Annotated in this window: 56 protein-coding genes and 3 tRNA genes (1 of these 59 cut by a window edge); 37 read left to right on the top strand and 22 right to left on the bottom strand. The window is 54.0% G+C overall.

Annotation, left to right across the window (positions count from 1 at the left end; genetic code table 11):
• The 5 genes from TH19_RS19380 to TH19_RS19360 all read left to right on the top strand — a co-directional run.
• Window positions 1-137 carry the end of a pyridoxal phosphate-dependent aminotransferase gene (locus tag TH19_RS19380; protein WP_114104002.1) on the top strand. Its footprint begins 1,111 nt before the window's first position, so the window shows 137 of its 1,248 coding nt (coding positions 1,112-1,248); the start codon falls outside the window, past its left edge; it ends in the stop codon at window positions 135-137.
• A 1-nt stretch (window position 138) separates the two neighbouring features.
• Window positions 139-807 (top strand): RraA family protein, encoded by a 669-nt coding sequence (locus tag TH19_RS19375; RefSeq protein WP_114104001.1) that lies wholly within the window; start codon window positions 139-141, stop codon window positions 805-807.
• A gap of 62 nt (window positions 808-869) precedes the next feature.
• Window positions 870-1,817 carry a tripartite tricarboxylate transporter substrate binding protein gene (locus tag TH19_RS19370; RefSeq protein ID WP_181846488.1) on the top strand — a complete coding sequence of 316 codons (948 nt, stop codon included), beginning with the start codon at window positions 870-872 and terminating at the stop codon, window positions 1,815-1,817.
• Between the two features lie 24 nt (window positions 1,818-1,841).
• Window positions 1,842-2,291, top strand: a complete 450-nt coding sequence (locus tag TH19_RS19365; RefSeq protein WP_147250797.1) for a tripartite tricarboxylate transporter TctB family protein — start codon at window positions 1,842-1,844, stop codon at window positions 2,289-2,291.
• A gap of 1 nt (window position 2,292) precedes the next feature.
• Window positions 2,293-3,807, top strand: coding sequence for a tripartite tricarboxylate transporter permease (locus TH19_RS19360; protein WP_114103998.1), 1,515 nt, complete (start codon window positions 2,293-2,295; stop codon window positions 3,805-3,807).
• A gap of 166 nt (window positions 3,808-3,973) precedes the next feature.
• On the opposite strand, the gene TH19_RS19355 is transcribed toward TH19_RS19360, so the two are convergent.
• Window positions 3,974-4,438, bottom strand: a complete 465-nt coding sequence (locus tag TH19_RS19355; RefSeq protein ID WP_114103997.1) for a c-type cytochrome — start codon at window positions 4,436-4,438, stop codon at window positions 3,974-3,976.
• Window positions 4,439-4,632: 194 nt separating this feature from the next.
• Between TH19_RS19355 and TH19_RS19350 the strand changes: the two genes are divergently transcribed.
• From TH19_RS19350 to TH19_RS19340, 4 genes are all read left to right on the top strand, one after another.
• Window positions 4,633-6,150, top strand: coding sequence for an NAD-dependent succinate-semialdehyde dehydrogenase (locus TH19_RS19350; protein WP_114103996.1), 1,518 nt, complete (start codon window positions 4,633-4,635; stop codon window positions 6,148-6,150).
• Between the two features lie 522 nt (window positions 6,151-6,672).
• Window positions 6,673-6,834 carry an RSP_7527 family protein gene (locus TH19_RS22820; protein WP_181846487.1) on the top strand — a complete coding sequence of 54 codons (162 nt, stop codon included), beginning with the start codon at window positions 6,673-6,675 and terminating at the stop codon, window positions 6,832-6,834.
• A gap of 163 nt (window positions 6,835-6,997) precedes the next feature.
• Window positions 6,998-7,786 (top strand): alpha/beta fold hydrolase, encoded by a 789-nt coding sequence (locus tag TH19_RS19345; RefSeq protein ID WP_114103995.1) that lies wholly within the window; start codon window positions 6,998-7,000, stop codon window positions 7,784-7,786.
• 22 nt (window positions 7,787-7,808) lie between these two features.
• The gene (locus TH19_RS19340; protein WP_114103994.1) at window positions 7,809-8,429 is read left to right on the top strand and encodes an NUDIX domain-containing protein; all 621 of its coding nucleotides are present in this window, start codon (window positions 7,809-7,811) and stop codon (window positions 8,427-8,429) included.
• 6 nt (window positions 8,430-8,435) lie between these two features.
• Here the strand turns inward: TH19_RS19340 and TH19_RS19335 are convergent, their stop codons facing one another.
• Entirely contained in the window at window positions 8,436-9,176 is a 741-nt protein-coding gene (locus tag TH19_RS19335) for an SDR family oxidoreductase (RefSeq protein ID WP_114103993.1), read from the bottom strand.
• A gap of 282 nt (window positions 9,177-9,458) precedes the next feature.
• Between TH19_RS19335 and TH19_RS19330 the strand changes: the two genes are divergently transcribed.
• Window positions 9,459-10,247 carry an acid phosphatase gene (locus tag TH19_RS19330; RefSeq protein WP_114103992.1) on the top strand — a complete coding sequence of 263 codons (789 nt, stop codon included), beginning with the start codon at window positions 9,459-9,461 and terminating at the stop codon, window positions 10,245-10,247.
• Window positions 10,248-10,325: 78 nt separating this feature from the next.
• On the opposite strand, the gene TH19_RS19325 is transcribed toward TH19_RS19330, so the two are convergent.
• From TH19_RS19325 to TH19_RS23145, 3 genes are all read right to left on the bottom strand, one after another.
• Window positions 10,326-12,179, bottom strand: coding sequence for a monovalent cation:proton antiporter-2 (CPA2) family protein (locus tag TH19_RS19325; protein ID WP_114103991.1), 1,854 nt, complete (start codon window positions 12,177-12,179; stop codon window positions 10,326-10,328).
• Window positions 12,180-12,399: 220 nt separating this feature from the next.
• Entirely contained in the window at window positions 12,400-13,689 is a 1,290-nt protein-coding gene (locus TH19_RS19320; protein WP_114103990.1) for a polyhydroxyalkanoate depolymerase, read from the bottom strand.
• A 674-nt stretch (window positions 13,690-14,363) separates the two neighbouring features.
• Entirely contained in the window at window positions 14,364-14,495 is a 132-nt protein-coding gene (locus tag TH19_RS23145; RefSeq protein WP_255355705.1) for a hypothetical protein, read from the bottom strand.
• Window positions 14,496-14,867: 372 nt separating this feature from the next.
• Between TH19_RS23145 and TH19_RS19315 the strand changes: the two genes are divergently transcribed.
• The 6 genes from TH19_RS19315 (at window position 14,868) to TH19_RS19285 (ending at window position 21,604) form a co-directional block, all read left to right on the top strand.
• On the top strand, window positions 14,868-15,335 hold the full coding sequence (locus TH19_RS19315; protein WP_114103989.1) for a hypothetical protein: 468 nt from the start codon (window positions 14,868-14,870) through the stop codon (window positions 15,333-15,335).
• Between the two features lie 552 nt (window positions 15,336-15,887).
• Window positions 15,888-17,375: a glucose-6-phosphate dehydrogenase gene (zwf, locus tag TH19_RS19305; protein WP_114103987.1), complete on the top strand. Its 1,488-nt coding sequence runs from the start codon at window positions 15,888-15,890 to the stop codon at window positions 17,373-17,375.
• 68 nt (window positions 17,376-17,443) lie between these two features.
• Entirely contained in the window at window positions 17,444-18,163 is a 720-nt protein-coding gene (pgl, locus tag TH19_RS19300; protein WP_114104036.1) for a 6-phosphogluconolactonase, read from the top strand.
• 5 nt (window positions 18,164-18,168) lie between these two features.
• Entirely contained in the window at window positions 18,169-20,001 is a 1,833-nt protein-coding gene (gene edd / locus TH19_RS19295; RefSeq protein ID WP_114103986.1) for a phosphogluconate dehydratase, read from the top strand.
• Window positions 20,001-20,939 (top strand): glucokinase, encoded by a 939-nt coding sequence (glk, locus tag TH19_RS19290; RefSeq protein ID WP_114103985.1) that lies wholly within the window; start codon window positions 20,001-20,003, stop codon window positions 20,937-20,939. The genes edd and glk overlap by 1 nt, the downstream gene beginning before the upstream one ends.
• Window positions 20,940-20,962: 23 nt before the next feature.
• Window positions 20,963-21,604: a bifunctional 4-hydroxy-2-oxoglutarate aldolase/2-dehydro-3-deoxy-phosphogluconate aldolase gene (locus TH19_RS19285; protein ID WP_114103984.1), complete on the top strand. Its 642-nt coding sequence runs from the start codon at window positions 20,963-20,965 to the stop codon at window positions 21,602-21,604.
• An 85-nt stretch (window positions 21,605-21,689) separates the two neighbouring features.
• On the opposite strand, the gene TH19_RS19280 is transcribed toward TH19_RS19285, so the two are convergent.
• Window positions 21,690-21,947, bottom strand: coding sequence for a DUF1127 domain-containing protein (locus TH19_RS19280; protein ID WP_114103983.1), 258 nt, complete (start codon window positions 21,945-21,947; stop codon window positions 21,690-21,692).
• Window positions 21,948-22,095: 148 nt separating this feature from the next.
• On the opposite strand from TH19_RS19280, the gene TH19_RS19275 reads away from it, so the two are divergent.
• Window positions 22,096-22,965, top strand: a complete 870-nt coding sequence (locus TH19_RS19275) for a LysR family transcriptional regulator (RefSeq protein WP_114103982.1) — start codon at window positions 22,096-22,098, stop codon at window positions 22,963-22,965.
• 182 nt (window positions 22,966-23,147) lie between these two features.
• On the opposite strand, the gene TH19_RS22815 is transcribed toward TH19_RS19275, so the two are convergent.
• A complete protein-coding gene (locus TH19_RS22815; RefSeq protein WP_181846486.1) occupies window positions 23,148-23,426 on the bottom strand; it encodes a DUF1127 domain-containing protein in 279 nt (92 codons plus the stop codon).
• 190 nt (window positions 23,427-23,616) lie between these two features.
• On the opposite strand from TH19_RS22815, the gene TH19_RS19265 reads away from it, so the two are divergent.
• The 4 genes from TH19_RS19265 (at window position 23,617) to TH19_RS19250 (ending at window position 26,467) form a co-directional block, all read left to right on the top strand.
• Window positions 23,617-24,486 carry a LysR family transcriptional regulator gene (locus TH19_RS19265; RefSeq protein WP_114103980.1) on the top strand — a complete coding sequence of 290 codons (870 nt, stop codon included), beginning with the start codon at window positions 23,617-23,619 and terminating at the stop codon, window positions 24,484-24,486.
• A gap of 137 nt (window positions 24,487-24,623) precedes the next feature.
• Window positions 24,624-25,166 carry a sigma-70 family RNA polymerase sigma factor gene (locus TH19_RS19260; RefSeq protein ID WP_114104035.1) on the top strand — a complete coding sequence of 181 codons (543 nt, stop codon included), beginning with the start codon at window positions 24,624-24,626 and terminating at the stop codon, window positions 25,164-25,166.
• Window positions 25,163-25,894, top strand: coding sequence for an anti-sigma factor (locus TH19_RS19255; RefSeq protein WP_114103979.1), 732 nt, complete (start codon window positions 25,163-25,165; stop codon window positions 25,892-25,894). The genes TH19_RS19260 and TH19_RS19255 overlap by 4 nt, the downstream gene beginning before the upstream one ends.
• Before the next feature lie 126 nt (window positions 25,895-26,020).
• Entirely contained in the window at window positions 26,021-26,467 is a 447-nt protein-coding gene (locus TH19_RS19250) for a DUF7282 domain-containing protein (protein ID WP_220151776.1), read from the top strand.
• 80 nt (window positions 26,468-26,547) lie between these two features.
• On the opposite strand, the gene TH19_RS19245 is transcribed toward TH19_RS19250, so the two are convergent.
• The 6 genes from TH19_RS19245 to TH19_RS19220 form a co-directional block, all read right to left on the bottom strand.
• Window positions 26,548-27,621: a nickel/cobalt transporter gene (locus TH19_RS19245; RefSeq protein ID WP_258548048.1), complete on the bottom strand. Its 1,074-nt coding sequence runs from the start codon at window positions 27,619-27,621 to the stop codon at window positions 26,548-26,550.
• Window positions 27,569-28,252: a DUF1007 family protein gene (locus tag TH19_RS19240; RefSeq protein WP_258548047.1), complete on the bottom strand. Its 684-nt coding sequence runs from the start codon at window positions 28,250-28,252 to the stop codon at window positions 27,569-27,571. The genes TH19_RS19245 and TH19_RS19240 overlap by 53 nt, the downstream gene beginning before the upstream one ends.
• A complete protein-coding gene (locus TH19_RS19235) occupies window positions 28,224-29,336 on the bottom strand; it encodes a zinc ABC transporter substrate-binding protein (protein ID WP_114103977.1) in 1,113 nt (370 codons plus the stop codon). Before TH19_RS19235 ends, TH19_RS19240 begins: the two co-directional genes overlap by 29 nt.
• A 266-nt stretch (window positions 29,337-29,602) precedes the next feature.
• Window positions 29,603-31,138 (bottom strand): ABC transporter substrate-binding protein, encoded by a 1,536-nt coding sequence (locus TH19_RS19230; protein WP_114104032.1) that lies wholly within the window; start codon window positions 31,136-31,138, stop codon window positions 29,603-29,605.
• A gap of 18 nt (window positions 31,139-31,156) precedes the next feature.
• On the bottom strand, window positions 31,157-32,017 hold the full coding sequence (locus TH19_RS19225; protein ID WP_220151775.1) for an ABC transporter permease: 861 nt from the start codon (window positions 32,015-32,017) through the stop codon (window positions 31,157-31,159).
• Entirely contained in the window at window positions 32,017-32,955 is a 939-nt protein-coding gene (locus TH19_RS19220; protein ID WP_114103976.1) for an ABC transporter permease, read from the bottom strand. The genes TH19_RS19225 and TH19_RS19220 overlap by 1 nt, the downstream gene beginning before the upstream one ends.
• Before the next feature lie 410 nt (window positions 32,956-33,365).
• Between TH19_RS19220 and TH19_RS19215 the strand changes: the two genes are divergently transcribed.
• The gene (locus TH19_RS19215; protein ID WP_147250796.1) at window positions 33,366-34,196 is read left to right on the top strand and encodes a hypothetical protein; all 831 of its coding nucleotides are present in this window, start codon (window positions 33,366-33,368) and stop codon (window positions 34,194-34,196) included.
• A gap of 81 nt (window positions 34,197-34,277) precedes the next feature.
• Here the strand turns inward: TH19_RS19215 and TH19_RS19210 are convergent, their stop codons facing one another.
• From TH19_RS19210 to TH19_RS19200, 3 genes are all read right to left on the bottom strand, one after another.
• A complete protein-coding gene (locus TH19_RS19210) occupies window positions 34,278-35,804 on the bottom strand; it encodes a tripartite tricarboxylate transporter permease (RefSeq protein ID WP_114103974.1) in 1,527 nt (508 codons plus the stop codon).
• A 1-nt stretch (window position 35,805) separates the two neighbouring features.
• Window positions 35,806-36,276 (bottom strand): tripartite tricarboxylate transporter TctB family protein, encoded by a 471-nt coding sequence (locus tag TH19_RS19205; protein WP_114103973.1) that lies wholly within the window; start codon window positions 36,274-36,276, stop codon window positions 35,806-35,808.
• A 63-nt stretch (window positions 36,277-36,339) separates the two neighbouring features.
• The gene (locus TH19_RS19200) at window positions 36,340-37,329 is read right to left on the bottom strand and encodes a Bug family tripartite tricarboxylate transporter substrate binding protein (protein WP_114104030.1); all 990 of its coding nucleotides are present in this window, start codon (window positions 37,327-37,329) and stop codon (window positions 36,340-36,342) included.
• A 210-nt stretch (window positions 37,330-37,539) separates the two neighbouring features.
• Here TH19_RS19200 and TH19_RS19195 point away from each other — a divergent pair, with 210 nt between their 5' ends.
• The 3 genes from TH19_RS19195 to prpB are packed head-to-tail and all read left to right on the top strand — an operon-like array spanning window position 37,540 to window position 40,332.
• Window positions 37,540-38,214: a GntR family transcriptional regulator gene (locus tag TH19_RS19195; RefSeq protein WP_114103972.1), complete on the top strand. Its 675-nt coding sequence runs from the start codon at window positions 37,540-37,542 to the stop codon at window positions 38,212-38,214.
• Complete coding sequence (locus TH19_RS19190) at window positions 38,211-39,383, top strand: PrpF domain-containing protein (RefSeq protein WP_114103971.1); 1,173 nt, start codon at window positions 38,211-38,213, stop codon at window positions 39,381-39,383. The genes TH19_RS19195 and TH19_RS19190 overlap by 4 nt, the downstream gene beginning before the upstream one ends.
• A 28-nt stretch (window positions 39,384-39,411) precedes the next feature.
• Window positions 39,412-40,332 carry a methylisocitrate lyase gene (prpB, locus tag TH19_RS19185; RefSeq protein WP_071240542.1) on the top strand — a complete coding sequence of 307 codons (921 nt, stop codon included), beginning with the start codon at window positions 39,412-39,414 and terminating at the stop codon, window positions 40,330-40,332.
• A gap of 97 nt (window positions 40,333-40,429) precedes the next feature.
• Here prpB and TH19_RS19180 read toward each other — a convergent pair whose 3' ends face one another.
• From TH19_RS19180 to TH19_RS19170, 3 genes are all read right to left on the bottom strand, one after another.
• Window positions 40,430-42,025: a SpoVR family protein gene (locus TH19_RS19180; protein WP_114103970.1), complete on the bottom strand. Its 1,596-nt coding sequence runs from the start codon at window positions 42,023-42,025 to the stop codon at window positions 40,430-40,432.
• The gene (locus tag TH19_RS19175) at window positions 42,022-43,359 is read right to left on the bottom strand and encodes a YeaH/YhbH family protein (RefSeq protein WP_114104029.1); all 1,338 of its coding nucleotides are present in this window, start codon (window positions 43,357-43,359) and stop codon (window positions 42,022-42,024) included. Before TH19_RS19175 ends, TH19_RS19180 begins: the two co-directional genes overlap by 4 nt.
• Before the next feature lie 190 nt (window positions 43,360-43,549).
• Window positions 43,550-45,496, bottom strand: a complete 1,947-nt coding sequence (locus tag TH19_RS19170; protein ID WP_114103969.1) for a PrkA family serine protein kinase — start codon at window positions 45,494-45,496, stop codon at window positions 43,550-43,552.
• A 603-nt stretch (window positions 45,497-46,099) separates the two neighbouring features.
• On the opposite strand from TH19_RS19170, the gene TH19_RS19165 reads away from it, so the two are divergent.
• Window positions 46,100-46,438: a rhodanese-like domain-containing protein gene (locus tag TH19_RS19165; RefSeq protein WP_114103968.1), complete on the top strand. Its 339-nt coding sequence runs from the start codon at window positions 46,100-46,102 to the stop codon at window positions 46,436-46,438.
• Between the two features lie 78 nt (window positions 46,439-46,516).
• Here the strand turns inward: TH19_RS19165 and TH19_RS19160 are convergent, their stop codons facing one another.
• Window positions 46,517-47,119, bottom strand: a complete 603-nt coding sequence (locus tag TH19_RS19160) for a TetR/AcrR family transcriptional regulator (RefSeq protein ID WP_114103967.1) — start codon at window positions 47,117-47,119, stop codon at window positions 46,517-46,519.
• 144 nt (window positions 47,120-47,263) lie between these two features.
• Between TH19_RS19160 and TH19_RS19155 the strand changes: the two genes are divergently transcribed.
• The 9 genes from TH19_RS19155 (at window position 47,264) to TH19_RS19115 (ending at window position 54,493) form a co-directional block, all read left to right on the top strand.
• On the top strand, window positions 47,264-47,668 hold the full coding sequence (locus TH19_RS19155) for a RidA family protein (protein ID WP_114103966.1): 405 nt from the start codon (window positions 47,264-47,266) through the stop codon (window positions 47,666-47,668).
• Window positions 47,669-47,813: 145 nt separating this feature from the next.
• Entirely contained in the window at window positions 47,814-48,368 is a 555-nt protein-coding gene (locus TH19_RS19150) for a helix-turn-helix domain-containing protein (RefSeq protein ID WP_114103965.1), read from the top strand.
• Window positions 48,369-48,390: 22 nt separating this feature from the next.
• A complete protein-coding gene (locus tag TH19_RS19145) occupies window positions 48,391-48,942 on the top strand; it encodes a GNAT family N-acetyltransferase (protein ID WP_114103964.1) in 552 nt (183 codons plus the stop codon).
• A gap of 298 nt (window positions 48,943-49,240) precedes the next feature.
• Window positions 49,241-50,230, top strand: a complete 990-nt coding sequence (locus TH19_RS19140) for a TRAP transporter substrate-binding protein (protein WP_114103963.1) — start codon at window positions 49,241-49,243, stop codon at window positions 50,228-50,230.
• A 233-nt stretch (window positions 50,231-50,463) separates the two neighbouring features.
• Entirely contained in the window at window positions 50,464-50,952 is a 489-nt protein-coding gene (locus tag TH19_RS19135; RefSeq protein ID WP_114103962.1) for a TRAP transporter small permease, read from the top strand.
• Window positions 50,949-52,220: a TRAP transporter large permease gene (locus TH19_RS19130; RefSeq protein WP_114103961.1), complete on the top strand. Its 1,272-nt coding sequence runs from the start codon at window positions 50,949-50,951 to the stop codon at window positions 52,218-52,220. The genes TH19_RS19135 and TH19_RS19130 overlap by 4 nt, the downstream gene beginning before the upstream one ends.
• A gap of 6 nt (window positions 52,221-52,226) precedes the next feature.
• The gene (locus TH19_RS19125) at window positions 52,227-53,111 is read left to right on the top strand and encodes an isocitrate lyase/PEP mutase family protein (RefSeq protein ID WP_181846485.1); all 885 of its coding nucleotides are present in this window, start codon (window positions 52,227-52,229) and stop codon (window positions 53,109-53,111) included.
• A 113-nt stretch (window positions 53,112-53,224) separates the two neighbouring features.
• On the top strand, window positions 53,225-53,974 hold the full coding sequence (locus tag TH19_RS19120) for a substrate-binding periplasmic protein (protein WP_114103960.1): 750 nt from the start codon (window positions 53,225-53,227) through the stop codon (window positions 53,972-53,974).
• A 111-nt stretch (window positions 53,975-54,085) separates the two neighbouring features.
• Entirely contained in the window at window positions 54,086-54,493 is a 408-nt protein-coding gene (locus TH19_RS19115; RefSeq protein ID WP_114103959.1) for a GFA family protein, read from the top strand.
• Window positions 54,494-54,555: 62 nt separating this feature from the next.
• Here the strand turns inward: TH19_RS19115 and TH19_RS19110 are convergent.
• Together TH19_RS19110 and rlmB are read right to left on the bottom strand one after the other, a co-directional pair.
• Window positions 54,556-54,632, bottom strand: a tRNA-Thr gene (locus tag TH19_RS19110).
• Between the two features lie 98 nt (window positions 54,633-54,730).
• Entirely contained in the window at window positions 54,731-55,420 is a 690-nt protein-coding gene (gene rlmB, locus TH19_RS19105; RefSeq protein WP_258548050.1) for a 23S rRNA (guanosine(2251)-2'-O)-methyltransferase RlmB, read from the bottom strand.
• Between the two features lie 379 nt (window positions 55,421-55,799).
• Between rlmB and TH19_RS19100 the strand changes: the two genes are divergently transcribed.
• Window positions 55,800-55,884, top strand: a tRNA-Tyr gene (locus TH19_RS19100).
• Window positions 55,885-55,921: 37 nt separating this feature from the next.
• Window positions 55,922-55,995, top strand: a tRNA-Gly gene (locus TH19_RS19095).
• Window positions 55,996-56,101: the final 106 nt, after the last annotated feature.

Below are 56,101 nucleotides of genomic sequence, written 5' to 3'. Positions count from 1 at the left end.
GTGTCCCCGGCGCTGCTTTTGGCATGTCGCCATTCTTCCGTATTTCGTTTGCCTGCAAATCAGAGGTGCTTGAAGAAGCGCTTCTTCAAATTCGTGCGGCAATCGGCAAGCTTGAATTGAAGACAAAGGAAGCTTGAAATGAGCTTTGACTTCTCGATCAATCCCGTAAATCACCCGCTTTCTGCGGAGTTCGTTGCAAAGTTCCGGGATGTCTCATCACCGGTGGCCAATGATTGTTATGGCCGTCGCAACATCATGAACGCAGCGATCAAGCCGGTGCGCAAAGGAATGCGTATCTGTGGTCGTGCCGTCACGGTTTCGATGCCGCCAGATGACAACCTGATGATGCATGCGGCCCTGCATTCGGCCGAGCCGGGCGATATCATCGTTGCCAACACATCAAATGACCGGTTCTCGGGCGTTTGGGGCGAGTTGATGACCCGTGCGGCAATGTCGCGCAATCTTGGCGGACTGGTTCTGGACGGCATGTGCCGCGACAGCGACTGGATCGCGCAAAGCGGCTTCCCGGTATTTTCATGCGGCACCTGTGCGCGTGGTTCGCGCAAGGAAGGTCCGGGGCACGTCAACATCCCTGTTGCTTGCGGCAATGTGGTCGTCAATCACGGTGACATCATCATTGGTGACGATGACGGCGTGATGGTCATTCCCCATCAGGATGCCGAAGCACTTCTGCCGCTGTGTCTCGACAAGTTGACCAAAGAAGCCGGTCGCATCGAAAGCATCAATTCAGGTTCTGCCAAACCATCGTGGCTGATGCCTGCACTGGAAGGATGGCAGAGCCGATAATTCGGCCTGTCTTTCCAAACTTTTCCTACATAAATACTAGGCTTCATAAAGGAGAGATAAGAATGAAACGCTATATGTTGCCAATCGTGGCCGCTGGTATGATGTTCAGCACGGCTGCGTTTGCACAATATCCTGAAAAGGACATTACCGTCATCGTGCCTTATGGCGCAGGCGGAGGTAGCGATATCATGGTTCGTACCGTTGCACCGTATATCGAGAAATATCTTGATGGCGATGTCAGCGTCGTTGTCGAAAACCGTACCGGTGCATCGGGCATCGTCGGTTGGCAGGCTCTTCATGATGCCAAGCCGGACGGATACACCATCGGTATCATCACCACGCCGTCCATCGTGACCAAGCCGATCGAAGGCAAAGCCAAATTCACCTGGCAGGACTTTACCCTGATTGCCAACATGGTGACCGATCCGGCCGCCCTGAACGTTAAAAAAGGCAGTGACTTCAAAAACGTTACGGACCTGGTCGAATACGCAAAAGCCAATCCGCGCGTTGTCACCATGGCGACCGGTAACTTTGGCGGTGATGACCATCTTGCAGGTTTGCAGCTTGAAGCGCTGACCGGTGCCGAGTTTACCTTTGTTCCGTTCCCGGGTGCCGCCGCACGTAACGCGACCATGGGTGGTCATGTTGCTGTTGGCAGCTTCAACCTTGGCGAAGCGGTAAACTATCAGGAATCCGTCGATATTCTTGGTATCATGGCTGACAAGCGTTCGGACATTGATCCGAACATCCCGACCCTGAAAGAACAGGGCTTTGATATCATTGCATCGTCACAGCGTGGTTTTGCCGGTCCGAAAGGCATGCCGGAAGAAGCTGTTAAGGCACTTTCCGATGCGCTGAAGCAGGCGCTGGCTGATCCGGAATTCCAGCAGGACGCCAAGGATCAGGGTGTTGTCCTTGACTTCGCAGATCAGAAAGCGTTCACCGAGGGCCTGGCTGCATTTGATAAAAACATGCGTGCCATCTGGGATAAGACCCCCTGGCTTAAGTGATTCTGATTTGAAAGGAAGGACATCTTGAAAACGATACACAATGATGTCGTTCTCGGCACGAGCGTGGCGGTTCTCGCCGCGCTCGGTTGCTGGAGGGCAATGGACTTTGGTGCCGATGCCCGCGTGTTTCCACTCCTTGTTTTGATGCCGGCCACTGTTATCGGTGTGCTGATTGCTGTCCGCGGGCAAATGCGCCTTTGGCGTGAACGCGATAATCCGCGCTTCTTTGTGAATCCGATCCGTTTCTTTCAGATCGTCTTCATCATGGGGCTGGCGCTGTTCGGATTGCAGTATCTTGGCTTCCTGACAACATCGGCGATAACAATCCCCGTCATCAGTTTCCTGCTGGGTTTCCGCAAACCGCTGCCCGTCTTTGTGACGACAGGCCTGTTTCTTGTGATTGTCTATATCGTCTTTATCCAGATCCTGTCGCGTCCGTTGCCGGCTGAAATCTGGACGTGGCTCGGAAATTGATATGGACCTTTTCACTCCTTTATTGAATGCCATCCCGGCAGTCATGACCTTTCCCAACCTTCTGGCGATGGTTGGCGGGGTTTTGGCCGGTATTATTGTCGGCTCTTTGCCGGGCCTGACAGCGACGATGAGCATCGCGGTTCTGTTGCCGCTGACCTTTGCCATGGACCCGCTTGTCGCGCTTGGCATGATGGCCGGTATTTACAATGGTGCGATGTATGGCGGGGCGATCCCGGCCATTCTGTTGCGCATTCCCGGAACACCCGCGGCAATTGTGACCACCTTTGACGGCTATCCGCTGGCCCAACAGGGCAAGGCCGGTTACGCGTTACAGATTGCACTTCTGTCATCGGCCTTTGGCGGGATGATGAGTGCCGTGGCAATGATGATTTTGGCACCGCCCTTGTCACTTGTGACACTTGCCTTTGGTCCACCCGAAGTATTCTGGGTTGGTATCTTTGGCATGGCGGCTGTGTCAGTCTTTCTGGGTGATGATTTACCCAAGGGATTGCTGGCAGCTTTGCTTGGCCTGTTTGTCGGGATGATCGGCCTTGACCCGGTCATGTCAACCGATCGCTTTACCTTTGGCGCGCTTGAACTTGAATCGGGTATCGATATCGTTGTTCTGATGGTTGGTCTTTATGCCATTCCGCCTTGCATCGATATGGCCGAGGAAACCTTCCGCAAGGCAAAGACGGGTCAGAAGCTTGAATTTGCGCCCTTCATGCAAACCGTGCGCGAAATTCCGCGTTTCTTCAAGGTTTGGAGCTGGGCCTATATTTACGGCATCTTTGTCGGACTTCTGCCCGGTGCCAGTGGCAGTTTTGTCTCGTTCCTTGCCTATGAACGCGCCAAGAAAATGTCCAAGGACCCGCAATCGTTTGGCAAAGGCAATCCCGAAGGTGTGGCCGCATCCGAATTTGGCAATAATGCCGATAATGCCGCGGCTTTGATCCCGACTGTGACGTTGGGTATTCCCGGCAGTTCGGTTGCGGCAGTGATCATGGGCGGGCTTTTGGTGCATGGCTTGCAGCCGGGCCCGGATCTGTTCCGCAACAGTGCCGATATCATCTATGGCTTCATGATCCAGATGTTCCTGACATCGCTGATCCTGATCCCGCTGGGTGGATCGTTTGCGACCAACCTGTTTGCGCAGGTACTGCGCATTCCGCGTCCGCTTCTGATCGGGTTGATCCTGTGTCTGAGTATTGTCGGGGCCTATTGCGTTCAGAACTCGATCTTTGATGTCTGGCTGATGTTCGGTTTCGGGTTGCTTGGATACGTCATGAGCAAAACCGGCCTGCCGCTGGCACCGGTTGCACTTGGTGTCATTCTTGGACCGCTGATCGAAAGCAACTTGCGTCTGTCGCTGCTGCTGGATGTGCGTAATGAACATATTCTGTTCACACGTCCGATCTGCATGGTTCTGATTGCCTTGCTGGTGCTGACAACCGTCTTCCCGCCATTGTGGAAACGTTTTTCAGCGCGGCGGAAAAAGGCACAGGATGCTGCCTGATCCGGTATGAGACCCGAATAAAAAAAGCTGCGGCAGAAACTCTGTCGCAGCTTTTTCTTTGAATGGATATACCCCCGGTCGGTATTTCAGGTTGCTGTTCGTGCAGCCGGGGGGAAGAAAACCCGACCGGGGGACGCGCCCCGGGGTAAGGGCGCGGCAGATCTTGTTATTTGGACCGATAGGTGTCGTGGCAGCCTTTGCAGGTTTTGCCAAGATTGCCCATTGCAGCACCCATTGCCGATTTGTCACCGGCTGCGGCCGCCATTGCCAGGGCCGCTTCTTTGAGTTCCGGGAAGCGTCCCGAAAAATCATCCCAGTCCGACCAGACTTTCTCGGTTGCGGTGGTTTTCACCGTTGCGCCCATGGTTTTGGGTTCGAACGCTGCCGGCCCACTTGCCGCCGCAAAGGCAATGCCGTTGGCAAGGTTGCGCAAAACCGGATCAGGAAGATCACATTGCCCCTTAAGGTAGCAACCAAGCGTTCCCATTGCGCCACCGATCCCGTCCATCAACATCTGGCGGTTTTGTACGGCACTATTATCCATCATCTCGTCAGCATTGGCGTTGATCGGCATAACGGTACTTGCTGCGATCATCGCACTGAACAGTCCGGCAGTAACAAGGTGCTTCATGGCTTCTCTCTGTTATCGTTTGCTGGCTCTCTCTGGTCGCGAAATGGCGTTTGTTTCTTACCTTTATAAGAAGCATCTTGTTGCTTCACACCCTTCGCAGGGCTTAGTGTCCCAGTTGCGCCCCAAAAACCGGAATCACAAGCGCGTGAGTAGAAAGATTTTTTCGTCTTATGCGCCAAAGGAACCACCAAGCTATGTCGTTCGCCGCCCCGCATGATGCTTCGACCGCCAATGAAACCGCGATCCGCGAAGGCCGCGCACGTGCGCGCGCGCTGATCCGCGAATGGGACCTTAAACACGCCTATATCAATGGTGCCTGGCAGGATGCCGACAGCCGGGAAACCTTGGATGTAATCGACCCGGCACGTGGTGATGTGATCGGGGCAGTGCCGTTTATGCGCACGTCCGAAGCAAGACGGGCGATTGATGCGGCCCATGATGCCTTTGCCGGATGGTCGCGCAAACTGGCCAAGGAACGGGCGGTAATCTTGCGCCGCTGGCGTGATCTGCTTGAGGCCCATCAGGAAGACCTTGCCGCACTGATTACCCTTGAACAGGGTAAACCCTATGATCAGGCCTTGCGCGAGGTGATCGGCGCAATTGCCTATGCCGAATGGTATGGCGAAGAAGCCAAGCGCGCCTATGGCCAAACCATGCCGGCAACCCAGCGCGACCGTCGTGTTGTTGTGCAAAAGCACCCGGTGGGTGTTGTTGCGGCAATTACGCCCTGGAACTTTCCGTTGACCATGGTGGTGCGCAAATGCGCACCAGCCCTTGCCGCGGGGTGCACCGTGATTGTCAAACCGGCCGAGGATACGCCGCTTTCAGCCCTTGCCGCGGCCAAGCTTGCCGAACAGGCGGGTTTCCCGGCGGGCGTCTTTAACGTCGTTACCGGATTGCCGCAACCGATTGCCGAGGCCCTGACAGGGGATGAACGGGTTCGGATGTTGTCCTTTACCGGCTCGACCGAGGTTGGCAAACGGCTTATGGCGCAATGTGCCCCGACCATGAAAAAACTGTCGCTGGAACTTGGCGGCAATGCACCTTTCATTGTCATGGATGATGCCGATATTGATGCCGCCGTTGCCGGGGCGATGATTTCAAAATTCCGCAACAGCGGTCAGACCTGTGTATGTGCCAACCGCATCTTTGTGCAGGATGGTGTTTACGATGCCTTCGTTTCAAAGTTCATCGCCGCCAGCAAGGCCCAGACCATCGGCAACGGCTTTGTGCCGGGCACTGAAATAGGACCATTGATCAATCGTCAGGCGGTGGCAAAGGTCGAACGTCTTGTTGAAAATGCCCGCAAGGCAGGTGCGACACTTGTTTATGGCGCCGAACTTCCGGGCGAAGGCCATTTTGTCCGCCCGTTGGTAATGACCGATGTGCCACATGATGCCGATTGCTTTGACGAGGAATTGTTTGCCCCGGTGGCCCCGATTTATCGGTTCTCGACCGAGGCCGAGGTGATCGAACTTGCCAACCGGGTGCGTACCGGCCTGTCGTCCTATTTATATAGTCGCGATATCGGACGTATTCAGCGGATCGCAGATCGTCTGGAAACCGGTGTTGTTGGCATTAATGACGGGACCACCAGCCACGAAGGCGCACCATTTGGCGGTGTGAAGGAAAGCGGGCAGGGTCGGGAAGGCGGTCATTGGGGATTTGAGGAATATCTGGAGCCCAAATACCTCAATTACGCGATTGGCTAGCACCGCGGCCCGGGAGGAAAATCTTCCCTGCAAAAACCGTCCAAAATCAAAGATCGTAAAACGGCAATTTCCCATCGGGTTATTGCCGTTTTCTGTTTTTGTTGGAGCCATGCAAAATTGTTTGGTCGGACTCCGGCAAAGAAATCACCGGATTTTGACGCATTTGGTGAAAAAACACCTCGGACAAAGCCTTTTTAGCGGGTGTTTCTTCTGCGCTATCCCGGCTTGGGGCAGGCTGCGAACGGCAGAAATCGGTAATTTACAATAATCTGAAGTGCCGATTTCGGGGGCGGCGCTGCAAAATATCAAGCAAATCAAGGCTGTTAATTGTCATGGGACAATCATGCGCGTCATGCATGAGAAAATTGTGGCAGGAATGTTTCATGATATGCGCAAAGTGCATGGGTGGAGTGAGGAATCTCTGCTCGTGGGAATGCACAAACAGGCGTAAACCCGTTTTCAGAGAATACAACGCAAAACCCAAGCGCGATTGGCGCGGGATGCTTTTGAAAGGAAACGGACATGAAAATGTATCGTGATTATGACCTGGTTGCCCTGCAGCGCGAAGCAGAACATCTCCGTGCCGCAGCAATGCGCAACATGTTTATGGCGATCGTACGCAAAGTTGGCGCTCTGTTCGGCGCAAACCGCAAGCCCCAGGGCGGCGTACCGGCTGGCGCATAATTTCGCCACCACAAAAATTCCGGTGCCAGTTCGTCTGGTATCTTAAAAGCACCTCCGCAATCCTCCCTGGCGGAGGTGTTTTTGTATGTGTGCTTCACCTTGGCGCAACACCCGGTTATTACATAGGGAACACCCCACCAGAATTCCGGAGAAGTTGGTTCCCATGAAACTCGCCCATTATGCCTTTGGTGAAGAAAATAAAGACAATGGGACGGTTGTGATCGTTCATGGTCTGTTTGGTCAGGCCCGGAACTGGACCGCGATTGCACGGCGTTTGGCCGAAAAATACCATGTCGTCACCGCCGATTTGCGCAACCACGGGCGATCAGGCTGGGATATGGAAATGACGTATCAGGCGATGGCATCCGATCTGGCCGAGCTGATCCGTGATGTTTCCGACAAACCGGTCCATCTTGTCGGGCATTCGATGGGCGGCAAGGCATCCATGGTGTTGTCGCTTTCCAAGGATGCGGGGCTGATTGCCGATCTGGTGATCGTTGATATCGCGCCCGTTAGCTATGAACACGACTATACCGGTTACATCACCGCGATGCGCAGCGTTGATTTCGACGTCGTGACACGCCGCGCCGAAGTCGAAGATGCCATGTCTTCGGGCGTTTCTGAAAAAGGCATTCGCCAGTTTCTGGCCCAGAACGTCGCGACCGACAAGGACACGGGCAAAATGTTCTGGCAGGTCAATATCGATGCGATGGCAGAACATTTGGACGATATTACCGGCTGGCCGCAAGATGATGTTTCCGGGCAGTATGACGGTGATGTTCTGTTCATTGCCGGGGCGAATTCGCATTATGTCGACCCCAAAGACCGCCCCCATATCAAATCACTGTTTCCCAAGGCGGCCTTTACCAGCATCAAGGGGGCAGGGCATTGGGTCCATGCCGAAAAACCCGATGCGGTTTTGCTGACCCTTTCGGCCTTCCTGAAACGATAAATCACCTTTCCCGGAGCCACCCATGTCTGACCGCGATCTTCCCAAAGGCTGGTCCATCCCCGATCAGGAACATGTAAAGGTCGATGAAATCACTTGTCTGTCGGATAACTGGTATCACCTTTATCGGGTCGGGTTTGATCTGAAACGATCCGACGGAACATGGCAGCATCAGACACGCGAAGCCTATGAACGTGGCAATGGTGCGGGAATATTGCTGTATAACCGCGCCAACCGGACCGTGATCCTGACCCGGCAGTTCCGTTTGCCAAGCTTTGTGAATGGCAATGAGGACGGCATGTTGATCGAAGTGCCCGCCGGGTTGCTGGATGATCGTGATCCGGTTGCTGCGGTGGTGGCCGAAGTCGAAGAAGAAACCGGCTATCTGATTGGCAAGCCGCAAAAGGTCTTTGACCTGTTTATGAGCCCGGGTTCAGTAACCGAACGTTTGCATCTGTTCGTTGCCGAGGTCACCAATGATCACCGTGAAGGCGATGGTGGCGGTCTGCACGAAGAAGGCGAGGATATCCACGTTCTGGAAATCGCATTTGACGAAATCCTGCCGATGATTGCCGACGGACGTATCCGCGATGCCAAAACGGTCATCCTGCTTCAGCACGGCCTTTTGACCGGTCTTTTTGACTAGGCAGGATTACCAAGGCAGTTCCTGTCCGTTATAGGCAAAGAAGCCGCCGGAATTTTCGGCGGTTAGTCCGTCAATCACTGCAAGCATATTGGCTGTGGCTTGCGCCGGGCGTTGCACATTCAATCCCGATTTCGCAAATGGTCCCGAAAGTTCGGTATCAACGGTGCCCGGATGCAGGGCGATGCAAAGGGCTTCCCGTTTGCTGCGCGCCAGTTCAATTGCCGTGCATTTGACCAGTTGATTCAAGGCGGCCTTGGCGGCGCGATACCCATACCAGCCGCCCATGCGATTATCGCCAATACTGCCAACTTTGGCCGACAAGGTGGCAAACACCGATTTGCCTTGCCGTGGTAAAAGCGGGCAAAAATGCTTCATCAGCAATGCCGGGCCAATCGCGTTGATCTGAAACTGCTTGGCCATGTAATCGGCATCAATCTGACGCAATGATTTTTCGGGTTGGAACTGCTCGTCATGCAGATAGCCGGTAGCATCAATGATCAGGGAAATGTTGCAGCCCAGATCGCGCGCGTGACTTTTGGCGTCTTCGGCACAGGCTGCGATGCTGTGCGGATGTGTAAGATCAAGGCACGGGTCCGTGGCGCGGGCATATTCCAGAACCTTGGCAAAGTGGCTGCTTGCATGAAGCAGCTCCACAAAGGCGCGGCCAATGCCCCCGGTCGCGCCAATCGCAATGGCAATATCATTTCGGGCAAAGCTTTGCAGAGAAACTGGGGATGTATCGGACATGACAGACCTTGTGATGGTTCTCTTTTCCCTTACGCAAAGATTTGATGTCCGGTTCAGATAGGGGACGCCAAAGCGTCTGTAATATGAGTCATATTTGACGCATGCAGTTGTTCTTTTGGGTTGAATTTGTCCCATATGATTGTCGGATAATGGGAGGTGGTGGATAGAAAAAGGATATTTAAATCAATCGATTAACTTGTTTTCCTGATAAAATCCGCCTTGGCATTGTGATTGCTATTCCCTTGACGCCGAGCAATTCGGCAAACGTTCAAGGAGGGAACAATGCAAGAAACAAAACAACAAAATCTGCATCATCTGGGCTACGCATCGCGCAATCATTTCGCGAAGGCCAAAATGCTCGGGGTCGTTGTTGCCGCACTGGTATTCAGTGCGCCATTGTCATCGCATGCATCTGATGTGATGGATGGGGCTGTGATCGTCAAAGACGTCAAAGTCTATATTGATCCGGCGAAGTTTGACTCGACCCTGTATCTGGCACCGCCACCCAAAGGCACATTTGCCGAGGACGATCTTGATATCGTCCTGAAATGGCAGGAACGCCGAACACCGGAACTCGAACAGCAGGCAATCCGTGATTCCGAACAAAGCGTCTTTAACTGGGACGATGTGCTTGGTGCGGATTGGAAGGCCGAGAACTTCCCGATTGCTAAGCAGTTCTTTCACCAGGTCTATAAGACCGAAAGCAACCTGAACAAGCAGGGCAAGGAGAAATGGGATCGTGCGCGTCCGGGCACGGTCAGCGAGAAGGTGTCGGCAGTTTCCGAATTTAAAAACTATGGATCATATCCAAGCGGTCATTCGGCATTCTCGCATTTCACCGCCATTGTTTTAGCCGACATGATCCCAGAACGGCGCGATGAAATCATGCAGCGCGGTTGGGACCTTGCCTATAACCGGGTGATTGGCGGGGTTCACTTCCCCAGTGACATTGAAGCCGGACGTTTGCTGGGCGCGATCTGCGCCGTCATGGTGCGCGATAATCCGGCTTTCATCGCCGATTTCAACGAAGCCAAAGCCGAAGTCCGCAAGGGCCTTGGTCTTGGCATGTAAAGACATGCGGGCATTTAGTGCCTGATCAGAAGGCAGGAACCGCATGGCAGTGTGCGGTTCCTGTTTGTCTTTGCGGTATCAGGTTTTCTCGGCGGGGAGAGTGTTCTCTGTCTCTTCGGGTTCACCGCGTTCATCGCGCATGATTTCAAACAGGGTTTCATTCTGGGCGCGCAAAGTGTCGATATAGCTTTTATCAACGCCGTTTTCGTTCCAGCGGGTACGCAATTTTTCAAGCGTTTCAAAGTCATGCTTGCGGAAGGCTGATTTCTTGCGATCCGCACGCGCCGTCGACAGACCCAGTTCAACAAGCGCGTCCCGTCCGAGATTAAGCGCACTTTCAAACGTCTCGCGTTCGACGCAATGGGCGCCGGCATTTTCAAGCTCATAGACGTGATGGCGATCAAGTGCACGGGCAAGAATGCGAACATTTGGATAATGTTTGGCGACATGTGTCACCAGTTCGGTCAGTTTGTCGCGGCCGTCAATGGCTGCCACAAACAGCTTGGCATTTTCGATCCCGGTTGAATGCAGGATATCGGGGCGTGTTGCATCCCCGAAATAGGCTCGAAAGCCGACGCGCCCAAGCCGTTCAATCAGTTCCGGATCGTGGTCAAGAACCACGACGTTATAGCCATTGGTCCCCAAAAGACGGGTGATGATCTGCCCAAACCGCCCGATGCCCGCAACAATGATATCGCCGGGCTTTTCGATTTCGTCAGCTTCGCGGCTATGGGTTTTTACAAGCCGCGGGGCCAGAAGACGTTCATATACGATAAAGGCAACCGGCGTCAGGAACATGGTCAGCGCAACCGCAAGCGTCATTTTCTGGGCAAGTTCGGTGGGCAAAACCCCAACCCCATAGGCCATGCCAAAAAGTACAAAGGCGAATTCACCAGCCTGTGCAAGCCCAAGGGAAAACAGCATTCGATCCGCACCACACATCCGAACGATGGTGGCAATCGCAAACAGGACAATTGATTTCGCCGCCATGATACCAACGGCAATGGCGATGAGGATGCCGGGTTGATCAAACAGCAGATTGAAATCAATACCGGCCCCGACTGTCAGGAAAAACAGGCCAAGCAACAATCCCTTGAACGGTTCGATATCGCTTTCAAGTTCGTGGCGATATTCGCTATCGGACAGGACAACACCGGCCAGAAATGTACCAAGGGCCGGGCTGAGGCCAATTGCATTCATCAGCAATGCCGTGCCAACAACAAGTAACAGGGCCGCGGCGGTAAAGATTTCGCGCAAATGCGCCTTGGCAATAAAGCGGAACATCGGCTGGATCAGGTAACGCCCGCCAAAAATGATCGATGCAATGGCGGCAATGATCACGACGGGCTGCGCCCAGTCCGGCACCATATCAAGCAACATGCCGGTATGTTCCGGATCGTGATCAACGCCCGAGCCAAGCGATGAAACTGCCAAAAGCGGCATGATCGCCAACATCGGGATTACGGCGACGTCCTGGGTCAGCAATACGGCAAAGGCGCTTTTGCCGCCAACGGTGCCAAGCCATCCCTTTTCGCCCAGTGTTTGCAAGACGATGGCTGTGGATGACAGGGCCAGGATCATGCCGATGGCAATCGCCTGTTGCCAGACCAGACCAAACGCCATGCAGGCAGCGGCGATCAGCGCAGTGGTGGCCAGAACCTGAAGCCCGCCAAGGCCGATCAATTGTCCGCGCATCGACCAAAGCATGGCCGGGCGCAGTTCCAGACCGACCAGAAACAACATCATGACAACACCGAATTCGGCGAAATGTTGAAGGTCAGCGGCCTCGGCCCCGACAATGCCAAGCACCGGCCCGATCATGACCCCTGCAATCAGATATCCAAGTACCGAACCAAGGCCCAGACGTTGTGCCACGGGAACCGTGATCACCGCAGCAACAAGATAAATGAAGGCAGAGGAAAGGATTTCCATAAGGCGGGCTCCGGCATGGTCAGGTAAGGCAGATCGGATTGATCAAGTCGTTATATGCTAACTGTTTTTGCTGCTTTTTTAGAATGGTTTTATCGCGTTGAGGGCTTCACTGCGGATATCCATCCATCTGATTTTCGGTCGGGATATGCCGTCTGCCAATTTTGCATGAAAAAAGCCGCCCGTTTGATGCGGGCGGCTTTTGATCGTTCTGAATGCGTGCCTATTCGGCGGCATTGATATGGGTAACATTCGGGGCGCTGCGTGCGCCTTTGCCCTCGTGGTCGTGGCGACGAATGAATTCCTTGATACGCGGGCTGATCTGTTCGCGCCAGCGACGTCCGTTAAATACGCCGTAATGGCCGACACCCTGTTGCAGGTGATGCATACGCATATTGTCAGGCAGGTTGCTGCAAAGTTTGTGTGCCGCACGGGTCTGACCCATGCCGGTAATGTCGTCGCGTTCGCCTTCAACCGTCAAAAGGGCGGTTTTGGTAATCGCGGACGGATCGACCGGGACACCCTGCCAGCGCATGGTCCCTTCGGGCAGGCTGTGTTCATGGAACACGACCTTAAGGGTCTGAAGATAGAACTCGGCAGTCATATCCATGACGGCCAGATATTCCTGATAGAAGGATCGCTTGGCTTCGGCACTTTCGCCGTCCCCTTCGACCAGGTGCAGGAACATGTCATGGTGGGCCGATACATGGCGGTCCCAGTTCATGCTCATGAAACCGGCAAGCTGCATGAAGCCCGGATAAACCCGTCGCATCACACCTGCGTGGGGCAGGGGCACATGCGACAGAACATGACGTTCGAACCAGTCAAGATTATGCTGCTTGGCGAAGTTGTTCACTTCGGTCGGGTTTTCGCGCGTATCAATCGGCCCGCCCATCAGCGTCATGGATGCCGGTTGGCATTTTTCATTACCCGCGGCCATCAGGGATGCGGCGGCAACCACCGGCACAGATGGCTGACACACGGCGATCATGTGGGTGTTCGGGCCAAGCTTGCGCAGGAAGCGCATCAGATAATCGATATAGCTATCAAGGTCGAAATGGCCCTGATGAACCGGGACGGTACGCGCATCGATCCAGTCGGTGATGTAAACATCATGATCGGGCAGCAATGCCTCGACCGTGCCGCGCAGCAATGTTGAAAAATGCCCGGAAAGCGGTGCGACAAGCAGCACGCGCGGGTCATCGGGCTGGGTTTTCAAGTGATCGGTTTCGCGCTTGAAATGCAACAGATCACAGAAGGCTTCGCTATGAACGACTTCTTCGGTGATCGGAACGGTTTCGCCATCAATGATCGTGGTTTCAAGACCGAATTCCGGTTTGCCGTACCGGTGGGTGAAATGGGTGAACACGTCACATGCTGCGGCGGCTGCTCGACCCTGATGGGTATAGGACAGCGGATTGGCCGGATTGCGCAGCCACTTTTTGCTGGCATCTGCGGCCATGCGAAGCGGGCTTATTGTGGCGTGCTGCAATTCATAAAGGTGATACAGCATTTACTCTCACTCCCGGGTGATCGGCTTTTGGGCCTTTGTCACCGATTGGTTAGGGCTTCTCATCCTGTCTTTTGTCATGTTGCCATCAGGTTGCGGGACACGACATGGTCTTTTGGGCCCGTTCCTCCGAGCGGAACGATGGATCAAGAGATGCGGTAAATCTGCGCAATCAAATGATCAGGAACCCTGTTATTGCTCAAAAGCCTACGATAGTTCAGGCCGGTTGCAATAGCCATAAAGTATGATGAAAATCCGATTTATCGTTTTCTGGACTGATTCAAGCGAAAATTCGGCGATCTGTCGAGTTAAATTTTGCGATGCAGCGTAAGTTGTTGCGATGCAACAAGTGTTTTAAGCCTGAAATGATTGTGTAATCGGTTTGTTCCAACTGCAAGGCAGACTCGTTCCGGTCATGGTTTCAGGCCGCCTTTCCAAAAGTATCGGACAAAGAAAAAGCGCTGCTATCGGGGAATAGCAGCGCCAAGTCGTGCGGAGTATATTTTAGGCGGTTGAGGCCCACAAAGGGAAGTTGGGCATTGGGGAAGCTCTGGTCGGCAGGCGGGACAGGGTTGGGTGCGGGGTTGCCTGCCGACCAGATGCCCGTGATGGACTAAAGCGATGGTGGCTTAAGGTCCGGGCCTCACAGATTTCAAGTCGACTTCAATAGAGAACGTTTAAACAAGACCGCGAAGGCTTTGTGCCATGCCCAAGGCGATCACAAACAGGAAGAAACCTGTACTTCCGACAATCGCTACAGTGCTGCAAAGCTCGTTCAGGCGGGTCGGGTTTTCGATCAGTTTGTGCATGGTCTGTCCTCCTCAATCTGTCTGAGGAAAACATACTGTTCTGACTTTGTTCTCGCAAGAACAAAATTGGAACATTGTGGTGTTTTTATGATTAAGTTATTGAATTATATTGATTTATATATGTTCTCAAATGTTCTCATTTTGCGCCTGAAAATGAGAACATCGGTCGAGACTCCGGGGAATCGGGTTGAACAGGTGCCGCAGAAACCCTCGTTTTTGCGCGAGTCTTCATAAACAGGCTGATCTGCAAAGACGGACAGGCACAACTATCACAGGTTCTGTGCCGGGTTGTGTCGTGATGCTGTTAAAGTTCGTCATCATTCTGCATAGTTTCGGACATCATGTTTCCAGATTTGAAGCCGGAGGTTGTGGATGAGCGAGCAGACTGAGCAGACCGACCTGAAACCCGAGCAGGTAGAATTCTATTCCGACAAGCTCTGCTTCCTGTGGGAGCAATATATGAAGTTTCTCGGTATCGGAATATTTGCCTCAGGCGCGACGATTGCAGTTCTTTTGAACGGAGCGATGCAGGGGCTGGTGACAGAGGATGTTCTAGTGGTTTTCTGTATTGCAATTATTTCAGCAGGGGTGGGAGGGCTGTGTTTCCTGCTGTGTCGCTGGCTTAGTCAAATCGTGATGGAACGGCAGGTTTATGCTGATCCGATTCTGGCCAAGAAATATTTCAGCCTTGTAGGCAGCCAAGAGCCATCAGCGCTCCGCTGGCCTGAACGTGTGAACAAGTATTACCGGTTTAACAACGGTGTGAAGTTTGTTGCCGCTATATCGCTGCTAGCTTCCTGGGTTTGCGGAATCTGGACCATCCTGATCAAAGTGTCCTAGAAAAGATGGGCTGTGATACGGATGGCCTGAAACGGTGAAATCTCTGTGAAATCCGGTTTTTAATGGTTTTAACCAACCACCGGAATTGTGTATTGTTCTGGTGGTTGCGGAACTGGTTTCGCAACAAATTGTTACGGTTCAACCAGATTCCGGTAAAGCATCCGGTTTTGCGTTTGATCGCAGTGGTCTTGCCCCCAGAGATCGTGTAACAGTGCGCTTTGTGACCGGTACGTCGCAGCCTTGCTGATCAGGACACAGCATCGCTGATTGAATCGGTACAATTGATCAGGCAATCGAATGCTGCCATGAAAAATCCCGTTGGCAGCAGTTCCCGATCGCGGAAATGCGTATTGTCTGATCGGCAAAGACAAGCCGGCTTTGAACCATTTGTGGCGTTTGCCAATCTGGTTCAGCCAGCAAAAGTAAAAGCATCATCGGAAAATCCGGTGATGTGATCACGGCAAAGGCCGTGTCCCGGTAGCCTGCCAGGATCATTCGATCCGGGGTCCCACCTTGGCGACGGGAAGGAAACGTTGGAAGGCTAAGGGCAGAATGAAACAAAGGCTTAAGCATCGTATCGCTGATATCGTGATTTTCGGTGGGACCGGAGATTTGGCGTTACGGAAATTGTTCCCCGCACTGTATGAAATGGAACGTACCGGGCGTTTCGATGATGAAACCCGCATCTTTGGCGCTTCGCGCAGCGAACATAGCGACGAGGAATTCCGGTCAAAACTGGAAGAAGCCGGAAAGAAATTTATCCCCAAGGGCGAGTTTGAAGCCGACATCTGGACCAAATTCGCAAGCCGCATTTCCTATGTGCAGGTTTCTGCCGGGGACGAAGCAGGCTTCAAGGTTCTGTATGACAAGCTTTCCGATCAGCCGGATCGTGATCGCGTCTATTATTTCTCGACCAGCCCGTCTTTGTTTGCCGACATGGCCTTTAACTTGAAAAAGGTTGGTCTGGTCACGCCGAATTCCCGTGTCGTGCTTGAAAAGCCGCTGGGCCACGATCTTGAAAGCTGCCGTGAAATTAACGGCCAGATTGGTGAAGTGTTCGAGGAAAACCAGATTTTCCGTATCGACCATTATCTTGGCAAGGAAACGGTGCAGAACCTTATGATCCTGCGCTTTGCCAATGCGATGTTCGAACCGCTCTGGAACAGTGCGCATATCGATCACGTTCAGATCACCGTGGGCGAGGAAGTCGGGGTCGAAGGGCGCTGGTCCTATTATGATGATGCCGGTGCGATGCGCGATATGGTGCAGAACCATATGTTGCAGTTGCTGTGCCTTGTCGCGATGGAAGCCCCCTATGTCCTTGATCAGGACGCGGTGCGCGATGAAAAGGTCAAGGTGCTTAAGGCCCTGCAACCGATCACGGATGCCAATATCGATAGCGCGACCGTGCGCGGCCAGTATCGCAAGGGTGCGGTTGGCGGCAAGGAAGTGCCGGGTTACCTTGAAGAAGAAGGTGCCAATGTCGACAGCACGACCGAAACCTTTGTTGCCATCCGGGCCGAGTTGAATAACTGGCGCTGGGCCGGGGTTCCGTTCTATCTGCGTACGGGGAAACGTTTGCCCAAACGTCATTCGGAAATCGTGATCCAGTTCCGTGACGTTCCGCACCAGATTTTCCCGCTGGCCAAATCCATGACCAACTATCAGGCCAACAAGCTGGTTCTGCGTTTGCAGCCCGATGACGGTATCCATCTGGTTCTGAACAACAAGAACCCGGGGCCGGGTCTTGTCCGGTTGCGTCCGACCGCCCTTAACCTGTCCTTTGCCGAGGCCTTTGGCGGGCGAAGCCCGGATGCCTATGAACGTCTTTTGCTTGATGCGATTGATGGCAATAACACGCTGTTCGTCCGCCGCGATGAACAGGATATTGCATGGCAGTGGGTCGATGCGATTCAGGAAGCATGGCAAAACAACCATGTCACGCCCAAAGGATACACTTCTGGAACGTGGGGGCCGTCCGCAGCCATTGCGCTGATCGAACGTGATGGACGGACCTGGAACGAAGAAGCCGGGTTCTAGGATTGTGATGCCCCGACCTGTGGCCGGGGCGACACATATTCTCCATGACCCCAATTCGGGAAGAAAACATGATTAACGAACGCATTTTTAAAAGCGGCGATGAAATGCTTGCGGCAATGGTCAAGGAGACCGTTGAACGTCTTGAATTTGCCATCGCAACCCGTGGCCATGCCAGTATTGCGGTTGCGGGCGGGCGTTTCCCGAAACCGCTTTTCCAGACGCTTTCAACCGCACGTCTTGACTGGTCCAAAGTCACCGTGACCCTTGGCGATGATCGCTGGGTCGGGCTTGATGATGATCAGTCCAACGAAAAGCTGGTGCGCGACAATCTGTTCATCAACGAGGCACAGAATGCGCGCTTTGTGTCGCTGAAAACATCCGATAGCAACCCCGAAGACGCAGAAGGCACCGTAAGTGCCCGTCTGCGAACCGAAATGCACTGGCCGCTTGATATCGTCTTTTTGGGGATGGGGGATGACGGTCATACCGCATCGCTTTTCCCGTCCTCGACACCCGAAGCCCTGCGCAAGGGGCTTTATCCCGAACATGGCGAAATGGTTGCTGCTGCACGCCCGACGGTATCCCCGGTCCCGCGGATCAGCATGACTTTGCCCGCCATTCTTAACGCCCGGTACATTGGTATCCATATTACCGGACACTCCAAATGGTCGACCTTTGAAATCGCGAAAAACGGCACCGAAATCGAAGAAATGCCGGTTCGCGCAATTTTGCAGCAGACCGACGTTCCCGTCGATCTGTGGTGGAGCGCCGAGAACCCGAAAGGCTGAGCCCCATGAAACGTGAAATAGAACAGATTACAAAACGCATTATCGAGCGTTCCAAACCAACCCGCGAAGCATATCTTGCCAAGATCGAGGCGGCGGCTTCTGATCGTCCGCATCGATCCTCGCTGTCTTGTGGTAACCTTGCCCATGCTTCGGCGGGCTGTGGTGCGGCCGAAAAGGCCCGCATCAATGGCGACGAGGGTGCAAACCTTGGTATCGTTACATCCTATAACGATATGCTGTCTGCCCATCAGCCGCTGGGTGTCTATCCCGACCGGATCAAAAAGGCCGTGTTTGAAGCCGGGGCAACCGCGCAGGTTGCCGGTGGTGTTCCCGCCATGTGTGATGGCGTGACCCAGGGCCGTCCGGGCATGGAACTGTCCCTGTTCTCGCGCGATGTGATCGCGATGTCGACGGCGGTTTCCCTGTCGCACGATGTGTTTGACGGTGCGCTTTATCTTGGTGTCTGTGACAAGATCGTTCCGGGTCTTGTCATGGGGGCGCTTTCCTATGGTCATATTCCGGCGGTATTTGTTCCGGCCGGTCCGATGCCATCGGGTTTGCCCAACAATGAAAAGGCCCGTATTCGTCAGCTTTATGCAACGGGCAAAGTCGGCCGCAAGGAATTGCTGGAAGCCGAAACCGCGTCCTATCACAGCCCGGGCACCTGTACTTTCTATGGAACTGCGAACTCCAACCAGATGCTGATGGAAGTCATGGGCTTGCATCTGCCCGGTGCGGCATTTGTTAATCCCAATACCGATCTGCGTGATGCCCTGACCGAAGAAGCCGCACGCCGTGCGCTTGCTATTACCAAGCTTGGCAATGACTATCGCCCGATTGGCAAAATCCTTGATGAAAAGGCGTTTGTAAACGGCATCGTCGGTCTTTTGGCAACAGGCGGTTCGACCAACCACACCTTGCATTTGCCGGCAATGGCGCGTGCCGCCGGGATCGAGCTTCGCTGGGATGACTTTGACGAATTGTCGCGTGTTGTGCCGTTGCTGTGCCGTGTTTATCCGAACGGTCAGGCCGATGTGAACCACTTCCATGCGGCTGGTGGTATGGGCTTTGTTATTTCCGATCTTTTGAAAAACGGCATTTTGCATCCTGATCTGGAAACCATTCATACGGGTGGCATGGCGGCCTATGGCACCGAGCCGTATCTCGACAATGGCAAGCTTGCCTGGCGTGATGCGCCTGCCAACAGCCACGATGAAGAAATCCTGCGCCCGACCGAAAAGGCATTCAGTGCCGATGGTGGCCTGCGGATGCTTTCGGGTAACCTTGGCCGTTCCGTGATCAAGGTTTCGGCGGTTAAGCCGGAAAACCGCGTGATCGAAGCACCGGCTGCGGTGTTTACATCCCAGGAAGCCATGATGGATGCCTTCAAGGAAGGCAAACTGCATCGTGACGTGGTCTGTGTTGTGCGCTTCCAGGGGCCGAAAGCCAACGGCATGCCGGAACTGCATAAACTGACCCCGCCGCTTGGTGTGCTTCAGGATCTTGGCTACAAGGTTGCTTTGGTTACCGATGGTCGTATGTCGGGTGCATCGGGCAAGGTTCCGGCTGCGATCCATGTAACACCCGAAGGCATGATGAATGGCCCGATTGCCAAGGTGCAGGATGGCGACATCATCCGTCTGGATGCAGAAACCGGCGAGTTGTTGCTTAACGTAACCGCCGAAGAGATGGAAAAACGTTCCTTTGCGACGTTCGATAACAAGGCCGAACATCAGGATGGCTTTGGCCGCGAGATGTTTGGTGTGTTCCGCGAACATGTTGGTTTGGCCGAACTGGGCGCCAGTGCAGCCTTCCCGGGGGAGGCTGAAGTCGCGTAATGCAGCTTGTTGGTGATATTGGCGGGACCAATGCCCGCTTTGCCTGGCTGGATGACGCTGGCAATCCCTTTACCCCGATGACATTGCCGGTGCGTGATTACGCCACCATCGGCGATGCCATGCGCGATTTCATGGCAAAGACAGATGCCACCGAACTGCGTGAATTCGCAGTCGCGGTGGCCTGTCCGGCCATGGCCGATACGATCAAATTCACCAACAATCCGTGGGTGTTCTCAAAAGAAGCGCTTAAGGCCGAATTCAATCTTGATCGTCTTGTCGTGGTCAATGATTTCACCGGCCTTGCGATGTCTGTGCCCTATCTGGGGCAGGAAGACCTGATCACGCTGTTTGACGGGCCGGGACGTCCGGGCCTGCCATTGGCAGTGATTGGTGCGGGAACCGGTTTGGGGGTATCGGGCCTGTTGCCTCATGAAGGTCACTGGTTGCCGATCCAGGGCGAAGGCGGGCATGTATCGCTGCCCGCTGTTGATGATCTTGATTACGAGATCGTCAAATTCCTGACCAATGAAATTGGCCGCGTGTCGGCTGAACGCATCCTGTCGGGAATGGGGATTGAAAACCTGTATCGTGCATTGGCCCATATTGATGGTGTCACCGTTGCACCCAAAACCGCGGCCGAGGTCGTGGACGGGGCGTTAAAGGATGGCGATGCCCTGTGTCTTCAGGTGCTGGAACGTTTCTGCCTGTTTATGGGCGGGGTTGCCGGTGATCTGGTTCTGACACTTGGGGCCTTTGACGGGGTCTTTATCGGTGGCGGCATTGGGCCGCGTATCGCCGAATACATGAAACAAAGCGGCCTGAAAGAGCGCATGATCGCCAAGGGCCGTTTCCGTGATTTGATGAATGATGTGCCGGTACGTCTGATGACGGCGAAATACCCGGCCCTGATTGGTTGCGCCAAGATTTTGACGGCCTGATCAGGCAACAGGAGGAATAGTTTATGAGCCTTTCATCGCGTGAAATTCTGTCCAAAGCCCCGGTTGTTCCGGTTCTGGTCATCGAAGACGTCAAAGACGCCGTTCCGTTGGCCAAGGCACTGGTTGCCGGCGGTTTGCCCGTTCTGGAAATTACCCTGCGTTCCGATGCCGCCGAAGAAAGCATCAAACGCATCATCGCCGAAGTTCCCGATGCGATCACCGGTGCAGGCACGGTAATCAATGCCAAACAGATGGAACGTATGGCCGAGATCGGTTGTGCCTTTGCCGTGTCGCCGGGCCATAGTGCCGGTCTGCTTAAGGCGGCTGCTGATACTGGTTGCCCGTTGCTTCCGGGTGCTGGCACGCCCTCGGAAATCATGAACCTTATGGATCATGGCTATGACACGTTGAAATTCTTCCCGGCGGAACAGCAGGGCGGTGTTTCAATGCTTAAAGCCATTTCCGGCCCGCTGCCGCAGGTCAAATTCTGCCCGACCGGCGGGGTTTCACTTTCCAATCTGGCAGATTATCTGGCGCTTCCGAACATCATCACCGTTGGCGGTTCCTGGGTTGCGCCCAAAGATGCGGTCAAGGATGGTGACTGGGCACGGGTCACCAAACTGGCGCAAGAGGCCACTGATCGGGTCAATGCCCTGCGCGGATAATGGATTTGATCTGCACGAAATAAAAAAGGGACCCAAACGGGTCCCTTTTTTGCTGGTCGCGCGGGTTGGTGGTGACGCGTGGGGATCAGCGAATAGTCGGCGCGGCAGAGGTTTGTGATATCCGTTCGACATACCAGCGTTCGCCGTCGAATTTGCGTTCCAGCCCGACATCAAGAAGCTGTGCGTCGTTAAGGGTGCTCAGAACTTCACGCTGATTTTTGCGTTTACGGGCTTCGACCGAATATTTGACGATCCGGTTAAACAACGCGCCGAATGGCATCCGTTTGGCAATCGGGTCAGTTGTGATATCGAACCGGTCATGTGCAGAAACCTGATGAGCCATAATGGCCTCCTGATATTTCTGATTGAGTTGCTTTGTTGATGGTTCGATCCTGACATATGCAAAATCAGACAGGAATTAGGTTGTTTTGCAGATTTAATGTGCAAAAATAATCAGAACTTCTGTTTCCTATTCTGGTTAAAGTGCATAGATGAACTGGAATGATCTGCGATATTTTCTTGTGCTTGCCGACGAAGGCACCCTTTCCGGGGCGGCGCGCCGCCTGCGCAAGGAACACACCACTGTTGCGCGCCGCATAGAGGCGCTTGAACATGATGTCGGCACCAAGCTTTTTGATCGGCTGCCGCGCGGCTGGCAATTGACGGCGGCAGGTGAAAACCTTGTGCCGGTGGCCGAACGCGTCGAGGAAGAAGCCCTTGCCTTTGAACGACAGGCCAAGGGCGATGAAGCCGCCCACGGGGTGGTGCGCATTTCCGTGCCACCCGTTGCCGGGCGTATTTTATTTGCGCCCCGGCTTGCCCGGTTGCTCAAGGCGCAAAAGGGGCTGGAATTCGAAATCATCGGGTCTTCGAATGTCGTCAATCTGGCGCGTCGCGAAGCCGACATTGCTGTGCGGATGGTAACGCCACGGGAACCGGGCTTGATTATCCGCAAGCTGGTCGAACTTGGTGTCGGGCTTTATGGCGCGGTGGGCTATCGCGATCGGGTGGCAAAGCGCGACTGGGAATATTGCGGATATGATGACACGGCCTATGGCACCTCGAAAAAGGAATGGGTGCGCAATGTTCTGGGCCGTGAATTACCTTGCCGGTTCCGGGCGGGGGATACTGAAACCGTTCGGCAGTTTATCGTGGCCGGTCACGGGGTTGGCGTATTGCCCAGATATCTTGGTGATCTTGATGACCGGCTTGAACTGATCCATGCCGATAGTGATGGTCAAAGCCGTGAAGTCGGGTGGATGGTGGTTCATCCCGATATGCGTCGTTCGCCCGGTGTGCGTCTGGTGATGGATGCGCTGATCAAGGCAGCAGAAGAAATCTCGGAAGAATTTCAGGTCTAGCATATGTGGTGGTTAATTCGGCCCGAAAGGTAAAAGGCCCCTGCAATGCAGGGGCCTTTGATGCCTGAGGGAGGCATGATGTGCCACGATGTCGATACCCCTATCGTTACCGTGGCGGGTATCAAAGCGTGTCGATTGCCAACCGGGAAACAGTTCGGACCCTTTTGGCCGCTTTGATTCTTCTAAAAACGCGGCAGTCCAACCTTTCCGTCGTGACCGCGTTCCAAACCGATATCGCGAAGCTGTTCATCGCTAAGCCGGGTCAGGGCCAGACGGCTTTGATAGCGTTTGTAGGCCGAGGCCATCGCATTAAGAATTGCCGGGATGATAGCGCTAACACCCTTGGTGGTAGCGGGGCGCGAGGCGGGGGAAGTCAGGCATTGCGCAATCATGTCCGGCGTGGATTTTGTCGAAACGCAACCAACGACGGGATTGCAATCGATCTGGTTTGAAATCGCCATTTTGATGCTCCTTGATCGTGTGGGCTGATTTGATGTCGCCAAGATTGACATGGGTGGAAATGCAGTGGAACTCCGATAAAATGCGCTATAGTTGTGCATTATTGCCCAGTTGTACCGACGGTACCCGGACGATAGGAAAGGGCACAGTGCCAAGGCTTTCATTGGCGGATTTGGTTAGATGGAGTGACAAATGAACTGGAACGACTTGCGGTTTTTTGTCGCTGTTGCGCAGGAAGGCACCCTTTCTGGTGCTGCACGCCGTCTTGGCAAGGATCACACAACAGTTGCCCGACGGATCGAGGCGCTTGAAGCCGATCTTGGTGCCCATCTGTTTGACCGGCTGGCAACCGGATGGCGATTGACCGATGCCGGTGAAAACCTTGTGCCGGTGGCGGGGCGCATAGAAGAAGATGTTCTGGCCTTTGAACGGCAGGCACGCGGGGATGAAACCGCACACGGCGTTGTGCGGATTGCCGTTCCACCGGCCGCGGGAAGGCTGCTGTTTGCACCACGTCTGGCAGAGTTGCTGCGTGATCAGAAAAATCTTGAATATGAAATTCTCGGATCAAGTGTCATTGCCAACCTTGCCCGGCGCGAAGCCGATGTAGCTGTGCGGATGGCAACGCCGGATCAAAGTGGCTTGATTGTCCGTAAACTGACCAATCTGCGTTTCGCGATATATGCGGCCAGGGGCTACACCACCCGGTTTGCGCGCAAGGATTGGGAATTTTGCGGCGATGGGCGCAATACCTTTGGCGATTATCAACAAGGCTGGGTCTGGCAAACGATTGATGCCAAATTGCCGATGCGGGTCAAGGCCGACGATACCCAGACGGTTCTGGCCTTTGTTGCCGCCGGGCATGGATTGGGTTTGCTACCGCGCTATATGGCCGACCTTGATGATCGTCTGGAAATGGTGTTTGACGACAAACTGGCCGAGGTCAGCAAACCTGTCTGGCTTGTCGTACATCCCGATATGCGCCGTTCGCCAGGCGTGCGTATGGTGATGGATGCACTGATCAAGGCAACCGAAAGCATCCCCGAAGCCTTCAAATCCTGAGTGCGCGCAATTGTTTTGCAGGATGACTGATCAGGTTATTGCCCTGATGCGTATGACATAACAGCGCAGGGCTTGGCCCTGTTTTGTATCCCATCATGCGGGGAACCCGGATTTCTCGCATGCGGCAGGAAGCGGTTATGACAACAACGCGCGATTTGGAGAACCTGCTTCGTCAATCGGCCGAAGGCGACATGGATGCCTTCGAACGGCTTTATCATGCAACATCGGCGAAACTTTTTGGCATAGTCCTGCGTATCTTGAAAAACCGTGCGCAAAGCGAAGATGCCTTGCAGGATATTTATGTTCGGGTTTGGCAAAATGCCGGCGATTTTGAACCCGGCCGTTCATCGATTATTACCTGGATGGCAACGATTGCACGAAACCGGGCGATTGATATCGTGCGGCGGCGAAAGCCGGAAACGGATATGGATGATCGCGAAGTCGAAGCATTGGTCTCGTCGAATAACATTTTTGACGAGGTCGCGCTTGCCAGCGATATGCGTGCGCTTGATCATTGCATGGGTGGTCTCGAAGAAGATCGTCGGAAAATGATCAGGCTGGCCTATCTTGAAGGTTGGTCGCGTGCCGAGCTTGCAGACCTGTTTGCGCAACCGGTTGGAACGATAAAGACCTGGCTGCATCGCAGTCTGCGACAATTAAAGGAATGCCTTGGATCATGATGGATCGGGACGAAATGGACATGCTGGCGGCGGAATATGTGCTGGGGACACTTGACCCGGCACAACGTCAGTCCGTTGCTGCGCGTCGTCTTGCCGAACCTGATCTGGATGCGCTGATTGCAGATTGGGAAAAGCGGCTGTCGCCATTGAATTCGGAATATGTGGCGGTGCCGCCATCGCCAAACCTGTTTGCCCATATTCGCCGCAAGATCGAAGAAACCGGCAAACGCGCAGGGGATGGGATCGACAATATTGTTCAGATTACCATGCTAAAGCGCAAGCTTGCCATGTGGCGGGCAGCGGCAATCGGGGCCGGGGCAATCGCCGCAAGCCTTGTGATTACGGTATTTGCATCCAACAGCGTGTATCCCCCGCAACAGGACCGTCAGTTTGTCGCAGTGTTTCACCGCGATGATACCCAACCGGCTTTTGTGATGAGCGTCGATATGGATAGCCAGGAGGTCACCATTCGACCGATTGATGCGTCTACCCCTGTTGGCAAAACCTATCAGCTTTGGATTGTGACCGACCAAACCGGACCGCAGCCAAAGTCGCTTGGTCTTTTGGAAAACATCGCAAGCCCTACCGTCAAGCAGCTTGGGCAGTTTGATCCGGCCATGCTGCGCAATGCGACATTTGGCATCAGTCTGGAACCCGAAGGCGGATCGCCCACCGGTCTCCCAACCGGCCCGGCAATTCATGGTCGACTGATTTCCATCGAACACTAAATAAAAAAATCACCTTTGCTGAAACCCGATCCGATTGGCTGCGTAGCTTCTGTGTGTGCAATCAGACGCACGATACGAGCGAACCGCAGAAAGCGCGTTCCAGATCATAAGCAAAGGAGACTTCACATGACGTTCAAAGCCAAGGCTACTGCAAAGGCAACCGGTGTAATGACGGCCATGATGCTGAGCGCGGGCTTCGTGTTTGGCGTATCGGCAACCGCCCACGCAATGGGTCCGATGGTCGAAGCCATGGATCAGGACATGTCGGGCGGTACGGTTACTGCGGCAAAGATTACGGCGGGTGAAAACGGCTGGCTGGTTGTTCATCGCACCGACAAGGATATGAAGCCGGGTCCGGTGGTTGGCTATGCTCCGATCAAAAAGGGCGAGAACATGGATGTTGCCGCGATCCTTCAGGAACCGGTCAAGTCGGGCGAGATGCTTATGCTGATGATCCATGCCGAAACCGGCGGCATGAAGACCGGCGTGTTTGAATATACGCTGGGTGCCAAGGAAGACGGCCCGATCAAGCCGGACGGCAAACTGGTCATGAAGGTCGTCAGCGCGAAATAGGCGGCCGGGCTCTAAAAAAAGGAGCCGGACCCGGAAATCAAACAGCCCGCAAGGCGATCTTGCGGGCTGTTTTCATGTATTCAAAGCCATCCGAGCTGGCGGGCCGATGCCAGCAAAAGCATCACACCAAATAGTGTAATAATCAAAGCTCCGGTAAAGCCGACTGTTTTGCGGATCATGCCTGACGTTCCCTCGGAAACGTTAAACAGGTGCTGGGTGCCGGTTCGAATGCCAATGGCGGCAAGGCCGATCAGGCTGATGGTCAGGGCAACACCAAGCGCCATCGCAAAAGCCGCCCCGACCCCGATCAGAAACATCCCGTTTGCCATGGTGAATAGCAAAACAAGGATCGAGCCGGTACAGGGGCGCAGGCCAACCACGATACCGCTTGCAATCATCTGCCATCCGGTTTGACGGGCAGGGGTCGTGTCGTGGTTATGTCCGTGATCTGCGTGATGGTCATGGTCATGATTACAGTGACTGTGATCATCATGGTTGTGATCGTGGCTATGGCCATGATCGTGATAATGATGGTGATGACCGCCATGATCACAGCAATCATCGCGGCCCTGAAGGATACGCAAACACATCAAGCCGCCAAGACCGGCAATCAGGGCATATGAAATGGCTTCAAGAACAAGGCCGTTTTGGGTGATCGCCGCCGGTCCAAGATTAAGGATAATCGTCATCCCGCCAACAAGCACGATGGCCGTTACGGCCTGAACCGCGGCAATCAGGCTGCCCATCGCCACACCCTGTTTCCATCCGGCATCGCGTGACAGGAAATAGGTGGTCGTGACCATCTTGCCATGTCCGGGCCCCGCTGCATGAAACACGCCATAGGCAAAGGACAGCGCAATTATCATCAGGCCCGGCCAAAAGCTGTTGCTTGATTTGGCTTCGCGCAGCGTTCCGGTGATTTCACGGTTAAGTTTGGTCTGAATGATAATTGTCTGACCAATGATATCCGACAACCAGTCGGGCAGGGTGATCAGACTATTCTCGGAGCCCGCAGGCTCCTGATTTTGCGGGATGTTAGCGCTATCATGGCTATTGCCGCTGCCTCGGCCCAGAAGATTGGACGACTGGGCAAAAGCCGAATTACTCGACCCGAACGAAATCACCAGGAGCAAGGCCGCCAGAATTGCCGCCATCTGCCACTTTGCCCGCGCAAACAAGGTCGGCACGGATCGGTGCGACAAGATCAAAATAGATGCGGTTCTTTTCATCTTCGCTCATTTCGAAATGGCAGGACAGGTTCTTGGTGCCGGAAAACAGAACGGGGTCGACCTGGGTAAAGGCGACATCAATGTAGTATTCTGCGTCATAGACAGACAGGCTGATTGTGTCCTTTTTCGGATCGAGCGGTGTGGCCAGCATCAGCTTGAAGTCATAGCTTACCCGCCGGTCATCGGTAACATCGGCCTTGAAGTCCGAGGTGCCGGCAAAGGTCTGTAATTCTTCGTTGCGTCGCAGATGGGTCAACCAGGAAACCTCGGCCAAAGCCGCAAACGCATTGTCACGAAGGTTGGTGTTTTCATCGCCAAAGAACCGCGTGTCGTGGTTTTCGTCGAATTCGTCCATCAGCGTCATGCTGAACAGATCATCAAACACCCAATGGACATGAATGCCGGTGATCTGGTCATTTTCAAATAGAAATTCGGCACTGGCATCAATCCAGACATGAGGATGCGCAAGTGCCGTCGTGCTGGTTGCCAGCACAGAAGTGCCAGCAACCAGAAGGGTCAGACAGGATTTACGAACCTTTGCCGAGGCATTCGACAAGGGCAGCAACATTCTGTTCAAGGATTTTTTGATAGGCATCCGGGCCAGCGTCAATTTCCGCGCCAAGCGGGTCAAGGGTCCCTGCGCGAATGCCGGTATCGGAAACAACGGCCTCGACAATTGCCGGGCGGAATTGCGGTTCGGCAAAGATGCAGACGGCACCTGTATCACGAATTTTGTCTTCGATTTCATGAAGGCGCTTGGCTCCGGGCTTCTGATCAGGCGACACCGTGATCGAACCGACTGCGGTCAGGCCAAACCCGGTTTCCAGATACTGATAGGCATCATGGAACACGACATAGGGTTTACCCTGAATCGGGGCGATCTCTTGGCGAAGAAGATTACCAAGTGCGGTCAGGCTGGCAAGTAGCGTTTTCAGATTTGCCCGATAGTCATCGGCATGTTCCGGATCGATCTCGGCCAGTTCTTCGGCAATCGCCGTTGCGATGCTTGCGCCATTGGCCGGATCCATCCAGATGTGGGGATCGACACCACCATGTTCGTGATGGTGATCTTCTTCACCGTGGGCGTCATGTTCGTCGTGATGGTCGTCATGATCATCATGATGGTCTTCATGGGCGTGTTCGGTGTGATCGTGTGCATCGTGGTCATGATCATCGTGATCGTCATGGCCTTCATGATCTCCGTGATCCTCGTGGTCCCCGTGATCATGGGCTTCCCATGTTCCGCCTTCACGCATATCGCGAAGGGCAAGTCCTGCGACCTCGATCAGTTCAAGCTGATGGCTTTTGGCAGACAGTGTTTGCAGGGGCTTTTTCAAAAAGCCTTCAAGACGGTGCGATACATAAACAACAAGATCGGCATCCCGCAATGCGCGGGCCTCGCTTGGACGCAATGAATAGGCATGCGGTGATGATGCACCATCAACCAGCAGAACCGGTTCGCCGATATCCTTCATGATTGCACTGGCAAGGCTGTGGATCGGTTTGATCGAAACGACAACTTTTGGGGCGTCATCACCATGTGCCTGTGCGGCGTTGGTGAAGCTCATTGCCATGGGCACAGCGGCAAGCAGCGGGGCAGCCAGGACAAGACGGCGAAATGCAGTGGGAAGCGAGGACATGCGATCAATCCGGTTCGTGTAGGGAAAGGTTGGGTGCGTATTGTTATGTTATATCGTAACATTTGGTCAAGGGAAAACTCGGGCTACAATAATCCAGGCCAAGGTCGTGCCCCGTTAGTTGATCCAATTAGGAATAATTAACTGATCGAAATAGATGAGTTCCGCATCTGAAATGAAAAATCAACATGTGTAGTTGGTGTGGGTCGTGCTGTGGAAATCAAAGAGCCGCCCATCGGGCGGCTCTTTTTCGTTGGGGTGTTGGTGGCTTATTTCGAGACATTCTTGAAGTCAAAGAAGAAGCCTGACGGATGAATGTGATAGTTTTTAAGCTTGCTGGTGGACGCGACAACAAACACCTTGTGGACCAGCGGAATGATCGGTGCATCATCATACAGGATGTTCATGGCCTTGGTATAGGTTGCTGCCTGTTCATCGCCAAGGTCAAGGGTGCGGCCCTTGTCGACAGCGGCATCAAAGTCGGCATTTTCCCAGAATTGGTAATTCAGGCCCGCCTTGGAATGGAACTGCGATTTCAGATGCAGATCCGGATGGCCGATCATTTCCGGGGTCCAGAATACGACGGAGACGTCATATTCACCCTGTTTGACCAGATCAAGCATTCCGCCCCAGGTATACATACCGATCTCGGTGGCGATGCCCTGTTCATTCAAAAGGGCGGCCATGGCCTCGGTGATCATCGGCATTTCGGTACGCGATGAATAGCTGAGGATACGCAGTGTCAGTTGCTGGCCATCCTTCATCCATTTGCCATCGGTCTTTTCGTAACCGGCATCGGTCAGAAGCGATGCAGCAAGTTCCGGATCAAGTTTGTATTTGGCATCGGCCTGCGGGGCCCAGTCAAAGCCAGGCGCAAAGAAATCCCATGCCGGGTTGCCAACACCGTCAAGGGCACCATCGACAATCAGATTGCGATCCACCAGTGCATTGACGGCCTGACGAATGCGGACATCGGAAAGGACACTTTTTTCACCGGCATTGAACGCGCCGTAATAAAGGCCCGAAGTCGGTTCGGCATAGACCTTGAAATCATCGTCTTTGGACAGGCGTTTGACATCGGATGGCAAAAGGTTGGTGACGAAATCAATTTCGCCTGCCTCAAGGGCGAGGGTGCGTGAATTGTGATCGGGGATAAAGCGATATTCGATCTTCTCAAGCGCGGGCTTTTCACCCCAATATCCGTCAAAGCGCGATACGATGGTGCGGTCCTGTTTGCGGTATTCTTCGAATTTCCAGGGGCCGGTGCCGACCGGTTTGACGAATTCGCCCGCATCATCAAAGGATGACTTGGCATAGACAACCGTGATGGCGTCTGAAAGCTGGTTGGGCAGGGCGGCATAGGGTTCGGTGTTTTCGATCTCAAGCACCAGCGGCGAAACGGCCTTGATCGATTTCACGTTCAAAAGATCGGCGGCATAAGGCAGCAGCGCAATCACCCGTTCGAGCGAGAATTTAACCGCCTCGGCATCAAGTTTGGTGCCGTCATGGAAAACAACATTCTCGCGCAGTTTGAACTGCCAGACGGTCGGGGATACGCGATTCCATGCGGTGGCAAGACCGGGGACCGGTTTCAGGTCGTAGTCAAGCTTGACCAGTGTATCGAGGATTTCACTTTCATTGAAGAAACGCGACCGGCGCGGCTTCATCGAAAGCGGCAGGGATTCCCACATGGTGCCGATCACAAGGGTCTTGTCATCGGATGCATGGGCGTCGTGCGGTGCAAGGGCAAAGCTGCCCAGTGCCAGAGCTGCAAAGGCAGCCCCGAGAAGTGTCTTTTTGATCATCTTGCGGTCTCTGTCCATCTAGTGAAGGTAGTTGATCTGACGAAGTCGGAAACGGTCCCCAAGCAAGTCTCCGAGAAGGTTCACCGCGACAACAAAGGCCGCGATGGTCAGGCCCGGTGCCAGCACCAGGCGCGGGTAATCGCGCAGGTAATTGCGTGATTCAGCAATCATCAGGCCCCATTCCGGTGTGCCCGGTTCCACGCCCAGCCCAAGGAAACTCAGACCGGCAAAGGCAAGGATTGCCCATGACATGGAATAGGCCGCCAAGGTCAAAAGCGGGCCGATGATATTCGGGAAAATATGACGATGTGCGATGCGGTGGCGGCGTGCGCCAAGGGCCTCGGCCGCCATGACATAGGGTTTGGTGCGTTCGACAATCACAGCATTGCGCACCACACGCGCATAATCGGTCCAGTGGACGGTGATCAGGGCAATGATCACGGCCTGTAATCCAAGGCCAAGGGTTCCGGCAATGATCATGCAAATAGCAAGGGCGGGGAAAACCGACATGCCTTCGCAAAAGCGCATCAATGCACGGTCCAGAATGCCGCCCACCATCCCGGCAAGTGCACCGATCAAGCTGCCGATGACAGATGCGGATAACACAACAACAAGGGCGGATGCGGTGGTCAAACGGGCGCCATACATCAGACGGGACAAAACACACCGGCCAAGCGCGTCGGTGCCAAGCGGATAATCCCAGCTTGGCGGTTTCAGGCGAAACAGGAATTGTGCCTTGTACGGATCATTGGGCGCAAAAAACGGCAGGATCAAAACCGCCAGAATGATCAGGACCATGACCAGCGCATAGCCGCGCAGATATTTGCGTCCCGCCTGAACCAGTGTGCCATTGGTAATGGAAAACATGGGTGCTGCCATCAGATGATCTCCCGGGTGCGGGGATCATAAAGGGCGATACAGATATCCACGGTCAGATTAACCAGAATGTAGGATGCCGCGATTAACAGGAAACAGGCCTGAATTGCCGGGTAATCCCGGTTCAAAAGGGATTCGACCAGAAATCGCCCGATGCCCGGCCAGGCAAACAGGGTTTCAACAATGATCATGCCATCAAAAATGCGCGCGAACTGCATGCCCGAGAATGTCAGTACACCGGGTGCAATATTGGGCAGCGCATGGCGCAGAACAGTACGAATGCGGCTTAACCCCTTGGCCTTGGCGGTGCGAATATAGGGTTTGGAAAGTTCTTCAAGCAGGCTGCCGCGAACATAGCGTGACAAAACGCCCGCCACCGATGTGGCGATCACAAGGGTCGGCAAAACTGCATGGGCCCATGTCCCGTGCCCGCCGGTCGGAAGCCAGCCAAGAACAAGCGAAAACAACAGGGCAAGTAAAAGCGAATACCAGAAATTCGGGATCGACATACCGATCACGCTGATCATCCCGGCAATACGATCAATCCGGCTGCCGGGGTAACGGGCACACAAAATACCCAGCGGAACCGCAATCAAAAGGGCGGTGATCAGCGACAAAACCGCGAGTAAAAGCGACTGTCCAAGGCGCAGGGTAATGTCGTTGATGATCGGTTCATTGCTGACAAATGACTTGCCAAGGTCGCCTTGCGACAGGGCAAGCAACCAGCGCAGATATTGTTCGGGCAATGGATCATTCAGACCGTTCTGATCGGCATAAAGCGCAACCTGATCGGCATTTGGCAATGTGCCATCCATCTGGGCCATCAGAAGGATTTCGGCAAAGTCGCCCGGCATCAAACGCAAAAGCGCAAACCCGATCACCGAAACGATGAACAGCAAGATCAAGGCATGGGTCATGCGTGCGAGCAAGCGCGAAGCCATAAACTGGTCTTTCTGTTTGGTGTCATTAAGGGGTATGCCAGCGGGCGGCTATCAGTAACGAGACTAATAATCATTCTTAAATAATTATCGCAACTGATTTTCGTTATTAAATTAAATAATTCGAATTTTTCAATTCAAAATACAATCATAGGATGTTGTGTGCGATCTCATATCTTGTATTGATGGTCCGAGCCGCAGACGGAAGGTCGGAAATATTAGCTAGTACATTGTGTTCAGGGCTTTAATTTCGCCGATTCCAATCCAATCTAGCTTAAGGACGGGCGACATCGCCGGGCTTAAAGAGGAGGGATAGGGTTTTGGGTATTCGCGGTTTATTCTATCGGTTCGCGATTGGTTTTTTGATTCTTGTTATTTCTGCTTTGAATCCGGTTGGGGCAGAAACTTTCCGTGTGGCGTTGTTTGGTGATGCGAATGAAGGGCCATTTTCCTACCAGTATGATGTTCTTCGTTTGGCCGTCGAACATGCGGAAGGCGATCATCAACTGATCTTTGAAGATTTCGGTGATGCTTCGGTGTCGCGCATTCTGGATTTAATGGAACGCGGTAATATCGACGTGATGTTCGCAGGTTACACCCGCGAAAGAGAACAGCGCTTTGCGCAGATATATGTACCCCTGACACGGGGCATTTTGGGGTATCGGGTGTTTGTTGCCCGTCCAGAAACGGCAGAGGTTCTTGAGAGCATCAACACTATCGAAGAACTCAAGAAGCATTGCATCGGATCTGGGGTTGACTGGCTTGACAGTGACATTCTGGAACGCAACGGATTTTGTGTCGAGAAATCAAGCTATGAAAACCTGTGGCGGATGTTGTCACACGGGCGGTTTGACCTGTTAAATCGCGGACTGCATGAAGTGCATGGAGAACGTGATCTTGTGAAAAGTGCCGGACTTGTGATTGATCAAAGTGTGGTTCTGGCCTATCCGATGGATTTCTTTTTCTATGTTCGAGCAGATGACCGAAACCGCCAGAATATCCTTACCAACGGATTGTTGAATGCCTATGACACTGGTGCTTTCATGCGGAATTTCTATTCAAACATAGGCATTGCCAGATCGTTGAGGGCGATTAAGGACCCGAACCGCAAAGTCTTCTTTGTCGACAACCCGTTTCTGTCGGGCCGGGTGAAAGGAATCCCTGACCAATACTGGGAAAAGGAAAACCCGGGCGATTTATCCGGTTCGTGTGCAGGATGCCCTTTGGATGCATTGATCGACTAAATATCACAAAAAATAAAGCGACCCGGAAAGGTCGTTTCCGGGTCGCTTTGCCTTGGTGGTGGCGGTCGGGGTTTGATGGGGCTACTTGTCAGACGCGTGGGCGCGTTGCTGTTTCTGGCGCTTTGCCCGGGCGCGCATGATCGGTGGCAGGGCGACGGCACTGATCATCAGGATGGCAAGGCCGATGGCAATCGGGCGTTCTACAAGATAGGACAGCGGATTGCCGCCCGAAATTTGCAGGGTGCGGACGATCTCGCCTTCGGTCATGCGTCCCAGCAACAGGCCGATAACGGTGGCAGCGACGGGGTAGTTGTGGTGACGCATCAACCAGCCAATACCGGCAAAGGCCATGACAGTGACTGGTCCGGCAATCGTGCCGGTGATGCCAAATCCGCCCCATGCGCAAAGCGCCAGAACAGATGGCACCAGATAGCTCAGCGGGACACGGACAATCATGCCAAGCACGCGCAAGGACAGAAGGCCGATAATCGCCAGAAGAAGCACCTGGCCCATATTGCCAACAATGATCGAATAGACGATATCGCGCTGATCACGGATAAAGGCCGGGCCACCGACAAGGTTGTGGAATGAAAACGCAGCCAGCAACACCGCCGTTGCAGCACCACCGGGGATGCCCAGTGCCAGCAGGGCCGTCATCGAGCCGCCCTCGGAGCTTGAATTGGCGGATTCTGCGGCAACAAGTCCGTCTGGTTCACCCTTGCCAAAACGTTCCGGATGTTTGGAACTGCGTCGGACTTCGCTATAGGCCACCAGATTGGCAACCGATGACCCGACACCGGGAACTGCACCGATCAGCGCACCGATGATACTGCCACGGATCAGGGCACCGGGACGCTTGAAGGCCATGACAAAGCCGGTGATCAGTTTGCGGAACGAAATATGCCGGTTCTCGCTTGATTCAACGAGGTAATCACTGCCGCGCAGGCGCAGCAGTTCGGAAGCGGCAAAAATACCGATCATCGCCGGGACAACCGAAATCCCGTCAATCAGATACGGATTGCCAATTGTCGTGCGCATGGTGCCTGTGGTCGACATGCCGATCTGGCTGAGGATCAGGCCGAAAAGACCGGCGATCAGGCCATTGGCAACCGCACCGCCATGAAGGGTCGCGATCAGGGTCAAACCCCAGATCACCACCATCACCATTTCAAGCGGACCAAGTTTCAACACGACAAAGGCAAGCGGCTGGATCAGCAGCAGCAAAAGGGTATAGCCAAAAAAGGCGCCAAAAACAGATGCGCCAAGACCAATGCCAAGTGCTTCGTTATGTTTGCCCTGATGGGCCATGGGGTGCCCGTCAAAGGCGGTCGCCACGGATGACGAGGATCCGGGAATGTTCATGAGGATGGCAGTAACGCCACCGCCATAGGCCCCGCCGGTAAAGATCGACGTAAGGAAGAGCATCGCCTGAAGGAAATCCATCGACCATGTAACCGGCAGGAACACCGCCATGGCCATGGAAATCTGCAAGCCGGGTACAGCGCCGAAAACCAGACCGATGATCAGGCCAGGAATGACATAAAGCCAGGGGCCAAAATCGCTGAAAAGCAGCGAAAAGGCCTGCGAGAATGCAAAACTGTCGATCATGTTACAAAACCAGTAGCGGCATGGGGAACGGGAACAGCGATCCGAAGCCTTCGACAAGGAAAAGCGTGAACAGGGCAGCGTAAAGAGGCGGCAGCCACCAGCGGCGTTCACCGCCAATCACAATGCCGATCCAGACAAACAGGAATGTCGCGATGTCAAAGCCGACGGTGGTCAGGCCAAAACAAAGCGCTGCAAAAAGGCCGAGCAGCAAAAGGTCAACAAGGGTGGTGTGCAGTTTGGCACGTTGTTCGGCCGGGTCTTGTTGCAGCACTTCGGTATCGGCGCGCAGGGCTTTGATGATGACCCCGGCGATAAGGGCAATCAGGGTGATGCCGACTGGAACAACGACAATAAGGTTATAAAGTTTTGTCGAAGCGGAAATGGCACTCCAGTTCAGATACACCGCAGTAACGGCGACCATGAACAGGAATGCCAAATGAGACAGGGACAGGTTTGACAGGCGACCGGGCATGTCGGGGCTCCTGGGCAGGCGGGAGAGGGGAGTGCGCAGGATGCTGCGCACTCCGGGGCGTGATTACTTCGAGATGTCCTTGAAACGTTCCAGGACTTCAAAGTTCGACTTGATGATCTCGGTGGTTTCTTCCGGACCAAGCCATTCTGCGCCGATGCCCTGTTTTTCAAGGTCTGCAACAAATGCCGGATCTTTCAGAACCGCTTCATAGGCGTTCGTGAAGCGTTCAAAACGTTCCGGGTATTTTTCCTTGAAGGTGGCGTGGGCGGCGATGCCGCGCATTGAGCCGACCAGCGGGGCAACTTCCTTGCCGTGTTTGGCAAGAATTTCGTTCAGGGTCGGTGCATCCCAGCTGGCAACGCGCTTGTTGGCGGCAATCGCAAGCGGGCGAATATATTCGGCAATGGAAACACTGCCATCGGCACCCAGAACGGTCATGTCAACCTGACCGCCGGCGGCTGCGGTGCGGGCCGCACTGCCTGATTCGTAGGTGACAATATTCACGTCATCAGCGCTAAGGTCATATGCTTCGAGAAGCTGAAGGGTGTTGATATAGCCCGTAGAGCCCGGAACGACAGAAATGCGCATTTTGCCCGGGTTTTCTTTGATCGCAGCCATGAATTCATCAAGCGATGTATAGGGCAGCTCGGCATTCAGTGCGAACAGGTCAACGTCGGTCCACTGGCCGTTGACGAAGGCAAAGTTATCCAGGCTGTAATCCGCATCAGCTTGCAGGATGGCGTTGCTGATATAGGGGTGGATTGAGGTCGCCAGGAAGAAGGTGCCGTCATCAGGCATGTTTAGGAAATAGGTGTGACCAACATGGCCGCCGCCGCCTTTCTGGTTGATGACGCGGATCGGAACATCAAGTTCTTCCTGAAGGTGCTGGGCAACGGCGCGCGCTGTGCGGTCAGCCGAACCGCCCGGTCCGAGTGCAACAACAAAAGTGATTTGCTGATCTGGCCATTCGGCCTGTGCCGGGGTGGCAGTGGTCGCAAGCGCACCAACGGCAAACAGCGCAGCTGAAGCCATTGTCAAAATCTTGTGGCGCATTTCTTCCTCCTTGTTTGGGGATGGAATGCGTTCGTTGCGCATTCCTTGTTGTTAACAATATTTAAAATCGGGTCCAATTGGCACAATTCCGGTGTGATAAGTCAAGATAAAAAAAATCTATATGATCTGCCGATTTTTGAGTATAAGAAGCGCCAGAAAGCGCAAGTCGCTTGTGTTCTGCAAATTTGAAAACGGAAAGTATTGTTAACAATGTCGTCGATTGAGCATGGTTCAGCCTGGTCCGCGCTTGAGGCGGAGCTTCGCGAGGATATCCTGACGGGGCGAATCCGCCCGGGCGAGAGACTGGGCGAAGTTGCCCTTGCAGAACGCTTTGCCGTCAGTCGCGGGCCGGTACGTGACGCGCTTCGCAAACTTGCAGCGGCGGGGTTGGTTTCCTTCCTGCCCAATATCGGGGCGCGGGTTCGGGTGTTTTCGCGTGAAGATGCCCGTGCACTTTACGAATTGCGTGCGGCACTGGAATCCGATGCGGCCCGGTGGGCCGCACGTCGGGCAGGGCAGGAACGGGCAAGTAGCCTTGTGCAATTGCTTGGTCAGCATGCCGAAAGCATCGCGGCACATCCGGCCGGGGCCTATTTACAGAACGGCAAGGATGCAGATTTCCACATTGTGATTGCCGAAATGGCGCAGAACCCGCTGTTGCGCAATTTGCTGGCCGACGAGCTTTATCCGCAACTTGCGCTGCTGCGTCGTCAGCACCGCAACGTTGATGGTCGCGGGCGGGTGGCATTGCGCGAACATGAAAACATCGCCGATGCGATCATCAACGGGGATGACGAGCTTGCCGCACTTCTGATGCGTCGACATATCGAAGCCAGCTGGAACGCCCTAAGTGGTCAGCTCGAAGCCGGGGATACAGAGAAATGAAACAAATCCGAATTCCTGCCGTCTTCATGCGCGGTGGTACTTCCCGTGCCCTGATGCTTAAAATCGATGATCTTCCCAAGGATCAGGCAAAATGGCCGGCGCTTTTCCGTGCAATGCTGGGTAGTCCTGATCCCAACGGGCGACAGCTTGACGGTATGGGCGGCGGCATTTCGTCGCTGAGCAAGATTTGTATCATCGGGCCGTCTGATCGTGATGACGCCGATATCGATTACACTTTTGCCCAGGTGTCTGTAACCGGCGAAACTGTCGATTTCAGCGGTAATTGCGGCAATATGAGTTCGGCCGTCGGGCCGTTTGCCATTGATTCCGGTGTGATCGCGATGCCCGATGACGGGGAATGCACGGTCCGGATTTTCAATACCAATACCAGCAAGATCATCCACAGCACCTTTATGGTCGAAGACGGCGAAGCCGCGGTCAGCGGCGATATGTCGATCCCCGGCGTTGCCGGTGGTGGTGCGCCGGTACGGCTTGATTTCTTCCGGCCCGCAGGGACGCAGGGACGGGGCCTTCTGCCATCAGGCGAAGCGCAAACAAAACTTGAACTTTCTGACGGCAGTGTTGTGTCGGCATCACTGATCGATGCAGGTGTGCCCGCAGTTTTTGTTCTGCCCGACGCCCTCGGAATTGGGGCCGCGATCATGGATCATGATCTTGAAAGCGATCCCGAAACCATGGCGCGTCTTGAAGAAATCCGCTGTGCCGGATCTGTGGCGATGGGGATTGCGTCCGGTCGTGAACAGGCTGGTGAAATCATTGCGATTCCCAAGGTGGCGATTGTTGCCCCGGCCCAGAATTATCGCGACCTGTCAAAGCAGCCTGTTGAGTCGGGGCGCCATGCCCTGACCATTCGCATGATTTCGGCCGGGCAACCGCACAAGGCTGTGCCAATTACCGGGGCGCTGGCAGTGGCCTGCGGTGCGGCTGTTCCGGGCAGTATCATTGCCGATCTGATCGCTGCAAGTGATTGCGATGTCGCGCGTTTGCCAATCGGAACGCCGAGCGGTGTGGTGACTGTTGGCACGGCACTTGATGCGCAATCCGATGCATCAAGTGCAGTTCCCGAAGTTGAACGCGCCTTTCTTTACCGCACACAGCGCCGACTGATGGAAGGCGTTGTCTGTGTTCCCTCAGCTATTGAAGTTTGAAAAAGAATTTATTGAAGACGGAGTTATCATGACACGAGAAGAAAATAGCAGCGCAAGCGTCTGGCTCGAACAGCCTTTGCCGACGGGACTTGGTGCGGAAATGGCAAAATACTGGGAAACCAACCAGTTCTTGTCGATTGCAGGTGCGCATGACCCGATGGCCGGGCTTCTGGCCCGCAAAGCAGGGTTCAATGCCCTGTATCTTTCCGGGGCGGCTTTGACGGCATCAATGGGCTTGCCTGATCTTGGTCTTGTGACCATGGAAGAACTTGTAACCCGTGCGCAGGCGATTGTTCGTGTTACCCGTTTGCCGTTGCTGGTTGACGGTGATACCGGCTTTGGCGAGGCGCTTAATACCATGCGTCTGGTACGCCAGCTTGAAGATGTCGGTGTTGCCGCTGTTCAGCTTGAAGATCAGGTTCTACCGAAAAAATGCGGTCACCTGAATGGCAAGCAGCTGGTGACACCCGATCACATGGCCGAAAAAATCGCCGCCGCATCGCGCGCGCGCCGTGATTTGCGCATCGTTGCCCGTACCGATGCCGCCGCAAGCGAGGGTATTGATGCGGCAATCGCCCGCGCCAAGCTTTATGTCGAAGCCGGTGCAGACGCGATCTTCCCCGAGGCCCTGCATGACGAAGAACAGTTCCGCGCGTTTTCCGCGGCAATCGACGTGCCGTTATTGGCCAATATGACCGAGTTTGGCCGTACCAAGCAGACCTCGGCGGCGGAATTTGATGCCATGGGATATGCAATGGCAATCTGGCCGGTTTCGGGACTTCGTATCGCAGCACGTGCCATGGAAAAATTCTATGACGAGTTGGCAGCAACCGGCACCGCCGAGGGCACCATTGATCAGATGCAGACCCGCGCAGAGCTTTATGACGTGATCAACTATTTCGGCTATGAATCGCTTGATAGCAAAATCCAGCGGACTGTCCTGCCATAGGCCGATTTCGTGCTGAGCTAACAGAGATTAAAAACAAACAGCCCCCGTTGAAGTCAGCGGGGGCTGTTTGCATTGTTAACATCGTTCACGAAGGTAATCAGTTTCCCATCAGGTCTTCGGGCGTGTAGTTCATTTCATGAAGGATTTCGCCGCTTTCATAATCGACGGCCTGAAGGGTAACGCCATATCCCCAAAGCTGCCCGATATAGCCAAGCGTCATCTGGGCGTCGGACTTTTCAAGGCGGATGCCTTCATGTTCGGTATGCTGGATATAAAGTTGGCGATTGCCGCGAATATCGACATCAACCACCTGCATATCGGGTTCGCGTACCGAAATATCATGCATCCGCGCAAGCGACCGCCGCACCTTGCGATAGCCGTTATCATCGTGAATGGCCGCCACTTCCAGATGCGGGGATGTGCTTTGATCGTCGATCATGAACATCCGCATATCGCGCATCAGTTTGGGCGACAGGAATTGCAGGATGAAGCTTTCATCGCGGTAATGCGCCCATGCTTCTTTCAATGTTTCGACCGGTTCATTGTTGCCGGCAATATCGGGGAACCATTTGCGGTCTTCATCGGTCGGATCAACACAGATGCGGTGGATATCCTGCATCATGGCAAAGCCCAGCGCATAGGGATTAAACCCGGAATAGCGCGGATCATCATATTCGGCCTGAAATACAACACGCGAATGGTAATCGATGAATTCCATCATTGCGCCTTCGGAAATCAGGCCCTTGTCATACAGGCTGTTCATGATCGCGTAATGCACATAGCACGCACAGCCTTCATTCATCATTTTGGTCTGTTTTTGGGGATAGAAATATTGACCGATATTGCGCACGATCCGGATGATTTCACGTTCCCAAGCCTGAAGCGACGGTGCATTTTTTTCGAGGAAATAAAGCAGGTTTTCTTCAGGCAGGCCAAATTGCGCCCGGCGTTCCTCGATCCGCATTTTGCGTTTGAGTTCGTCCATATCCTGATCGCCCTGATCAGGCTGGGGCAGGGTGCGCCACAGATCGTTATAGGTTTCGTCTTCGTATTTTGCCCGTTCGCGTTCACGTTCCAGTTCGACCGCAAGATTGGGCTTTTCCGGGTGGGAGTATCGGTTAACACCCTGTTCCATCAGGGCATGGGCCGCATCAAGAACCCGTTCGACCGCCTCAAAGCCAAACCGGTCTTCGCACTTGGCGATATAGCCCTTGGCAAATTGCAGGTAATCCAGAATGCCTTCGGCATCAGTCCATTGTTTGAACAGATAGTTGTTCTTGAAAAAGTGGTTATGCCCGAACGCGGCATGGGCAATCACCAATGCCTGCATAACGATGGTGTTTTCTTCCATCACATAGGAAATACAGGGGTTTGAGTTGATCACGATTTCATAGGCCAGGCCCTGATAGCCCTTGCGATACATGACATCGTCACGCACGAACCGTTTGCCGAATGACCAGTGGTGATACATCAAGGGCATGCCGATGGATGAATAGGCATCAAGCATCTGTTCGGATGTGATGACTTCGACCTGATTGGGATAGACGTCGAGTTTGAGTTCGTTCATCGCGATATCTTCAATCGCGTCATAGGTTGATTTAAGGGTTTCGAAATCCCAGTCGGCACTGGTGAAAAGCAGTTTGCTGGTGTCCGGGGTGTGGTCGGTTTCGGAGGATTTGGCTTTGGTGTTCATACCCGTGCCTCCGTGCGGTTTTTGGCAAAAAGCTCCCTGAAAACAGGGAAGATATCAGCAGCCTTGGTTACCCGTTTCAGGGCAAAGCGCGGATTGTCTTTGGCAAGCGGGGCATAGGCCTTCCAAAGGGCGGTTTCGCCCTCGGCGGCGGCAAAAATTTCGGCCTCGCGCTCGTCCGTGATTTCGATATAGGCGTAATACTGGCATTTCGGCAAAAGATCTTCGGCCAGAAGGGTGGTACATTTCACCCCGTCATTGGAATAGTTGTCGCCATCAGATGCCTGTGCGGCATAGATGTTCCACTGATCGGTCGGATAACGATCAACCAGCACCTTTTTCATTTCTTCAAGTGCGGTGGAAACAATGGTGCCGCCGGTTTCACGCGAATAGAAAAACGTTTCTTCATCGACCTCGGATGCGCGCGATGTGTGGCGGATAAACACCACCTCGACATGTTCGTAGCGACGATGCAGGAATAGATGCAGCAACATGAAGAACCGTTTGGCCAGTTCCTTCATCTGTTCGGACATCGACCCCGATACATCCATCAGACAGAACATCACCGCCTGGGTGTTGGGATCGGGGATTTGTTGAAACTGGTTATAACGGGTGTCGATCGGGTCAATGAATGGGATTGCCTTCATCCGCCGCTTGGCTTCTTCAAGATCGGCCAGCAATCCGTGCAATGTGTCTTCGTCCGCCTTGGTCAGTGTGCCATTCGGGCGCTTTTCCGCTTTGGCCTGAAGGGCGGTTATCTTTTCTTCCAGTTCGCGGACTTCTGCGGTTTTGGGGCGTTTCAGGCCAATGCGCCGGGCCAGTGAATTGCGCATGGTGCGCACAAGGCTAAGATTTGCCGGGGTGCCTTCAACCGAGAAGCCGGCACGCGCATTGCGAAACGCGGTGGTCTGTTTCAGGCTTTTTTTCAAAAGGTCCGGCAGTTCCAAATCTTCGAAAAACACATCAAGAAATTCATCACGGGTCAGGGTGAACTGGAAATCATCTTCGCCGTCGCCATCCGGGCTTGCCTGCGATCCACCCGTCCCGCCATCACCGCCATTGGGGCGCGCAATCCGGTCGCCCTGAACAAACTTCTTGTTGCCAGGCAGGACATAGTTGCGGTTGCCACCCCGTCCGGCATGATGGAAGCTCGGTTCCTTGAGGGTTTTGCCCGGAATGGTGACCTGATCGCCGCTGGTGATGTCGGTGATGCCGCGTGACCGGATGGTGTCTTCGACGGCCTTTTTGATCTGTGCCTTGGCCCGGCGCATGAAACGCTGTCGGTTGCCAAGGCTTTTGCCAGTCGGGTTTTTGCGGCGGTCAACAATATAGAGCATGGGCATTCACATCCTTGGAATGGCACATCGATGTCCGGGAAATCGCAGATGGAAACCGATGTGCCATGTGCAGGTCGCTTGGGCCTTGGTCTTTGACAGGATGGGAAACGGGACCCATCCTGTGGCGAGATTAAAGCCGGGCAGACAAGGGAGAAACCGCCCGGCAGGGTCGGTAAGCCGAGGGCCTGGCTTATCCGGCCTTGTTCACGCGCATATACCATTCGACCAGACGGCGGGTCTGACGTTCGGTATAGCTTCGATCGATCATGCGTTTGACGAACTCGTTGTGTTTCTTCTCGGTCTCGCTGTCTTTTTTCGAGCCGAATGAAATCACCGGAAGAAGGTCTTCGACCTGACTGAACATGCGCTTTTCAATCACATCGCGCAGTTTCTCATAAGACGTCCATGACGGGTTTTTGCCCTTGTTGTTCGCACGTGCGCGCAGGGCAAATTTGACGACCTCGTTGCGGAAATCCTTGGGATTGGCGATGCCTGCCGGTTTCTCGATTTTTGAAAGTTCCTGATCAATGATCTTGCGATCAAGAAGCTGTCCGGTATCAGGGTCCTTGAAGTCCTGATCCTCGATCCAGGCATCGGCATAGGACACATAGCGATCAAACAGGTTCTGCCCATAATCGGAATAGCTTTCGAGATAGGCCTTCTGGATTTCAGCCCCGATAAATTCGGCATAACGCGGGGCCAGTTCGGACTTGATGAAGTCCATATAATCCTTTTCGCGTTCTTCGGGATATTGTTCGCGGCGGATTGCCTGTTCAAGCACATACATCAGATGCACCGGATCGGCGGCAACTTCGTGAGTGTCATGGTTAAAGGTTTCCGAAAGAACCTTGAAGGCAAATCGGGTGGAAATGCCGTCCATGCCTTCGTCCACACCGGCAGTATCACGATATTCCTGCATGGATTTGGCTTTGGGGTCGACATCCTTGAGCGTCTCGCCGTCATAGACACGCATCTTGGAATAAAGGTTGGAGTTCTCATGTTCCTGCAACCGTGACAGGACCGAAAACTGTGCCAGCATCTTAAGGGTTCCGGGCGCGCACGCACCCTGTTCAAGTTCCGATCCCTGAAGCAGCTTGTCATAAATCATGGTTTCTTCGCTGACACGCAGGCAATAGGGAACCTTGATCACAGAGATACGGTCAATGAAAGCTTCGTTATTCTTGTTGGCCTTGAATGTTTGCCATTCGGCTTCGTTTGAATGGGCAAGGATCAAGCCCTGGAACGGGATGGCACCAAGGTTTTCCGTGCCGATATAGTTGCTTTCCTGTGTTGCGGTCAGCAACGGGTGAAGCATCTTGATCGGGGCCTTGAACATTTCGACAAATTCAAGAAGTCCCTGATTGGCGCGGTTCAGGCCACCGGAATAGCTATAGGCATCCGGGTCGTTCTGGCTGAAATATTCAAGCTTGCGGATATCGACCTTGCCAACCAGCGACGAGATATCTTGGTTGTTTTCATCGCCCGGCTCGGTCTTGGCAATGGCGATCTGGCGCAAGCGCGACGGGATCAGCTTAACCACAGAGAATTTGGAAAGATCACCGCCAAACTCATCAAGGCGTTTGACCGCCCATGGCGACATAAGTCCGGTAAGGCGACGTTTTGGAATGCCGTATTTGTCCTGGATGGCATCGCCCATTTTGGCCGGGTTGAACAGGCCAAGCGGGCTTTCGAATACTGGGCTGACTTCGTCGCCAGCCTTAAGGACATAAATCGGTTCGCGTTCCATCAGTTCCTTGAGCCGTTCGGCAAGGGAACTTTTTCCCCCGCCAACCGGACCAAGCAGATAGAGAACCTGTTTGCGTTCTTCGAGCCCCTGGGCGGCATATTTGAAGAAGCCAACGATGCGTTCGACAGTTTCTTCCATGCCATAGAAATCGGCAAAGGCAGGGTAACGTTTGATGGTTCGGTTCAGGAAGATGCGGCCAAGGCGGGAATCTGTCGATGTGTCGATCAGTTCGGGTTCACCAATCGCAGCAATCATGCGTTCAGCGGCCGAGGCATAGGTCGTTGGGTCTTCGCGACAAAGGTTGAGATAGTCGCGGATGGTCAGTTCGGTCTCTTGCTTGCCGTCATATCCTTCCGCATACAGCTCGAAGATATCCTTGTCTTCAGCCATGGCGCGGTCTCCTTTCAAACGTTATCGCTTTGGTATCGAACTATCGTTTCCTGTCCTGCCTGTTTTGCATTGCAGCAGCCCAGATATCGGCCGCCTGATTCTGTATACGTCAGCAAAAGTCGTTGGATGCATTTGCCTAACAGTAAATATTTTAACCAAGACTATTTAGCTTAAGGTTAATGATCGGCAGAGGGTGCCAAGAATTTGAGGTCGTCGTCTTTGCCAGTTCGCAAGTCAATATTTGCTACTTTGGGTTGCTGTATTTGGGTCCCGTTTCGGCAACCCTTACTGTCAACTTAAGACCAGTCTGGTCGACAACCTGTCTGGGTGACCCGGATCGTCGCCATTGGAAAATGTCCTATTAACTGACTTGGGAATCAGCAATGGCTTCCGCAAGGTAAGACATAAGTATTATTGGAAGAATTTGCGTTCGGGCGATCACGGTTGAGTGACCGGAAAGCACGGTTCACAAGGTACTTTCCCCGGAATGCCGAAGGTCAAATTATTTTGCGTTTGCACAGTTGATTGATCGGGCGCTATCACAGGACCAGTTTAGAAGCTTTGAAAAGTCAGCGATCCGCGGGTCCCAGCAGGAAAAATGAAATGACCGATGGTGCAGTAAAGTTTGTCGAACCCCACGAGCTTGATCTTTTGATCGGGCAGGAATCCGTAACCGTGATCGACGTGCGTGAAGCAGACGAATTTGCCACCGGCCATATTGAAACCGCGATCAATATGCCGACGTCGAATTTCGATATCGCAGCCCTTGTTGACCTGACCGATGAAAATGACACCGATCTGGTGTTTGTCTGTGCGGTGGGGCAGCGATCCTTTGGCGCGGCAAATGCGGTACTTGCCCATGTCGATTGCGAGGTCAGCAACCTTAAGGGTGGCATTCAAAGTTGGGCGCGCGCCGGTTTTGACATTGAAGGCGGCAAATAAACCCGTAATTCGTTATCGGGCAGGGCAGGCAGTATAACGCCTCCTCTTGCCCGGCCGGGTCTGTGAACGGCCTCCAAACTATCTGTCTCCATCTTTGACCAGAACACCAGAGGCAAGGCATTCGAATGCAGAAATCGCCTTGTGAAGGGTGGTTTGCGGATCTTCGCTTGTCGCAACCCAAAGGGCGGCATTCAACGCCACGCCGTTCAGCATTCTTGCCAGGGCTTCGATATCCACGGACTTGATCGCACCCTGATCTGCCAGTTCCCCAAGTGTTGCAATGGTTGCTTGCAGGCATCTGTTTTGGCTTGGCCAGTTTGACGGATCGCCAAGGAAGGCCGGGCCGTCACGAAGGACGATGCGCTGGATCTCGGGATCAAGGGCCAGTTCGATATATGTCCTGCCCTCGGCCATTAATCCGTTCCAGCCACCCCCGGCGGCATCACCGGCATCTTTGGCCTGTTGGGCCATGGCCGAGTCAATTTCATCGACAACCGCCGCAAGCAACCCAAGCTTGTCACCGAAATTATGATAAAGCGCGCCGCGCGTCAGGCCGGCGGATGCTGTCAGCTCATCCATCGAAGCATCGGCATATCCCTTTTGGGCAAAGGCTTTGCGCCCTGCAGCGATCAGTTTGACGCGGGTTTCTTCCATTTTTTCAGCACGGGTCTTGGCAGCCATCAGGCACTCCGAATTTAACATACGTCCTGTATGTCAGTTGACATACGTGATGTATGTGAATATATCTTGGCTTCACATACGCAGCGTATCTGAACTGGGCCCAAAACACCACATCATCTGAATTTATCTTAACAGGAGGGCTTTATGTCCCTTGCAAGCGAAGTAATCTTTCCACCGAACCGTCATGCTCTTTATGAGGCGCATGGCTATTCCCCGGCCATTCGGTCTGGCGATTTGTTATTTGTTTCCGGTCAGGTTGGCAGCCGTGAAGACGGAACCCCGGAACCGGACTTCAAAAAGCAGGTCGAACTGGCGTTCGAAAACCTCAAGGCGATCCTAGAGGCCGCGGGTTGCAGCTTTGATGACATTATCGATGTCACCAGTTTCCACACCGATCCGGAAAACCAGTTCGGCGATATCATGGCGGTCAAAGGGGCGGTCTTTGATCGGGCCCCTTATCCGAACTGGACGGCTGTCGGGGTGACCTGGCTTTCCGGTTTTGATTTCGAGATCAAGGTTGTTGCGCGTATTCCCGATGCGCAGGTTTGATGACGCAATGATCCCTCCGACAACACCGGTTTGATTTGATCAATGCACAAAACCGGCCCTGCGCTGTGAATGCAGGGCCGGTTTTCTATCTTGACGAATTCTCATAAATGGAAAAATATCCCGATATTGAGATTCGAGGTTTAAGATGGAAGAAATCGAAACACGCCTTGCCCAACGCCTGTCACAACTGCGAACCGAACGGGGATGGTCGCTTGATGAACTGGCCAAGCGCAGCACGGTCAGCCGGGCAAGCCTTTCACGCATAGAAAATGGTGATGTCAGTCCGACGGCCAGTGTCCTGGGAAAACTGTGCGTTGCCTTTGGCGTGACCCTGTCGCGTCTGATGCAGATGGTTGAAGACGATTTTGCCCCAATGATCACACGGGGCAGTCAGGAAGTTTGGACCGATCCGGAAACCGGATATCGCCGACGGCTGGTGTCGCCGACATCGCGAAATCTGTCGGGCGAGGTTCTTGAAGTTGAAATCGATGCCGACACCCGGATTGAATATGCCGGGTCGCCGCGTGACGGGCTTGAACATCATCTGGTGATGCTGGACGGCAAGCTGACGATGGAGATTGATCACCAGAGCCACAATCTGGAGGCTGGGGATTGCCTTCGCTATCAGTTGCGCGGTGGCAATGTGTTTCAAACACCCAAGAATTCCGGTGCCCGCTATCACCTGTTCATTGTCGAATAATCCACCAGAAAGTCACACCGCCATGCAGAACAATGCCACCGTCGCAGCACCCCGTATCGTCAAGTTGACTGCCAGAGAACTGGAAGCACATCTTTCGCAATTTGCCGAGATGCTGCATCAATGTGTTCACGCCGGGGCCAGCATCGGCTTTATCGAACCGTTTCCGATCAGCGAGGCGGCTTCATTCTGGCGCGACCGGATCATCCCTGCATTGGCCGGGGGCAAGCGCACCCTGTTTGCCGCCTTTGATGCGGATCGTGTGGTTGGAACGGTACAGCTTGATTATGACACCATGCCCAATCAGGCCCATCGCGGCGATATCAGCAAATTGATGGTGCGTCCCGATTGCCGTCGGCGCGGTATTGCAAGGCTTCTGATGCTTGCCGCCGAGGGGCAGGCGCGTGACCTTGGACGCAGTCTTTTGACACTTGATACCCGTACTGGGGATAGTGCCGAAATACTCTATACATCGCTTGGTTTTGAAACCACGGGCGTGATCCCGCAATATGCCCGTGATCCGTTTTCAGAAAAGCTGAGTGGCACGACGATCATGTTCAAGCATCTGATCGGTTAGTCGACTGAGCCTAGGGCCGATTCTCGAAATTGTATCCAAAATAAAATTTCTGGCATACCAGTACTATCAGGCGGTGAGAGCGCTGCGATAAATTGTATTTTTGCGTCGCAGCATTTCCTTTGGTTTGTGGCCTGAAATCCGTTTTTCTTCCGGCTTTCAAAAGGTTGTGCGGCGCACTAAGGGTTTTCCGCAGGATAACCCGGTTAACACGAAACATGTTGAACGGTGGGGCGAAATAGGCACATCTTTGCGGTCCGGCATAAAGAATTAGAATAAAAGTTCCTGGAGGAAGCTCATTATGAAGAAATTTGCTCTCGCAGCTGCCTTGATGACAGCTGTCGGATTTTCCGGTGCGGTCCATGCTGCCGACCTGACCCTGCGCATTTCGTTGCAGCTGCCGATGAAAAGCCACCTTGGCCAGAACCTTTTGATGTTCAAGAACGAGGTCGAGGAAAAATCTAACGGCGATATCGAAGTTCAGATTTATGACTCGGCCCAGCTTTACAAAGATAAAGAAGTTCCCGCCGCTGTTGGTTCGGGCGCAATTGAAATGGGTGTTGCGTCGCTGACCCGTTATGTCGGTGATGTTCCGGCCGTTGACGTTTTCTATCAGCCGTTCCTTCTTGATAGCGAAGAAAAGGTCCGCAAGGCCGTTTCCCCGGATTCCCCGGTACGTGCGCCGCTTGATGCTGCGATTGCAGATACCGGTGCGACCGTTCTGTGGTGGCAGGCATATGGCGGATCGATCATGCTGTCGAATGGTGGCCCGATCAAAGGTCCGGATGGCCTGAAAGGTCAGAAAGTCCGCGTGTTCTCTAAAACCCAGGGTGATTTCATCTCTGCTGCTGGTGGTGCGCCGACCCTGATTTCCGGTTCCGAGCAGTATATCGCCTATCAGCGTGGCACGGTTGATGTTGGCATGACCGGCATGTCGGGCGTCAAATCCCGTCAGCTTTGGGAAGTCATGGACACCGTAACCACCACCAACGATGCCGATATCGAATTCATCGTGGTTGTGAATACCGACTTCTGGAACGGCCTGACCGAAGCACAGCGCGGCATCATTTCGACCGCTGCTGTTAATGCAGAAAACGATGTGCGTGATCGCATGTCGGCAATCGAGGCGGCTGCCTTTGACGAAGCCAAAGCCAACGGCATGACCGTCTATACCCCGACTGCCGAAGAAATGGCTGCATGGCGCGAAGCTGCCAAGCCGGTTTATGACGCCTTCCTTGCGCATACCGGTGATCTTGGCAAACAGGTCTTCGAAGCCGCACAGAAGTTCTGATCAGTTAACCGGTCACCACAATCAAATCATGTGGTGACCGATTGATCATACTCGATCTGATCTTGTCACCGCCGAAGAAGCCAAAGACAGGTAAGGCACAAGGCACTGTAAGTGTGCCGGTGCAGGCCGGTCGGCCCCGGCGGTGACAGTTTCCCGCCCCCTTTATTGAGATCAGGAGATACCGGTTTCACGGTTGTGCCATCGCACCCCTGACCAACGGTATTTGTTTCACGATGTTTGAGCGATTAATGCTTTTGCTGGCGTGGGCCGCCGCCATCCTGTTTGTGCTGTCGGGCTGCATGCTGACTTATGAAGTTATTGCACGATATTTCTTTATCCGTCCGACGATCTGGGCGGCCGAGCTTTCGCAGCTTTGCCTGATCTGGGGTTCGTTGCTTGGCATGCCCTGGGCCTTGGCGGCACGTCGCCATATTTCGGTTGATGCTGTTACCCGCCTGTTTTCCGAGCCGGTTCAACGCGGCATCGAAATCGTTGCCATGCTGTGCGTCTTTGCCTTTTCGGTGATGGTGACGATCAAGGGCTGGGACATTTTTTATGAAAGCTTTGAGCGCGGCCGCACCAGCGGCACCATGCTGGACCTTCCGGCATGGGTTGCCGAGCTGCCTGTTGCGCTTGGCTTTGCGTTGCTGGCCATTCAGGCCGTGATTGAAGTGATTGGCCTGTTGCGGGGCAAAGAAATTCCGAAAGGGGCCCACGAATGACGATTGTTCTGACCCTTGCGGCAATGTTCGCGCTTTTGCTGGCGCGTGTACCTGTTGCCTTTGCCCTTGGTGGACTTGGACTTGCGATGCTGTTGCTTGGCGGGTTTTCGCCGCTGATGGCACCGCAGGCGGTTCTGTCCACGCTTGATGGCTTTATCCTGCTTGCTGTTCCGCTTTTCCTGTTGATGTCCAACATTCTGCTGCGTGCCGGGGTGGGCAATGATTTGTTTGCGGCGGTCAGTGCCTGGGTCGGTCATTGGCCGGGTGGTCTTGCGGTTGCAACCATCCTGTCTTGTGGTGTGTTTGCTGCCATCTCCGGATCATCGGTTGCCACGGCGGCAACGATTGGCACGGTTGCCATCCCGGAAATGATCAATCGCGGTTATAACAAGAAGTTCGTCTATGGCCTTTTGGCTGCGGGCGGGACGCTTGGTATTTTGATCCCTCCATCGATCCCGATGATCATTTACGGCTTTGTCACCGAAGAATCGGTTATCTCCCTGTTCCTTGCTGGCATTGGACCGGGCATTGCGTTGCTGGTGTTCTTCATCATCTTTTCGATGATTTATGCACGCATGGGCGGGCAGGAAAGCGAACCGAAACGTGACTGGGCCGAACGCCGTCGCGCCACGCTCAAGGCTTTGCCAGCCGTGATCCTTGCGGTTCTGATTATTTCGGGGATCTATTCCGGGGCCTTTACCCCGACCGAGGCTGCGGCCATCGGCTTTGCCGCATCGCTGGTCATCACCGGCCCGATTATGTGTGTTCTGACCTGGGATGCGCTTAAAAAGGCGGTGTTCGATTCGATGGCGACCACGGTCGCGATCATTCTGATCATTGCGGGCGCCAAGATTTTCGGCAAGGCGATCACGCTTTATCGAATCCCGCAGGACATCTCGATGCTGATCACGCAGGGAATCGATACCGATCTTGGTTTCATTCTGGTCGTGACCGTCGTTCTGCTGGTGATGGGGCTCGTGTTCGAGGCACTTTCGATGGTTCTGATCATGACACCGGTTCTGTTGCCTGCGGCCCTTGCCCTTGGATTCGATCCGATCTGGTTCGGGGTCTATATGGTGATCATGGTTGAATGCGCCCTGATTACGCCGCCGGTCGGCCTGAACCTGTATGTCATCCAGTCGGTGGCCAAGGCCCGTTTGGGCGAGGTCGCAAGTGGTGTGGCACCGTTCCTGATCCTGATGTTTGTCTGTGCCGCACTTCTGTATGTCTGGCACGACCTTGCACTCTATATTCCGTTCAAACTGTAAAGACTGATGACACATATAAAAACACCTGCTGATCAACTGCGTGCGCTTCTTGCCACCGGTGATCTGATTACCATGCCATGCTGTTTTGATGCGCTTTCTGCCAAGCTGATTGAACAGGAAGGCTTTGCCCTTACCTTCATGTCAGGATTCGCAACGTCGGCCTCCCGTATCGGTGAACCTGATCTTGGTTTGATGTCCTATGGCGAGGTTCTCGATCAGGCCCGCAACATTACCGATGCCATTTCGATCCCCCTGATCGGCGATGGCGATACCGGTTATGGCAATGCCATGAATGTCAGACGCACCGTGACCGGCTTTGCCAAGGCCGGTTGTGCCGCCGTTATGATTGAGGATCAGTTGGCCCCGAAACGCTGTGGTCACACCAAGGGCAAGGAAGTCGTGGGCCGTGACGAGGCGTTTGACCGTATCCGTGCGGCGGTGGATGCCCGCGAAGCCGGGGCGGATATCCTGATCCTTGCCCGCACGGACGCCCGTCATCAGCACGGTCTGTCCGAGGCGATTGATCGTGCCGCCAAGTTCAAGGAACTTGGGGCCGATATCCTGTTTGTCGAAGCGCCGAAAAGCGTCGAGGAAATGCGGACCCTGTGTGCCGAACTGCCCGGGCCGAAAATGGCCAATATCGTCGAAGGCGGCGAAACACCGGATCTGTCGCCAGAAGACCTTAAGGAAATCGGGTATCAGATCGCGGCCTATCCGCTGTCATTGATGGCAGCGGCGATGAAGGCGATGGTGGAATGCCTGCAAACCATGAAGGCCGGTCAACCCCGTGATGACAAGCTGATGAATTGGGCCGACTTGCGCAACCGCATCGGATTCGATGATTACTATAAAGAATCGGAACGTTATGCCTCGTCGCGCCGCGACGGATAGGTATTCAGGCAATTCATAGAATGTGATTCGCAAGGGCGGTGCAATGAACGGATTGCATCGCCCTTTGTGCTTGGATAGCGTGGTCTTTTGCGTAACCCTGATCCGAACTGATAATGAAGAATATCGCTACCTGTCTTGTCTTGATAGTCATCTGCCTTGCCCCGGGCCTTGGCCGCGCCGAAGAACATATTCGTTTATGCTTCGAAGAATGGGCCCCCTTTGCCGAAACGCGTGAAGGTGTGGCACGTGGTATCCAGGTCGATATTATGCAACAGGCCTTTGATCGGGCAGGTCTTCCGGTGTCGTTTGAGGAAATGCCCTATGTGCGGTGCCGTCAGGACGTAAAGCAGGGGCGGTATGACGGTATTCTGGCGTCTTCATATGAATATGACCTGTTTCCGGTTGGCTTGTCGGTATTGCGCTGGGAAATGGCTGTCTTTGTTCATGAAGACTATCCCGCCTCTATCTTTGCATCCCTTGACGACTTTCTGGGGCTTCAGGTCGGGATCGTGGATGGTTACGACTATGGGGATGATATCATGGGGCGTCGGAATGAATGGGATGTCCAGGATGCGCCGGATGCGCTTTTTAACCTGCGCAAGCTCGCCAAAAAGCGCATAGATTTCACATTTGCCGATATCCTGTGGGGCAACAGCGTCAAGCGGCGTGAAAACCTGCCGGTCAAGGCCCTGTTTCCGACAATCTCGTCAGTTCCCCAATATACCTATTTCAATGACGATCACGCGGTGCTGATCCCGCGTATCGAAGCCGCAATGCAAGAGATGAAAGAAGACGGCACGATCGAGACGATCTATCTCCGTGAAACCGGACTTGGCATCCCCAGTCGCTGGTTGGCACAATAACCGGCGTAAAGAGAATCGAAGCAACTTGCGACCCGCGCAATCGTGCGGTCATATGCACAAATAACAAAGCCCGCATCAGAATGCAGGGCAGGGACATACAGGAAGAACGCTATGAGCAAGAAACACACCGGCAGTTGCCTGTGCGGGCAGGTGACATTTGAAGTTAACGGCAGCTTTGATGCCTTTTTCCTGTGTCACTGCACCTATTGCCAGAAAGATACCGGGTCGGCACATGGTGCGAATCTGTTTTCCGGGCGGGCAAAACTGATCTGGCTTAGTGGTCAGGACAAGGTCACAAACTTTACATTGCCCGGAACCCGGCACAGCAAGGCATTTTGCGCGGCCTGTGGATCAGCAATGCCAAGTGAACAGATGGGTGGGCAGTTGGTCGTTGTACCGGCAGGCAGCCTTGATACACCGGTTCCCAACGTCCCGGACGCCCATATCATGATGGGCAGCAAGGCCAACTGGGATGACGCGCTGGAACAGGTCAGCCGGATGGATGGAATGCCTGGCTAGGATTCGTTGAAAACAGCCAAAAGAAAACCCCGCAGCCAGTGGCTTGCGGGGTTTTCTTTGAATGGTGCCGGCAGAGAGACTCGAACTCCCAACCTTCTGATTACAAATCAGCTGCTCTACCAATTATAGCTATGCCGGCGTGAGCGGCGCGAAACATAATCCGGGCCGCGTATGATTGCAATACCTTGAATCAGGGAAATTTACATCCCCCGACATCGGGTTGAACCGCGCCCGGAGCTACTTGCGATACAGCTCGTACAGGGCAACTGCGGCAGCGTTGGAAACATTCAGGCTTTCGATGCGATCAGACATCGGAAGTTTGACCAGAAAATCACAGCTTTCGCGCGTCAGACGACGCAGTCCTTCGCCCTCGGAACCCATTACGATACCCACACGGCCATACAATTTGGCTTCGGCCAGTGTCTGTTCGGCATAGCCATCCATACCGGCTAGCCAGAAATGGGCACCTTTAAGCTTTTCGAGTGTCTGATTAAGGTTGCCTGCATGGATATAGGGAACCGTTTCAAGTGCACCACTTGCCGATTTGGCCAGAACACCGGTTTCAGGCGGTGCATGACGGTCCGGGACAATCACGGCCGATGCGCCAAAGGCCGCGGCACTACGCAGAATCGCGCCGACATTGTGAGGATCGGTGACCTGATCAAGAATAAGCACCGTGCATTGTTCCGAATCCCTGTGATCGGCAATCAGTTCTTCGACAGAAAGCTGGGGCAGGGGGGCACAATGAATCGCCATGCCCTGGTGAACGGTCCCTGGTGGCAGCATTTCATCAAGGTCGGTCCGGCCGGCGGCATCGACGGCAACATCATGGCGTTCGGCATCGGCAAGTGCGGCGTTGATTTCATCACGCACATTTTCGGTCGCCCAGATTTTGTGAATCGTGCGCTGCGGATTGGCAATTGCCATCATAACAGGGTGGCGCCCGAAGAGAATCAGGCGCGAATTTCCACTCGCCGATCCGCCATCGCGGCCGCGCTTTCGTCCACGGCGCGAATTACCTTCACGGTTTTCATCGTTGTGCGGGAGGTTGTCCTGCCCGACGTCACCCTGGTGACGATTTCCTGAACGTGGTTTGTTGCGACGCGACATAATGGCGGAAACCTCCGGGCCGTAAGGAACTGAATGCACTTTGTTTGACTCTGAAAGCAGAGCTTGGGGAACATATAGGAAAGGAAATACGATTTCGTGCTTTTTTTGCTGTTGACAACACATGCTCGTCCACCGTATTCCCTCCCTCGCCGCAACGAGGCCGGGCTCAAAACCCGGACGGCGTTAAGACCCTGATGGAGGGGTGGCAGAGCGGTCAAATGCAGCGGACTGTAAATCCGCCGACTTAGTCTACGCAGGTTCGAATCCTGCCCCCTCCACCACTCTCTCGCCCTCGCGAGAGCTCGCAGATAAAAATATGCGGGTGTAGCTCAATGGTAGAGCAGAAGCCTTCCAAGCTTACGACGAGGGTTCGATTCCCTTCACCCGCTCCAGATTTTATATGTTCCCGTCGGCTCGTGCGGTGGGTTCTTACGTGTTTTTTTTGGTTCGGATTAGGATCTGAGTGCAATGGCTAAAGAAAAGTTTGCGCGTACAAAA

Origin of the sequence: Thalassospira profundimaris, from assembly GCF_003326675.1 — a bacterium.
Classification (GTDB): Bacteria; Pseudomonadota; Alphaproteobacteria; order Rhodospirillales; family Thalassospiraceae; genus Thalassospira; species Thalassospira aquimaris.
The sequence above is the reverse complement of the archived record's forward strand: the minus strand, read 5'-3'. Positions and strand labels throughout refer to the sequence as shown.

What these genes read in the sequence shown, in the direction of transcription:
- TH19_RS19285 (WP_114103984.1), top strand. Translation starts at nt 20,963, where the DNA reads ATGAGCCTTTCATCGCGTGAAATTCTGTCCAAAGCCCCGGTTGTTCCG.
- TH19_RS19155 (WP_114103966.1), top strand. Translation starts at nt 47,264, where the DNA reads ATGTCCCTTGCAAGCGAAGTAATCTTTCCACCGAACCGTCATGCTCTT.
- TH19_RS19125 (WP_181846485.1), top strand. Translation starts at nt 52,227, where the DNA reads ATGACACATATAAAAACACCTGCTGATCAACTGCGTGCGCTTCTTGCC.
- TH19_RS19200 (WP_114104030.1), bottom strand. Translation starts at nt 37,329, where the DNA reads ATGCGCCACAAGATTTTGACAATGGCTTCAGCTGCGCTGTTTGCCGTT.
- TH19_RS19205 (WP_114103973.1), bottom strand. Translation starts at nt 36,276, where the DNA reads ATGCCCGGTCGCCTGTCAAACCTGTCCCTGTCTCATTTGGCATTCCTG.
- TH19_RS19340 (WP_114103994.1), top strand. Translation starts at nt 7,809, where the DNA reads ATGTCTGACCGCGATCTTCCCAAAGGCTGGTCCATCCCCGATCAGGAA.
- TH19_RS19135 (WP_114103962.1), top strand. Translation starts at nt 50,464, where the DNA reads ATGTTTGAGCGATTAATGCTTTTGCTGGCGTGGGCCGCCGCCATCCTG.
- pgl (WP_114104036.1), top strand. Translation starts at nt 17,444, where the DNA reads ATGATTAACGAACGCATTTTTAAAAGCGGCGATGAAATGCTTGCGGCA.
- TH19_RS19160 (WP_114103967.1), bottom strand. Translation starts at nt 47,119, where the DNA reads ATGGCTGCCAAGACCCGTGCTGAAAAAATGGAAGAAACCCGCGTCAAA.
- TH19_RS19250 (WP_220151776.1), top strand. Translation starts at nt 26,021, where the DNA reads ATGACGTTCAAAGCCAAGGCTACTGCAAAGGCAACCGGTGTAATGACG.
- TH19_RS19150 (WP_114103965.1), top strand. Translation starts at nt 47,814, where the DNA reads ATGGAAGAAATCGAAACACGCCTTGCCCAACGCCTGTCACAACTGCGA.
- TH19_RS19320 (WP_114103990.1), bottom strand. Translation starts at nt 13,689, where the DNA reads ATGCTGTATCACCTTTATGAATTGCAGCACGCCACAATAAGCCCGCTT.
- TH19_RS22815 (WP_181846486.1), bottom strand. Translation starts at nt 23,426, where the DNA reads ATGGCGATTTCAAACCAGATCGATTGCAATCCCGTCGTTGGTTGCGTT.
- TH19_RS19225 (WP_220151775.1), bottom strand. Translation starts at nt 32,017, where the DNA reads ATGGCAGCACCCATGTTTTCCATTACCAATGGCACACTGGTTCAGGCG.
- TH19_RS19330 (WP_114103992.1), top strand. Translation starts at nt 9,459, where the DNA reads ATGCAAGAAACAAAACAACAAAATCTGCATCATCTGGGCTACGCATCG.
- TH19_RS19355 (WP_114103997.1), bottom strand. Translation starts at nt 4,438, where the DNA reads ATGAAGCACCTTGTTACTGCCGGACTGTTCAGTGCGATGATCGCAGCA.
- TH19_RS19335 (WP_114103993.1), bottom strand. Translation starts at nt 9,176, where the DNA reads ATGTCCGATACATCCCCAGTTTCTCTGCAAAGCTTTGCCCGAAATGAT.
- TH19_RS19325 (WP_114103991.1), bottom strand. Translation starts at nt 12,179, where the DNA reads ATGGAAATCCTTTCCTCTGCCTTCATTTATCTTGTTGCTGCGGTGATC.
- TH19_RS19130 (WP_114103961.1), top strand. Translation starts at nt 50,949, where the DNA reads ATGACGATTGTTCTGACCCTTGCGGCAATGTTCGCGCTTTTGCTGGCG.
- glk (WP_114103985.1), top strand. Translation starts at nt 20,001, where the DNA reads ATGCAGCTTGTTGGTGATATTGGCGGGACCAATGCCCGCTTTGCCTGG.
- TH19_RS19265 (WP_114103980.1), top strand. Translation starts at nt 23,617, where the DNA reads ATGAACTGGAACGACTTGCGGTTTTTTGTCGCTGTTGCGCAGGAAGGC.
- TH19_RS23145 (WP_255355705.1), bottom strand. Translation starts at nt 14,495, where the DNA reads ATGCACAAACTGATCGAAAACCCGACCCGCCTGAACGAGCTTTGCAGC.
- TH19_RS19245 (WP_258548048.1), bottom strand. Translation starts at nt 27,621, where the DNA reads ATGGCGGCAATTCTGGCGGCCTTGCTCCTGGTGATTTCGTTCGGGTCG.
- rlmB (WP_258548050.1), bottom strand. Translation starts at nt 55,420, where the DNA reads ATGGCAATTGCCAATCCGCAGCGCACGATTCACAAAATCTGGGCGACC.
- TH19_RS19190 (WP_114103971.1), top strand. Translation starts at nt 38,211, where the DNA reads ATGAAACAAATCCGAATTCCTGCCGTCTTCATGCGCGGTGGTACTTCC.
- TH19_RS19140 (WP_114103963.1), top strand. Translation starts at nt 49,241, where the DNA reads ATGAAGAAATTTGCTCTCGCAGCTGCCTTGATGACAGCTGTCGGATTT.
- TH19_RS19115 (WP_114103959.1), top strand. Translation starts at nt 54,086, where the DNA reads ATGAGCAAGAAACACACCGGCAGTTGCCTGTGCGGGCAGGTGACATTT.
- TH19_RS19375 (WP_114104001.1), top strand. Translation starts at nt 139, where the DNA reads ATGAGCTTTGACTTCTCGATCAATCCCGTAAATCACCCGCTTTCTGCG.
- TH19_RS19220 (WP_114103976.1), bottom strand. Translation starts at nt 32,955, where the DNA reads ATGGCTTCGCGCTTGCTCGCACGCATGACCCATGCCTTGATCTTGCTG.
- TH19_RS19345 (WP_114103995.1), top strand. Translation starts at nt 6,998, where the DNA reads ATGAAACTCGCCCATTATGCCTTTGGTGAAGAAAATAAAGACAATGGG.
- TH19_RS19260 (WP_114104035.1), top strand. Translation starts at nt 24,624, where the DNA reads ATGACAACAACGCGCGATTTGGAGAACCTGCTTCGTCAATCGGCCGAA.
- zwf (WP_114103987.1), top strand. Translation starts at nt 15,888, where the DNA reads ATGAAACAAAGGCTTAAGCATCGTATCGCTGATATCGTGATTTTCGGT.
- TH19_RS19145 (WP_114103964.1), top strand. Translation starts at nt 48,391, where the DNA reads ATGCAGAACAATGCCACCGTCGCAGCACCCCGTATCGTCAAGTTGACT.
- TH19_RS19235 (WP_114103977.1), bottom strand. Translation starts at nt 29,336, where the DNA reads ATGTCCTCGCTTCCCACTGCATTTCGCCGTCTTGTCCTGGCTGCCCCG.
- TH19_RS19275 (WP_114103982.1), top strand. Translation starts at nt 22,096, where the DNA reads ATGAACTGGAATGATCTGCGATATTTTCTTGTGCTTGCCGACGAAGGC.
- TH19_RS19280 (WP_114103983.1), bottom strand. Translation starts at nt 21,947, where the DNA reads ATGGCTCATCAGGTTTCTGCACATGACCGGTTCGATATCACAACTGAC.
- TH19_RS19210 (WP_114103974.1), bottom strand. Translation starts at nt 35,804, where the DNA reads ATGATCGACAGTTTTGCATTCTCGCAGGCCTTTTCGCTGCTTTTCAGC.
- TH19_RS19315 (WP_114103989.1), top strand. Translation starts at nt 14,868, where the DNA reads ATGAGCGAGCAGACTGAGCAGACCGACCTGAAACCCGAGCAGGTAGAA.
- TH19_RS19230 (WP_114104032.1), bottom strand. Translation starts at nt 31,138, where the DNA reads ATGATCAAAAAGACACTTCTCGGGGCTGCCTTTGCAGCTCTGGCACTG.
- prpB (WP_071240542.1), top strand. Translation starts at nt 39,412, where the DNA reads ATGACACGAGAAGAAAATAGCAGCGCAAGCGTCTGGCTCGAACAGCCT.
- TH19_RS19350 (WP_114103996.1), top strand. Translation starts at nt 4,633, where the DNA reads ATGTCGTTCGCCGCCCCGCATGATGCTTCGACCGCCAATGAAACCGCG.
- TH19_RS19165 (WP_114103968.1), top strand. Translation starts at nt 46,100, where the DNA reads ATGACCGATGGTGCAGTAAAGTTTGTCGAACCCCACGAGCTTGATCTT.
- TH19_RS19255 (WP_114103979.1), top strand. Translation starts at nt 25,163, where the DNA reads ATGATGGATCGGGACGAAATGGACATGCTGGCGGCGGAATATGTGCTG.
- TH19_RS19170 (WP_114103969.1), bottom strand. Translation starts at nt 45,496, where the DNA reads ATGGCTGAAGACAAGGATATCTTCGAGCTGTATGCGGAAGGATATGAC.
- TH19_RS19370 (WP_181846488.1), top strand. Translation starts at nt 870, where the DNA reads ATGAAACGCTATATGTTGCCAATCGTGGCCGCTGGTATGATGTTCAGC.
- edd (WP_114103986.1), top strand. Translation starts at nt 18,169, where the DNA reads ATGAAACGTGAAATAGAACAGATTACAAAACGCATTATCGAGCGTTCC.
- TH19_RS22820 (WP_181846487.1), top strand. Translation starts at nt 6,673, where the DNA reads ATGAAAATGTATCGTGATTATGACCTGGTTGCCCTGCAGCGCGAAGCA.
- TH19_RS19175 (WP_114104029.1), bottom strand. Translation starts at nt 43,359, where the DNA reads ATGCTCTATATTGTTGACCGCCGCAAAAACCCGACTGGCAAAAGCCTT.
- TH19_RS19180 (WP_114103970.1), bottom strand. Translation starts at nt 42,025, where the DNA reads ATGAACACCAAAGCCAAATCCTCCGAAACCGACCACACCCCGGACACC.
- TH19_RS19360 (WP_114103998.1), top strand. Translation starts at nt 2,293, where the DNA reads ATGGACCTTTTCACTCCTTTATTGAATGCCATCCCGGCAGTCATGACC.
- TH19_RS19195 (WP_114103972.1), top strand. Translation starts at nt 37,540, where the DNA reads ATGTCGTCGATTGAGCATGGTTCAGCCTGGTCCGCGCTTGAGGCGGAG.
- TH19_RS19120 (WP_114103960.1), top strand. Translation starts at nt 53,225, where the DNA reads ATGAAGAATATCGCTACCTGTCTTGTCTTGATAGTCATCTGCCTTGCC.